Below are 57,091 nucleotides of genomic sequence, written 5' to 3'. Positions count from 1 at the left end.
GCGGTTCGTCTGCATGTTCCCATTGTCGCAGCAGGGTCGGACACCGGAGTAGTACAAGACTTCTACATGGGACAACCCGTTCACTCCCCATCCTGAGGAGGAGGTCATGCCGCGAGCATCGCGCTCGCTAGCCGACAACCTGCATCACGCCGCGCGGAAACGCGACGCGACGCCCGGAGTCTTATCGCGTCTGCATCACGTGCCGCACCGCAACCCTGGAACCGAACGCCCGGGATGACGCAGCGGAAACGAGAGCCCCGGAGTCGCTGCGCCTACGGAGCCGAACCTCGCGCCGACGCCGGGACATCAGCCACATGACGTCACCCCCCCCGCGCCCCGAACCGCCCCGTGCCGCGAACCGCCCCGTGCCCCGAACCGCCCTGCCCGCCCGAACCCGGGCGCCCCGCTCAGCGGACGAATCGGACCTCGGTCAGCGTCTCGCCCAGGAACGGCTCGGTGTGCGATGCCCCATCGAGCGCGAAGCCGTTGCGCTGGTAGAAGCGGTGGGCGCGGGGGTTGTCTTCGGCGACCCACAGGTAGAGCTGCTCGTCCTTCTCGACGGCGGCGTCGAAGAGGCGCTGGCCGATGCCGGTGCCGTGCCACGCGTCGAGCAGGTAGATGAAGTACAGCTCGCGCAGGCGCGGCGCATCGCGGTCGCGAGCGGGGCCGGAGCCCACGAAGCCGACGATCTCGCCGCGGACGAGGGCGGCGTGCATCCGGAAGTCCTCGCCCTGCGAAGCCCAGTGGGTCCACAGCTCCGCCAGTCGTCGAGGCGACACGCTCTGCAGCGCTGCGGAGCTGATCAGGTGATCGTAGGTCTCGTGCCAGCAGGTGGCGTGCACGCGCCCGAGGGCTTCGGCGTCGACATCCCGCACCGGACGGACGACGATGTCGGTCTGCAGTTCGGCTTCCATGGCCAGACTCTACGCGCGGCCGAGGGCGTCCGGAAATCCGGTCGTGAGCGCGAGCGACGACTGCTATGGTCGCTCTTCGTCGCCGGGTGCCCCGGGCGGGCGTCGGCATCCGTCGCGGAATCCGACGCGGTGCGTCGAAGGCGACGGGATGCCGTGGCCGCGGGGCCATCGGATGCCGCGTGCTCGGTCGCGCCGCGCTCCGGCCTAGTCTGAGCACATGCCGAAGGACAGAGCCGGCCGCGCCACGATGAAGGATGTCGCCGCGCTCGCGGGTGTGTCGGCCAAGACGGTCTCGAACGTCCTCACCGGCACCGCCGCGGTTCGGCCCGAGACGCAGGGACGTGTCGAAGCGGCGATGCGCGAGCTCGACTTCGTGCCCAATCTCAGCGCGCGCGGTCTGCGCAACGGCCGCTCCGGCGTCATCGCGATCGCGCTGCCCGACCTCGCGACCGCGTTCTCGGCGGAGATGCTGCACCATCTCGTCGACGCGGCGCACCAGCGCGGGTTCGCCGTGCAGATCGAGGAGACGGCGACAGCTCCCGAGCGCGAGCGCGATCTGGTGTCGCGGGCACGCCAGCATCTCGTCGACGGCGTCGTGCTGAACCCGATCCGCATCGAGGACAGCGTGATCGACCGCGACGACCGGCTTCCGCCGGTCGTGCTGATCGGCGAGGTCGAGCAGCACGTCACCGATCGGGTGCTCGTCGACAGTCGCGCCGGCGCCCGCGATGCCGTCGCCCATCTCATCGAGCGGGGGGCGCGGCGCATCGCCGCGATCGGCGGCGACGGACAGCGCGATCGCGCGACGGCGACGAGCCGGCTGCGCCTGGCCGGCATGCACGATGCTCTCGCGGCGGCGGGCCTCGAGGTCGACCCGCGCCGCGAGATCAACGTGCTCCCCTGGAACATGGAGGCCGGCGCCATCGGCGTGCGCACGCTGATCGAGCGGGGTGTGGGCTTCGACGCGGTGCTCTGCTTCACCGACTCGATCGCGGTGGGGGCGCTGCATGCGCTGGCCGCCGCCGGTGTGCGCGTGCCCGACGACGTGCTCGTCTGCGGGTTCGACGACATCGAGCAGTCGCGGTACACCACACCCGAGCTCACGACCGTGTCGTTCGACCGTGACGAGTTCGCACGCGCGACGATCGCGCTGCTGGAGGAGCGCATCACGGCGCGCGGGGCGCCGGTGCGAGCGGTGGCGATCCCGCACCGCGTCGTCGTGCGCGGCAGCACCGGTACCACCCCCGCCTCGTCGCCCTCGGGTGTCGCGGCCGGCTGAGCGCCGGTACGCGGTGCCGCGCGATCGCCTCTTGCGCTCCGATTACATCGATGTAAAAGTAGGGGCGTCCCTGGTTCGTCACAAAGGAGTGACCGATGGCCCCACCGATCGAACTCACCCGGCGCCGGTTCCTGTCCGGTGCCGCCGCCCTCGCCGGCACGGCGTTCCTGGCCTCGTGCGCCGGTCTCCCCGGCGGCGCGAACGCCCGCACGCTGCAGTTCTGGCACCTGCTCTCGGGCGCCGACGGCGTCACGATGTCGGGCCTCATCGACGGCGTCAACGCCGCGCAGACCGACTACCGCGTGCGACCCACGGTGCTCGCCTGGGGCGAGCCGTACTACACCAAGCTCGCGATGGCCGCGGCCGGGGGGCGTGCGCCGGACGTGTCGGTCATGCACGCCTCTCGTGTGGTCGGCTACGCACCCGGCGGCCTGCTCGACACGTGGGACACCGCGCGCCTCGCCGACCTCGGGGTCGATGCGAGCACCTTCACCGACGCCATCTGGCAGAAGGGCTTCATCGGCGACGACCTCTACAGCGTCGCTCTCGACGCGCACCCCTTCATCCTGATGTACAACACCGAGATCTGCGCCGAGGCGGGGGTGCTCGACGGCGACGGCAGGCTCCGGCCGGTCACCTCGCCCGAGGAGTTCCTCGAGCTCGGGCGCGCCGTCGCGGCCGTCTCGGAGTCGCATGGGCTGTCGTTCGGCTACCTCGGCGACGGCGCGCAGATGTGGCGGCTGTTCTACACGCTCTACACGCAGCACGGTCTCGAGATCGAGCTGCCGCCGGGCGGCCCCGCCGTGATCGACGAGGACGCCGCCGTCGCGTCGCTCGGCTTCATGCAGCAGCTCCTCGACGACGAGATCGCCTCGCGCAGCGCCGACTACCAGAGCGCGATCGCGGAGTTCGCGACCGGCCGCAGCGGCCTCTTCCTCACCGGCGTCTGGGAGCTGCGGTCGATGCAGGAGCAGAACCTGCCCATCGACGCGACCATCATCCCCGCGCTCTTCGGCACCCCGTCGGTCTACGCCGACTCGCACTCGTTCACACTGCCGCACCAGAGCTCCCCGGATGAGGCCACCCGCGATCTCGTCTACCGCTTCGTCGCCGACATCCTGAAGGGCTCCTTCGACTGGGCCGAGGCCGGACACATCCCGGCATACCTGCCGGTGACGCAGTCGGCCGCTTATGCCGACCTCCTGCCGCAGGCCCACTACGCCGAAGCGGCCGAGCTCGTGAAGTACGACCCGCCGGCGTGGTTCACCGGCTCGGGCTCGCGGTTCCAGGCCGACTTCGGCGCCGCGGTGCAGAACGTGCTGCTGCGCGGCGCCGATCCGGCCGAGGCGATCGCCCGGTTCCGCACACGCATCGACCAGCAGCTGAGGACGCCGAACCCGGCCGACCCGGAAGGGGCGGGAGCATGACCCTCGACACCGCGTCCGGCCGCGCCGGCCTCGCCGACTCGGCGGCCACGCGCACGATCGTCACGGGCCGGCGCGCCGGGCACCGTCGGCGTCACGCGGGCGACCGCGGCGAACAGCGCATCGCATGGGGGTTCCTCGCCCCCTTCCTCGTCGCGTTCGCGCTCTTCCTCGTCTGGCCGCTCCTGCACGGCCTCTACCTCAGCTTCACCGACCAGTCGCTGACCGGTGCGGGCGGCTCGTTCGTCGGTGCGACGAACTACATCGAGGCGCTCGGCGACCCCGTCATGTGGCGCTCCCTCGGCAACACGGCATGGTTCACGGTGCTCTCCACCGTCCCCCTCGTGCTGCTGGCGCTCGTGATGGCCCTGCTCGTGCAACGCGGGCTCCCCGGCCAGTGGCTGTGGCGGCTGTCGTTCTTCATGCCGTACCTGCTCGCCTCGACGGTGATCTCGCAGATCTGGGTGTGGATCTTCAACCCGCAGATCGGTGCCGCCAACGGCATCCTCGAGGCGCTCGGTCTCGAGCCGATCGCCTGGTTGCAGAATCCCGACACCAACATGCTCGCGATCGTGATCGCCACGGTGTGGTGGACGGTCGGCTTCAACTTCCTGCTCTACCTCGCAGCCCTGCAGAACATCCCCGAGACGCAGTACGAGGCGGCGTCCATCGACGGGGCGGGGGAGTGGCGCAAACTCTTCTCGATCACCGTCCCGCAGCTCGGACAGATCACGGTCCTCATCGTCATCCTGCAGGTGCTGGCGTCGCTGAAGCTCTTCGACCAGGCGTACCAGATGCTCGGCGGCATCGCGAGCGAGACCACCCGCTCGATCGTGCAGTACATCTACGAGTCCGGGTTCGTCGGGTACCGCTTCGGCTACTCCGCCGCGATCTCGTACGTCTTCTTCGCCGTGATCGTCGTGATCGGCGTCATCCAAGCACTCGTCACCCGACGCCGCAGGGAGCACTCATGAGCGCCGCCGCCACCTCGACCGCCACCCGGGCGGTCGTCGCCCCCGGGGTCGCCCCCGACGCCCGCGGACGCAAGCCCGGTCAGCGCCGGTTCGCGCCGCTCACCGTCGTCGCCTTCGTCGCCCTCGCGCTCATGGCGATCGGCTGGCTGCTGCCGTTCCTCTGGGCGCTGGCGACCGCGTTCAAGACCGAGACGGATGCCGCCTCGGGCGCCGGCGGCTGGGTCGGCGAGAGCGGACCGACCACCGAGGCCTTCACCTCGATCCTCTCGCAGGGCAACGTCTGGCTCTGGGCCGGCAACAGCCTGTGGACCTCGGCGGCGATCACCCTCATCACCCTCGCGATCTCCGCCGTCGCCGCCTACGCCTTCTCGCGCCTGGAGTTCCGCGGCAAGAGCGTCCTGTACGGCGCGGTCATCGCCTCGATCGTCATCCCGCCGCAGGTGCTGATCATCCCGCTGTTCTACGAGATGCTCGCCTTCAATCTCGTCGACACCCCCTGGGGCCTCATCCTGCCGCAGGTCGTCGCGCCGGCGATGGTCTTCATCCTGAAGAAGTTCTTCGACCAGGTGCCGATCGAGCTCGAGGATGCCGCACGCGTCGACGGCGCCGGACGGTTCCGGGTGTTCTGGTCGATCGTGCTGCCGCTGTCGCGCCCGATCCTCGGCGCCGTCGCGATCTTCGTCTTCATCACGGCGTGGAACAACTTCCTCTGGCCGTTCCTCATCATCAACGACACGACGCTGATGACCCTCCCCGTGGGCCTGCAGACCGTCATCAGCGCCTACGGCGTGCAGTACGCGCAGGTCATGGCCCAGGCCGTGCTCGCGTCGCTGCCGCTGATCATCGTGTTCCTGATCTTCCAGAAGCAGATCGTACGCGGCGTCGCGACGACCGGCTTCGGCGGTCAGTGAGCCTCCCACCCCGAAAAGAACAGGAGCATCATGCCCCGCGCCCGCATCGTCATCGATCGCGACTTCACCGTGGCCGACGTGCCGCGCCGCCTCTTCGGCTCGTTCGTCGAGCACATGGGCCGCTGCGTCTACACCGGCATCTTCGAACCCGGCCACCCGCAGGCCGACGAGCGCGGCTTCCGCCGCGACGTGCTCGCGCTCGTGAAGGAGCTCGGCGCCACCGTCGTGCGCTACCCCGGCGGCAACTTCGTCTCGGGCTACAACTGGGAGGACGGGGTCGGCCCGGTCGCCGACCGTCCCCACCGGCTGGACGGCGCCTGGCACACCGTCGAGACCAACGCGTTCGGGCTGCACGAGTTCGTCGACTGGGCCCGCGAGGCCCGCGTCGAGGTCATGGAGGCGGTCAACCTCGGCACGCGCGGAGTCGACGAGGCCCGGGCCCTCGTGGAGTACGCCAACCACCCCGGCGGCACCGCCTGGTCCGACCTGCGACGCCGCAACGGCGCCGCCGACCCGTTCGACATCCGCCTGTGGTGCCTCGGCAACGAGCTCGACGGGCCCTGGCAGATCGGTCACAAGACCGCGCACGAGTACGGCCGGCTCGCCCAGGAGACGGCGAAGGCCATGCGCCTGGTCGATCCCGACATCGAGCTCGTCGCCGTCGGGTCCTCGAACCGGCAGATGCCGACCTTCGGCTCGTGGGAGCACACCGTGCTCACCCACGCCTACGACGAGGTCGACTACATCTCGATGCACGCCTACTACCAGGAGGACGAGGGAGATGCGGCATCCTTCCTGGCCGAGGCGGTCGACATGGACGCATTCATCGACGGGGTCGTCTCGACGATCGACGCGGTCAAGGCCGCCGGCAAGCACCGGGGGCAGGTCGACATCTCGTTCGACGAGTGGAACGTCTGGTACCAGCGCGGACTCGACACCGAGGACCAGCCGCACATCGTCTCGGCCTCGAAGCAATGGCGCGCCCACCCCCGCCTCATCGAGGACACCTACAACGTGACGGATGCCGTCGTCGTGGGCACCTTCCTCCACAGCCTGCTGCGGCACGGCGACCGCGTGCGCATCGCCAACCAGGCCCAGCTCGTCAACGTCATCGCCCCGATCCGCTCCGAGGAGGGCGGCCCCGCCTGGCGCCAGTCGATCTTCTGGCCGTTCGCCCGGATGTCGCAGCTCGCGCAGGGTCGGGTGCTGCGGCTCGCGGTCGACGCCGACCAGACCCCGACCGCGAAGTTCGGCGATGTCGACGTCGTCGACGCCGCCGCCACGTGGGACGAGGCCACGGGCCGGGTCGCGCTGTTCGTGGCGAACCGCTCGCTCGAGTCCGAGACCGAGGTCGAGCTCGAGCTGCGGGGACTCGGCGCGTCGGGCATCGTGTCGGCCGAGGTGCTGACCGTGCCCGAGGGCGGCGACCGGCGCTCGGCGAACACGGAGCGGGAGCAGGATGCCGTCGGCCTCGTGCCTCTGCGCGGCGTCGGCCTCGACGAGGGCGTGCTGCGCGCGACGCTGCCCGCGCTGGCGTGGGCGGTGGTCGTCCTCGAGGTCGCGCGCAGCTGAGAAGCGGCGACGCGCAGCCACCGCGCGCAGAGGAGTCCGCGCGCGGCGCGTTGTGGGGGGTGAACAACGGATGCGGTCGTAGGGATGCGGCATCCGCTAGTGTCGCCCCTCGTGAACGTGTGGTGGCGGACCCTCTTGACCATGTGGCGAGCGCGCGTGCTGCTGCGACGACAGGGGCCGCGGCCGCCGATGACCGTGGGCAGGCTGCGGCTGCGGACGCTGCCGACCGACATCGATCTGCTCGGTCACATGAACAACGGGCGCTACCCCTCGCTGTTCGACCTCGGACGTTTCGACCTCCTCATCCGCACCGGCATCTGGGGCGTCTTCGAGGAGCGGGGCTGGTACGGCGTCGTCGCCAGCAGCACGATCACCTTCCGCAAGTCGCTCGGTCTCTGGCAGCGCTTCACGGTCGAGACGCGGCTGCACGGTCACGACGACAGGTCGGTCTACATGGTGCAGCGCGCGGTGGTGGACGGCGAGGTCTACGCCGAGATGCTCGTTCGGTCGCGTTTCCTGCGCCGCGCGGGCGGCATCGTCCCGCTCGACGAGCTGTTCGCCGCGCTCGGGCGGCCCGACGATCTGCCCGAGCTCGAGCCCTGGATGCGCGAGTGGGCGGACGCGACCGCGTTGCCCTCGACCCGTGCCGAGGCGCCGAGCGTCTGGGAGTGACCGCACCGCGTCGCGCGCGGCGCGGGCCGCTATGGTGAACCCGTGATCGCCGTGGCCCATCGTGCCGTCCGGGTGTTCGCGGCGCACTGGCCCGCGTTGCTCGCCTGGTATCTCGCGGGCGCCCTCGCCAACTACATCGTCATCGAGCTCGCCGGGTTCGTGGGGGCGTACACCGCGATCGGCGGGCTCCTGATCATGCCGCTCGCGATCCTCGCGCCGCTCACGGCGTACGTGGCCATGTTCCTGGTGCTCCGCGACGCCATGCCGCAGCTCGAGGAGCTGGCGCCGCGCGCGCTCGACCGCAGAGAGCGGCGGCGGCAGTTCGCCCGCGCCGTGCTGGGCGGCATCCTGCCGTTCTTCGCCTTCTACGCCGCCTGGGGCTTCCTGCGCGGCGATATGGTCGACTACACCGAGCGCGCCCTCGAGGTACGGCGGACGGCATCGCAGGTGTCGGGCATCGTCTTCGAGAGCGCGGGCACGGTCGACCGCCTCCAGTTCGACGCCGTGACCATCCCGACGATCGTCCTCGCCTTCGCCGGACGTTGGGCGTACAAGCGCTGGAACTCCCGGATGCCGCGCTGGGCCGCGCCCGCGGCGGTGTACCTGGAGGCGGTGTGGGTGTTCCTCACGGTCTACCTCATCTCGGACGGTCTCGGGCAGATCTCCGCCTGGGTGCAGACCCGGCAGGCGATGGTCTGGCTCGGCGACTTCCGGGCGGGCCTGACGGGCCCCTTCGCGCCGGTCGGGTTCGTCTGGGACGGGGTGGAGTGGCTCGTGGGCGAGGCCGGCGGCATCCTGCTGCTGCCGATCGCCTGGCTCACCATCGCGGGGGTCATCTACGGTCAGGCGGTCGCCGCGGCGGCGCCGCGCCTGGCCGGGCGGATCCCCGAGCGGGTGCGCACGCGCTACGGCAGCATCCCGGCTCGAGCTCGCCGGCGGCTCACCGACGTGGGGGGAAGCCTCGTCGCCCGATTCCGGCCCATCGGCGCCGCATTCGTGCTGATGTGGCGGGCGGGACCGGTGCTGATCGGCGGTTATGTGCTGCTGTTCACGGGTGTGCTCGCGCTGGAGCCGCTGGTGGCCGTCGGCCTCACCCGGCTGGTCGGGCCGCGCGACCTGGTGTCGGAGTGGATGGTGTTCGGTGAACTGCTCGTGCTCGCCGTCGGGCTCGTCGTCGAACCGGTGCGCGTGGCGCTGGTCGCGGGAGCCTACGACCGCACGTTGGCCCGCCTGACGGTGGCCTCAGTCCAGCTCGAAACGCAGCAGCCTGCTCTCGGGGCCGACCAGCAGATCGAGGACGAACGGGCCGGTTCCGGTGGGGACGACGAAGACGACCGACACCGCGACGTCGCTCCCGTCCGGCTCTGAGGGGCAGGTCGCCCAGCTGTCGGGCGGCGGCGACCAGCCCGTCACCGATGCGCCGGTGTTCCAGCGCCGCTGCTCCCCGCCCGATTCGCGCAGCGCACCGACCCCGCACACGATCGGACCGGATTCGAGTGCGACCGGGATGGATGCGACGAGCGCGCGTGCGCCCGGTGGGAGCTCGGTGCCCGCGGCGTCCGTGAGCGTGACGGGACCGAGCCGGGCGCCGTCGACGCGGACGGTCCCGCCCGCCGGGACGGTGTCGGCGGGCACGGTGACCTCGGTGTTGTTCGAGCGCCACTCCTGCACTCCGATCACGCCGACGCTCGCCGGAAGCAGCAGCGCGAGGGCGAGCAGGGCGGTGCCGTTGCGTCGCCACCAGCCTCGTCGGCCCGGTGCGGGCGTGCCCGGGACCTCGGTACCGTTCACGGGGTCTCCGACCATCGGGCGCCGACGAGCTCGCGCTCGCTCACCACGGGGAGGTCGTCGAGGTCGATGCGGTACGCGATGACGGAATCGGCGCGGGTGTCGGGGTTCAATGCGAGCTGCAGCACGGCGGCGCCCCGCGCGTCCGCGGGCAGCTCGAACCCGAGCGAACCCTCGCGGGGAAGACCGATCGACAGCCGGTCGCCCAGCATCGTCTCGGCGCGTTCGGTCGCGCGGTACGTCCGTCCGTCGACGAGGAGCTGCGCGCTGGAGAGCGCGGAGCCCCGCTCGGACACGACCGCCTCGGCGGCGATGTCGACGACCACCCAGGTGCCCTCGGCCCGCCACCCGCCTGAGGAGACGCTCTCGGCGCGCACCGCGTCGTGCACCGTCACCACGAGGTTGCGCCCGGCCGCGGGCTCGCCGGCGCGCGCCTCGACGATGAACGGCTCCCACGCGGCGGTGTCGGCGGGGGTGGCGAGGGCGACGAACCATGCGGCCACCACGCAGGCGAGGCCGACCGCCCACGGCGCGGTACGTCGGAGCAGCCGCCGGTGCCGTGCCGCGGTCACGATCCGTCTCCGCGGTCCTCGATCGCGACGGTGACCACGGCGGCCGGCCTCGGGTCGCTCCAGTAGTCGCCGTCGACCACGAACGAGCCGGTCGAGAGCGTCTGATCCGATAGGACGACCTCGATCTCCTCGCCGTCGGCGAACAGCTCGCCGGGCACCACCCAGGTGAAGACGAGACTCACGGGAACGAGCGGCTGCAGCCACGGGTTCCGGCTCGCGTCGTCGTAGCGTGCGACGCTCGTCGGCGCGGCGGACTCCAGCGCCTCGACGCCCACCGTCGAGGCGACCCCGCCGTCGGCGAGGACCATCTCGGCACGGTCCCACCGGTTCTCGGCGTCGATCAGCAGTGCCAGCACCCGCTCGCCCTGCTCCGGGTCGGCGGTGGCGCCGGCCTCGGGGAAGGTGTCGAGCAGGACCGCGCGCTGCACGGTCAGGGCCACACGCTCGTTGACGTGCTGCTCGCCGGCCGACAGGCGCGGCACCTCGCTCACGGCGACGGCCTGCAAACCGCCGAAGGCGGCGGTCGCCGCGAGGAACACCGCGGTGCCGATCCCCGCGAACCACCGCGTGGGCACGCGGTCGGTGGCCGCCCGCAGGCGGGCGAACCGCGTCGTGCGAGCCGGCTGCGCGGAAGGCGGGTCGAGGTCCGGCGCGGTCACGACCACAGCATAGGGGTGTCGCGGCGACCCGGCCGGTGCGGCGCGGCCGGGCCCCGTGGACGGCGACATAGGCTGACGACATGTCCGACACCGCTGCGTCCGGCACCACCCCGCCGGGCTTTCCGAACGACGACCCCCTCGCTCAGACGGCCGTGGACCTGGCGCGGCGATGGGTGCACTCGTCGGCGGACGTCCCGGCCGACGCGGCCGCCCAGCGGTTGGCGGGAGTGCTGCGGGACCCGAACGGACTCCCGTTCACGATCGGGTTCGTCGACGGTGTCATGCGGCCCGAGAGCGTCACCGCGGCGGCGAACCGGTTGCACCACGTCGCGCCCCTCGTGCCGGAGTTCCTGCCCTGGTACCTGCGCGGTGCGGTGCGGATCGGCGGCGCCGTCGCACCGGTGCTGCCGACGCCGGTCGTCCCGATCGCACGGACCGCGCTGCGCGAGATGGTCGGGCACCTCGTCGTCGATGCCCGTCCGCACAAGCTCGGGCCCGCGATCGCCCGCATCCGCGAGTCGGGCGCGCGGCTGAACCTGAACCTCCTCGGCGAGGCCGTGCTCGGCGAGGGTGAGGCGAAGCGGCGACTCGAGGGCATCCACGAGCTGATCCGACGGCCCGATGTCGACTACGTCTCGGTGAAGGTCTCGGCCGTCATCAGCCGGATCTCGATGTGGGCCTTCGACGAGGTCGTGACCGACGTGGTCGAGCGCCTGCTCCCGCTGTATCTGAGCGCCGCCGAGGACGGCACCTTCATCAACCTCGACATGGAGGAGTACCGCGACCTCGACCTCACCATCGCGGTCTTCACCCGTCTGCTCGAGGACGACCGGCTGCACGGGCTCGAAGCGGGCATCGTGCTCCAGGCCTACCTCCCCGACGCGCTCGACGCCCTCGACCAGCTCACGGCCTGGGCGCAGACGCGCGTCGCCGCGGGCGGCAGCCGCATCAAGATCCGCCTGGTGAAAGGGGCGAACCTGGCGATGGAACGCGTGGATGCCGCGATGCACGGCTGGCCGCTCGCGACTCACGCGAGCAAGCTCGACGCCGACGCGATGTACCTGCGCTGCCTCGACCACGCCCTCCGGCCCGATCGGACGGCGGCCGTGCGCCTGGGCGTGGCCGGACACAACCTCTTCGACACCGCCTACGCGTGGCTGCTCGCCGGCGAACGGGGGGTGCGTCGGGACATCGAGATCGAGATGCTGCTCGGGATGGCCCAGGGCCAGGTGGCGGCGGTCACGCGCGAGGTCGGTCACGTGCTCCTGTACGTTCCGGTGGTGCGCCCCGACGAGTTCGACGTCGCCATCAGCTATCTCGTGCGGCGGCTCGAGGAGAACGCCTCGAGCGAGAACTTCCTCTCCGCCGCGTTCGACCTCGCGACCGATGAGGGGCTGTTCGAGCGCGAGCGCGACCGGTTCGTCGCCTCGCTCGCGCGCGCGGCCGACCCCGCGCTGCCGAGCGATCCCAACCGTCGGCAGGATCGCAATCTCGCCCTGCGCGCCATCGCGCCGCAGCGCATCACGCGCGAGCCCGCGGAGGGCGACGACGGTCTGACGCAGGCGGTGCTCGGCATCGCGGATGCCGCGAGGGCCGCCGGCGACGACACGACGGCGATCGGCGACCACGACGACGTCCTCTTCGGCGGCGAGCGGTTCGTCGAGACCGCCGTGTACGCACCGCGCGAGTCGCGCCGCGCCCCCGCGCTGGGCGCGCCGGGTTTCGCCAACACCCCCGACTCCGATCCGGCGCTCGCCGTCAACCGGCAGTGGGCTCGCGACATCCTCGCCCGCATCGACCGCAGCACGGCGGGCGATGACACGATCGCGGCGGCGCGCATCTCGGACGCCGGCGTGCTCGATGCCGTCGTGACCGGTGTCGGCGCCGCGGCATCCGCGTGGGGCGCGCTCCCCGCGGCCGACCGCAGCGCCGTGCTGCTGGCTGCCTCGCGCGCCCTCGAGTCGCGCCGCGCCGAGCTGATCGAGGTCGCCGCGTCCGAGACCGGCAAGGTGCTCGCCGAGGCGGACGTCGAGGTGAGCGAGGCCGTCGACTTCGCGGCGTACTACGCCGCCACCGCCCGCGAGCTCGACCGCGTCAGCGGCGCCGTCTTCGAGCCGGCGGCGGTCACCGTCGTCGCGCCGCCGTGGAACTTCCCGATCGCCATCCCCGCCGGCGGTGTGCTCGCGGCTCTCGCGGCGGGATCGGGCGTCGTGTTCAAGCCCGCCCCGCAGGCGCGTCGCTGCGCCGCCGTGGTCGCCGAGGCGCTGTGGGATGCCGGTGTGCCGCGCGACCTGCTCGCCCTCGTCGACGTCGACGAGGGCGGTCTGGGGCGCGAGCTGATCACCCACCCGAGCGTGGAGCGGGTGATCCTCACCGGATCGTGGGAGACCGCCGCGCTGTTCCGCTCGTGGCGCCCCGAGCTCCCGCTGCTGGCCGAGACGAGCGGCAAGAACGCGATCGTCGTCATGCCGTCGGCCGACCTCGATCTCGCGGCGTCCGACCTGATCCGCAGCGCCTTCGGACACGCCGGACAGAAGTGCTCGGCGGCGTCGCTCGCGATCCTCGTGGGTCCCGTCGGGCGCTCGAAGCGATTCGCCCGTCAGCTCGTCGACGCGACCCGGTCGCTGCGCGTAGGGCCGCCCACCGACGCGCGCGCCGAGGTCGGGCCGGTCATCGAGCCCCCGCAGGGCAAGCTCGCCTGGGCGCTGACGACCCTCGACGAGGGAGAGCGCTGGCTCGTCGAGCCTCGCGAGCTCGACATCGACCCCGACAGCGGCGGACGCTACTGGTCGCCGGGCGTGCGGGTGGGGGTCGCCGCCGGATCGCGCATGCACCTCGAGGAGTTCTTCGGGCCGGTCCTCGGCGTCATGCACGCCCGGACGCTCGACGAGGCCATCGAGATGCAGAACGCCGTCGCGTACGGGCTGACCGCCGGGCTGCACACGCAGGACCCGGCCGATCTCGCCACCTGGCTCGAGCGCGTTCAGGCCGGGAACCTCTACGTCAACCGCGGCATCACCGGAGCCATCGTGCAGCGCCAGCCCTTCGGCGGTTGGAAGCGCTCCTCGGTGGGGGCGGGAACCAAGGCGGGCGGGCCGAACTACCTCGTCGGTCTGGGGTCGTGGCGGGCGTCGAGCGGGGCGGCGTCGAGCACCCTCCACCTGCGCGGGCTCGACTCGCGCATCACGACGATCATCGAGTCGGCCCAGCCCACCCTCGACTACGAAGCGTTCGAGTGGCTCCGCCGCGGTGCGCTGTCGGACGCCGTGGTCTGGGACCGCGAGTTCGGCCAGGTGCGCGACGTGTCGGGCCTCGGGGTCGAGCGGAACCTGTTCCGGTACCGGCCCGTCGACGTCGCGGTGCGAGCAGCCTCGGATGCCGCGTGGCAGGCGGTGCTGCGCGTCATCGTCGCCGGGGTGCGCGCGGGCTCGCAGGTGAATCTGAGCACCCCCGTGGGGCTGCCGGCGGAGGTGCGTCGCGCACTGGGCGAGGTCGGCATCGGCGTGTCGGTCGAGACCGACGGCGAGTGGCTGCAGCGCATCGCGGCTCCGGAGCGGCGGCCGAGCCGCATCCGTCTCGTCGGGTCGCCGGCCTCGGTGGCCGAGATCCGTACGACGGTCGCAGCCGCCACGGACGGCGACCCCGACGTCGCCGTCTACGCCGACGAGGTGACCACGGCGGGCCGCATCGAGCTGCTTGCCTTCGTGCACGAGCAGTCGATCTCGATCACGGCCCACCGTTTCGGCAATCCCGACGACTGGTCCGAAGCGGTCATCTGAGTCCCCTGCGGCCGGAGCCTGCGCCGCGGCCTCCGCACCGCTAGCGTGAGCGCATGACCGACGCCGACGCCGCCCGCTCGCTCATCCTGACCCGCCTCGTCATCGAACGCGAAGCCCTCGGGGGCGCGCTGTTCATCGCGCTGGGGGCGCTCGCCATCGCCGCCGCGGCGGTGACGCTGGCGTTCTCGGCTGCGCCGAGCCTGCCGACGCTCCTCGTCGCGGGGATCGGAGCGGTGCTCCTCGTTCACGGCGTCCGCCGCCGTGCGAGCGCCGCGCGCGCGGCGGCGGCTCTCGACGAGGGACGCTGACCCCGCACGGATCCGTTCGCCCCGCGGCATACCCTAGGGGGGTATAGTATCCAGCGTGCACGGATACGACGCGAACAAGGACGACCTGCAGAAGCGCCTCCGGCGCGTCGAGGGGCAGGTGCGCGGCATCGCCCGCATGGTCGACGAGGACAAGTACTGCATCGACATCCTGACCCAGGTCTCGGCGGCGACGAAGGCGCTCGAGACCGTGGCGCTGTCGCTGCTGGGCGACCACCTCAGCCACTGCGTCGCCGAGGCCAGCGCCGAGGGCGGGTCCGTCGCCGCCGAGAAGATCCGCGAGGCCAACGCCGCGATCGCGCGCCTGGTCCGCTCATGACCGCATCCGCCTCCGAGCCCACCACCCCCGAGGAGCCGACCATGACCGAACGCATCGACCTGGGACTGACCGCGACCGGCGGCGGATGCGTGTGCGGCGATCACGCCGCGCACGACGCCGCCGCCCCCTCCTCCGCCGTGCGCGAGGAGGTGCTGGTGTCGGGCATGACCTGTTCGCACTGCGTCGCCAGCGTGACCGAGGAGCTGAGCGAGATCGCGGGGGTGGAGGCCGTGACCGTCGACCTCAACGCCGGCGGGGTCTCACGCGTGACGATCCACAGCGGTGGGCCCATCGACGCCGCCACGATCACCGCGGCCATCGAAGAGGCGGGCTACGCGCGGGAGGACGCGCTCTCGTGAGCGCCGTCGACGTCGAGCTCGACATCTCGGGCATGACCTGCGCCTCGTGTGCGACGCGCATCGAGCGCAAGCTCAACAAGGTGCCCGGCGTCGAGGCGTCGGTGAACTACGCCACCGAGAAGGCGCGGGTTCGCGGCGACGGCCTCGACCCCGCCGACCTCATCGCCGTCGTCGAGGCCGCGGGCTATCACGCCGCCGTGCCCGCGCCGGTCGAGGAGCTCCGTGAGTCCGCTCCGCCGGTGGACGACGTCGCGGTGCTGCGGCGACGCCTGCTGATCAGCGCGGCGCTGGCCCTCCCCGTCGCGGTGCTGTCGATGATCCCGGCGCTGCAGTTCGAGTACTGGCAGTGGCTGGCCCTCACCCTCACCGCACCCATCGCCGTCTGGGGGGCCTGGCCCTTCCACCGCGCCGCCGCGATCAACGCCCGCCACGGTGCGGCGACGATGGACACCCTCATCAGTCTCGGTGTCGTCGCCGCCTTCGGCTGGTCGCTCTACGCCCTGTTCTTCGGCGGCGCGGGCATGCCGGGCATGACCATGAGCTTCACGCTGGTGGGCGCGCCGCGCGCCGGCGGTCACGAGATCTACCTCGAGGTCGCCGCACTCGTCACGGTGTTCATCCTGGCGGGGCGCTACGCCGAGGCGCGGGCGCGCGTGTCGTCGTCCGACGCGCTGCGCGCGCTGCTCGAGGCCGGCGCGAAGGACGCCGTGCGTCTGACCGGCGATCGGGAGGAAGCCGTCCCCGTCGCCCGCCTCGCCGTCGGCGACGTGGTGATCGTGCGCCCCGGCGAGAAGATCCCCTCGGACGGGCTCGTCCTCGAAGGGGCATCGGCCGTCGACGTCGGCATGCTGACCGGCGAATCGGCGCCGATCGACGTCTCGCCCGGGTCGCGTGTGGTCGGCGCGACCGTCAACGTCGGCGGTCGTCTGGTCGTCGAGATCACGCGTGTCGGCGCCGAGACCGAGCTGGCCCGGATGCAACGGCTGCTCGCCGAGGCGCAGACGGGCAAAGCTCAGGTGCAACGGCTGGCCGACCGGGTGTCGGCGGTGTTCGTCCCGGTCGTCATCGGCCTCGCGGTCATCGCCTTCCTCGGCTGGAGCCTCACCGGCGGCTCGATCGAGCTCGCCTTCACGGCAGCCGTCGCGACCCTGATCATCGCGTGCCCGTGCGCCCTGGGATTGGCGACCCCGACCGCGCTGCTCGTGGGCACGGGTCGCGGCTCGCAGCTGGGCATCCTGATCCGAGGACCGCAGGTGCTCGAGCAGACCCGCAGCGTCGACACGATCGTGCTCGACAAGACCGGTACCGTGACGACGGGCGCCATGGTCGTGACCGGCGTGCATCCCGCGCCCGGGGTGGCCAGCGACGAGCTGCTCGCGGTGGCCGCCGCCGTCGAGGCCGGCTCGGAGCATCCCGTCGCTCGCGCGCTCGTCGCGGCATCCGCCCGTGCGGCATCCGTGCCCGCGGCCACCTCCTTCGCCTCGCACGCCGGATTCGGAGTGCAGGCCGTCGTCGGCGGTGCAGCGGTCGTCTGCGGTCGCGCTTCGTGGCTGCGGAGCGAATGGGGCATCGCGATGTCCGCCGACGAGGCGGAGCGTCTCGCCGAGCTCGAGGCCGACGGCACGGTCGTCGCCGTCGCCCGTGACGGAGCGTTCGTCGGGGCGATCGTCGTCGGCGACACCCTCAAGCCCACGAGCGCGCTCGCCGTCTCTCGGTTCCGCGCCCTCGGCCTCGAGCCGGTGCTGCTCACGGGCGACAATGCCGCGACGGCGCAGCGGGTGGCCGCGGCCGTCGGCATCGACGTCGTGCACGCGGGCGTGACCCCCGCCGACAAGCTGGACGTCATCCGCGCGTTGCAGGCCGAGGGTCGCGTCGTCGCGATGGTCGGCGACGGTGTCAACGATGCGGCGGCGCTCGCGGCGGCCGACCTCGGCCTCGCGATGGGCGGGGGAACGGATGCCGCGATCGCGGCGAGCGACATCACGATCGTCTCGGGCGACCTCGCGGTCGTCGCCGACGCCATCCGGCTCGCACGCCGCACGCTCGGCATCATCAAGGGCAACCTCTTCTGGGCGTTCGCGTACAACGTCGCGGCGATCCCCGTCGCGATGGCGGGGCTGCTGAACCCGCTGGTCGCAGCCGCCGCGATGGCGCTGTCGTCGCTGTTCGTCGTGACGAACAGCCTGCGGCTTCGCGGCTTCCGCGCCGAACCGGTCGCGGGCGGCCGGGACTGACGTCGGACACGAGGCGCGAGCGCGACACGGAAGCACGACGCGGAGGGATGCAGCGATGAACACGCACGAGCAGCACGCCGAGCCCGAGCAGCACGCCGAGCACGAGCACGACGGGCACGCCGCGCACACGGGGGCGGGGCACGGCGACCACGCGGGGCACGGCGACCACGTGGCGCGTTTCCGACGGCTGTTCTGGATCATGCTCGTGCTGGCGGTGCCCGTGGCGGGGATGTCGGCCATGTTCGCGATGCTCATCGGCTATCCGCTGCCGGATGCCGCGTGGGTCGGCTGGATCTCGCCCCTGCTCGGCACGGTGATGTACGCGTGGGGCGGGGCGCCCTTCCTGTCCGGTGCGGTGGCGGAGCTGCGCTCGCGCCGGCCGGGGATGATGCTGCTGATCGCCCTCGCCATCACGGTCGCCTTCATCGCATCGTGGGGAGCGAGCCTCGGCGTGCTCGACCACGAGCTCGACTTCTGGTGGGAGCTCGCGCTGCTGATCGTCATCATGCTGCTCGGCCACTGGATCGAGATGCGCTCGCTCGCGCAGACCACATCGGCCCTCGACTCGCTCGCGGCGCTGCTCCCCGACGAGGCCGACAAGGTCGTGGGAGCCGACACGGTGACCGTCGCCCCCGCCGATCTGGTCCCGGGTGACATCGTCGTGATCCGCCCCGGCGGCCGCGTCCCCGCCGACGGCCGCATCGAGCAGGGCGAGGCGAGCATGGACGAGACGATGATCACGGGGGAGTCCCGCCCGGTGCGCCGTGGCGAGGGCGCCACCGTCGTCGCCGGCACCGTGGCCACGGACTCGGGACTGCGCGTGCGCATCACCGCCGTCGGCGACGACACCGCCCTCGCCGGCATCCGGCGCCTGGTCTCCGATGCGCAGAGCTCGTCGTCGCGCGCTCAGCGCATCGCCGACCGTGCCGCGGCCTGGCTGTTCTGGTTCGCCCTCGGCGCCGCCGTCGTCACCGCGGTCGTCTGGACGCTCGTCGGGCTGCCCGACGACGCGGTCGTGCGCACCATCACCGTGCTGGTGATCGCGTGCCCGCACGCGCTCGGCCTCGCGATCCCCCTCGTCGTGTCGATCGCGACCGAGCGGGCGGCGCGCGGGGGCGTGCTGGTGAAGGATCGGCTCGCGCTCGAGAGCATGCGCACGGTCGACACCGTGCTCTTCGACAAGACCGGCACGCTCACCCGCGGTGCCCCGACCGTGACGGCCGTCGAGCCCGCCGGCGGATGGGATTCCGACGAGGTGCTCGCGCTGGCGGCTGCGGCCGAGAACGACTCGGAGCACCCGCTCGCCCGTGCCATCACCGACGCGGCCCGGCGGCGGGGACTCGACGTGCCGCAGGCGTCCGGCTTCTCGTCGTCGCCGGCCGTCGGCGTGCGCGCGGAGGTCGCCGGACGAACGGTACAAGTCGGCGGACCCGCACTGCTCGCGCGCGAAGAGGGCGACGAGCTCGCCGCCGCGGCGGCCTGGCGGGACGAGGGGGCCATCATCCTGCACGTGATCGTCGGCGGTGCCGTCGCCGGGGCGCTGCGACTGGCCGACGAGATCCGGCCGGAGTCGCGGGCCGCGGTGGCCGCGCTCGCCGAGCGGGGCGTGCGGGTCGTCATGATCACGGGCGACGCCGACGCGGTCGCGGCGTCCGTCGCCGGAGAGCTGGGCATCGACCGCTACTTCGCGGGGGTGCGCCCCGAGGACAAGTCCGCCGCCGTCGCGGAGCTGCAGGCCGAGGGGCGCCGCGTCGCGATGGTGGGCGACGGCGTCAACGACGCGCCCGCGCTCGCGCAGGCCGACGTCGGCATCGCGATCGGCGCCGGCACCGACGTCGCGATCGCGTCGGCGGGCGTCATCCTCGCCAGCGACGACCCGCGTTCGGTGCTGTCGGTCATCGACCTGTCACGCGCGGCGTACCGCAAGATGCGGCAGAACCTCTGGTGGGCCGCCGGCTACAACCTGCTGTCGGTGCCGCTCGCAGCCGGCATCCTCGCCCCGGTCGGCTTCGTGCTCCCGATGTCGATCGGCGCGATCCTCATGTCGCTGTCGACGATCGTGGTGGCCCTCAACGCCCAGCTGCTGCGCCGACTCGACCTCTCGCCCGACGCGGTGTGAGACCGCGCCGCGGCATCCCGTCGGCCCTCCGGCGCGACGGGATGCCGCGCGGTCGGTCAGCCGTCGATGCCCACCGAGTGCGACAGGCGTGCCCGCTCGTCATCCGAGAGCTCGAGGTCGGCGGCCTTCGCGCTGTCGACGATCGACGCGGCGCGGCGTGCGCCGGGAATCGGGATGACGGTGTCGCCGAGGCCGAGCTCCCACGCGAGCACGACCTGCTGCGGGCTCACATCGTGGTCGCGGGCCACCTCGCCGAAGGCGGCGAACCGGTCGCCGACGGCACGGGCCGCCCCGCCCGTGCCGCCCAAGGGGCTCCACGGCAGGAACGCGATGCCGCGGTCGGCGCAGTGGCGGAGCTCGTCGTAGCTTCCCGGATGCCGCGGCGAGAACTCGTTCTGCACGCTCGCGAGGTTCCCCGCGCCCAGGACCTGCTCGGCGATCTCGATCTCCTCGACGCTCGCATTGGAGATGCCGATCGAACGGATCTTGCCCTCCTGCTGCAGGATCTTGAAGCTCTCCATGACCTCGCCGTAGACGAGCCAGCGGTCGGGGCGGTGGTACTGGTACAGGTCGATCACATCGACCCGGAGAGCGCGGAGAGATGCCTCCACCGCCGTGCGCAGGTAGTCGAGCGAGCCGTCGCGGCCCCACTTCTCACCCTCGCTTCGGGTGATCCCGCCCTTGGTGGCGACCACGATCTGCGACCGGTCACCGCCCCACGAGGCCAGGGCCTCGGCCATGATCTCCTCGTTGTGGCCCATCGTGTCCCAGCTGGGGGCGTAGATGTCGGCGGTGTCGAGCAGTGTGACGCCCGCGTCCAGCGCAGCGTGCACCGTCGCGACGGCATCCTTGCGGTCGGGGATCTGCTTGTCGTTGTTCATCGAGACGGGCATCCCGCCCAGGCCGATGGCCGAGACGGTGAACGGTCCGAGGGTGCGCTGCTGCATGGGTCTCCTTCGACGTGCGGTGGTGTGGTCCCAGCCTGGCAGCCGCGGCCGCGACCGGGCAGGACCTTGCGCGATCGACCGTTTCCCCTCCGGCGCCCGAGCCGTTCGCACCGGATCCCGACAGGCGCGATGGGAGAATGGATGCCCGCCGCGCCGGCGACCCGCCGCCGGATGCGCGACCGTCGACCGCCAGGAGCCCGCATGACGATCCCTGAGAACGACCGGCAGACCGCCGCGAGCACCGACGCGTCCGTCCCGGCGCGCGCCGCGGGATCGCCGCCGCTGCTGCCCGTCGCCGTCGCGACGGGGGAGGGCGCCTGGGTCACCGACGTCGAGGGGCGTCGCTACCTCGACCTGACCGCGGAGCCCGCGCTGACCTTCGGGCACCGGCACCCCGCTCTCGTCGCGGTCGCCACGGAGCAGCTCGGCCGGCTGACCGTCGCGAGCGCCGCCGTCGACGACGACCGCTCGGATCCGTTCGCCCGGGGATTGGCAGACCTGGTCGGGGCGAAGGTCGCACTGCCGGTCGCCACGCCTCAGGAGGCCGTGGACGTCGCCGTGACGGCGGCGCGGCGCTCGTTCGCGGAGCGGTCGAGGGGGCGGACCGAGGCGTCGGCGGGCGCGCGATCGGTCGGTCGGGCGCCGTCCGTCATCGTCGCGGCGGGCTCGCACGACCGGCTCGTCGAGGCCGGCGCCGTCACCGTGCCCTTCGGCGACGTCGCCGCCCTCGAAGCCGCCCTCGACAACACCCACGACGAGGGTGTCGCCGCGGTCGTGCTCGAGCCCGTTCAGGTGGCTGCCGGCGTCGTCGCGGCGCCGGAGGGGTACCTCGATGCCGTGCGGCGATCGTGCGCGGAGCGCGGCATCGTCTTCGTGCTCGACGAGTCGCACAGCGGTGCGGGCCGTCTCGGCGAGACGGTCGCGCTCGACACCGACGCGGCCCGCCCCGACCTCCGCGTGCTCGGATCCGCGTTCGGGGGCGGGATCGTCCCCCTCGCCGCCGTGGCCGGTTCGACGGCGTTGCTGACCGGGCTCCCGGTCGCGGCATCCGCGTCACCGCTCGCCACGGCGGTCGGCCATCGCGTGGTCGAGATGCTCGCGACGGGTGAGCTGCAGATCCGTGCGGGGGCACTCGCCGAGCATCTGTCCGCCCGGATCGAGCCGCTCCTCGGCGCGGGGGCGACCGCGGTCCGCGCCGTCGGGGTGTGGGCGGGAGTCGATCTCGATCCTGCGGTGCGCTCGGCGTCCGAGGTCGCCCGGCGACTGGTGGCGCGCGGCGTGCTCGTCGACGTCGTCGGCGAGACGACCCTGCTGCTCGAACCGCCGCTGGTCATCCGCGCGACCGAGCTGGACTGGGCGATCGAACAGTTGCGCGTCGTGCTCGCCGCCTGATCCCGCCGCGCGGCGAGACGCCCGCGAGATCACCGTTGACACCGGCGCCATTCGGCCGCTACCGTGCTGGTCATACGTAGAAGCACACCGTCGTTCTTCTTCGTGTCGGCGCTCATACGTATGACCGTCGAAATCGCACGCCACGTCACAGGAGACCGGAATGCGCACATCCCGAATCGCCGCCACTGCCGCCCTCGCGACCGCAGCGCTCGCCCTCGCGGCCTGCTCGCCCGGCACCGCCACCAGCACCGCGGCCCGCGCCGAGACGCTGATCTACGGCAAGTCCGACGGAGGCACGACCTACGTCCGCAACTACAACGTCCTGGGTCCCGCGACCGAGAAGGCGCCCAACGCCGAGCTGATCTACGAGCCGCTCGCTCGCATCGACTACAGCAACGGCGCCGTCGTCGAGCCCTGGCTGGCCGAATCGATGCAGTTCGACGAGGCCGGCACGGCGCTCACGATCGAGCTGCGCTCCGACGTCACCTTCTCGGACGGCGAGGCGATGGACGCCGACGACGTCGTCTACTCGCTCTCGCTTCCGCTCGAGCGACCCGAGCTCAACCTCGCCGGTGTCACCTACGAGGCGGTCAGCAGGGTCGACGACGACACGGTGCAGGTCGACTTCGCCGAGCCCTCGTTCGCGGCGCTCAACCAGTTCGCCTCGAGTTCACTGCCCGTCGTCCCCGAGCACATCTGGCGCGACCAGGACCTCATGAGTTGGACCAACCCCGACCCGGTGGGCACCGGTCCGTTCACGGTCGACGCGTTCGCGGCGCAGCAGGTGACCCTCAAGGCGCGCGACGACTACTGGGGAGGGCAGGTGCCCATGACCTACCTCAAGGTGCTCGCGACCAACGTCGAGGCGGTCAAGGCGCAGCTGCTCCGCGGTGACGTCGACTGGGCGCCGGCGTCGTGGGCGGGCGCGGAGGAGGAGTTCGTCGCGCAGAACCCCGAGACGAACCTCTACCAGCTCTACGCCACGGGCGGGGCGTACTCGATGATGTACAACACCGCGCAGGCGCCCTTCGACAACGCCGACCTGCGGCGTGCGCTCGCGCTCTCGATCCCGCGCTCGGACATCACCGCCACCCTCAACCGCCCGGGCACCGAGGCCGGCCCGACGGGGCTCGTCGACCAGATCTACGCCGACTGGATCGCTCCGGAGTACCGCGGCGCCGTGCAGGACGTGGATGCCGCCGCCGCGCAGGCCGCGCTCGCGGTATCCGGCTTCACCGTCGTCGACGGCGCCCTCGAGAAGGACGGGCAGCGCTACTCGCCGCGGCTGTCGTTCAACCAGGACTTCGGGTGGAACGCCTACGCCGACATCATGATCAACAGCTGGAAGTCGGTGCTCGGCCTCTCGGTCGCTCCTGCGGGCGCCCCGGGGGCGGCCCTCTACGACCAGCAGAAGACCGGCGACTTCGATCTGACGATCGCCACCACGGGCGGGGCGGGGGTCTACGGCGTCTACGGCTTCCTCGACAGCCGGTACGTCGAGCCGCTCGGCACCGCCGCAGCCACGAACATCGGGCGATGGAACGACCCCGAGACCGACCGCATCCTGTCGGACATGACCCGGGCGGCCGACGAGGACACGCTGCGCTCGCTCGGCCAGGAGATGCAGCGCATCGTGGTCGACGAGGTGCCGTTCAGCCCGCTCTACAACTCCTACTGGTTCGTCGACGTCAACGCGACGTACTGGACGGGCTGGCCGACGCCCGACGACTTCGACGCGGTGCCCTTCCCGAGTCTCGGCCCCGACACCGTCCGCACCCTGCTTTCGCTGAAGCCCGCGTCATGACCGCGCTCGGCGGGGCTCCCACGCCCACGACGACGACGGCCCTGGCCGAGGTCTCGGCGCGCCGGAAGCCCCGCCGACGCAGCGGAGTCTTCCTCCTCAAACGCCTCGGGTTCTATCTCGTCGCAGCCTGGTCGGCGATCACCCTGAACTTCGTCATCCCGCGCCTCATGCCCGGCGATCCGTCGGCGGCGATCATCGATCAGCTCGAGCGGGTGAGCGGTCAGGCGCTGGCTCCGGAGGCGCTCGTGTCGATCCGCGGTCTCTTCGGCAACCCCGATCAGAACCTGCTCGAGCAGTACGGCGGCTATCTCGCCCAGCTGGCCCGGTTCGACCTCGGGGTGTCGATCTCGAACTTCCCGGTCCCGGTCGCCGACCTCGTCGGCGCGGGTCTGCCGTGGACGCTGCTCCTCGTGGGCACGACGACCGTCATCTCGTTCGTGCTCGGGACGATGCTCGGCGTCGCGGTCGGCTGGCGGGCCGGGTCGAGGTTCGACTCGATCATGACGCCGTTCATCACCTTCGTCTCGTCGGTGCCCTACTTCTGGATCGCGCTGCTGGCCCTGTGGCTGTTCGGCTTCGTCTTCGGCTGGTTCCCGCTCTCGGGCGGCTACGACCCCAACCTCCCGATATCGCTCGAGCCCGCGTTCCTGTTGAGCGTCATGCAGTACGGCGCGCTGCCCGCCCTCACGATCGTCTTCTCGGCGTTCGGGGGGTGGATGCTGGGCATGCGCAACATGACCGTCACGACGGTGCGCGAGGACTACGTCCTCCTCGCGCAGGCGAAGGGGCTCTCGCCCGCTCGGGTGCGCTGGCGGTACGCGGCGCGCAACGCGATGCTCCCGCAGTTCACCGGATTCGCGATGGCCCTCGGCGGCGTGGTCGGCGGGGCGCTGCTCACCGAGATCGTCTTCAGCTATCCGGGCATCGGCTACCTGCTCTTCTCCGCTCTGCAGAAGCGCGACTACCCCGTCATGCAGGGCGTGTTCCTGCTCGTGACCCTCACCGTCCTGCTGGCGAACCTCATCGCCGACTCGCTCTACGTGTGGCTCGACCCGCGCGTCCGAGAGGAGAGCTGACATGCGCGCCTCCCTGCTCCGCAACGGAAAGGTGCTCTTCGGGGTGATCGTGCTGGCGTTCTTCGTGCTGCTCGCACTGCTCGGTCCCGTGCTCCTGTCGGTGCTGGGCCTCGACGCCCGCGCCAACGACATCTCGGCGATCGCCGCACCCCCCAGCGCCGCGCATCCGCTGGGCACGACCCAGTTCGGGCAGGACGTGCTCGCCCAGGTCATCGAGGGCGCCCGGGGCTCGATGTTCGTGGGCTTCCTCGGGGCCGCGATCGGCACCGCCATCGCGATCGTCGTGGGCGTGCCGGCGGGCTACTTCGGCGGGACGACGGGCAACCTGCTGAACTTCCTCACCAACATCTTCCTGGTCATGCCGGTGCTGCCGCTGATCTTCGTCGTCGCCGGCTACCTGCAGGGAACGGGCCTGGTCATGATCGCGATCATCATCGGGGTGTTCGGCTGGGCGGGCGGTGCCCGGACGCTCCGCGCGCAGGCGATGAGCGTCCGCAACCGCGACTTCGTCCAGGCCATGCGGATGCTGGGCGAGCCGCACCGCCGCCTCATCTTCGTCGAGGTGCTGCCGCATCTGTACGGCTGGATCGCGTCGATGTTCCTCGGCGGCCTGATCGGCGCGGTCATGGCCGAGGCAGGCCTCGCCTTCCTCGGGGTCTCGGACTCGTCGGCGATCAGCTGGGGCACCATGATCCAGGCCGCGCAGCAGCAGAGCGCCGTGCTGCGCGGGCTGTGGTGGTGGTTCGTGCCGCCGGGCCTGTGCATCGCGCTGGTCGGCACGGCCGCCGCGCTCATCAACTTCGGCGTCGACGAGCTCGCGAACCCCAAGCTCCGGGCGGCGAGCAGGCGGGTCGCCAAGCGCACCGCGTCGGTGCGCCGCGCGGCCGCGGCGCTGGAGACGACCGGCGCAGAGAGGGCATGACATGACGATCATCCAGGAGAGGCGGCCGGATGCGTCCGCGGATGCCGCGGGCTCGGACGTGCTGCTCGAGGTGCGCGGGCTCACGGTCGAGTACGCCGGCGCCACGGGCGCGGTGCGCGCGTGCGCGGACGTCACCTTCGACCTGCAGCGCGGCGAGATCCTCGGCGTCGTCGGCGAGTCGGGCTCGGGCAAGTCGACGCTCATCACGGCCCTCACCCGGCTGCAGCGGCCCCCTGCGGTCACGACGGCGGGAAGCGTCGTCTACCACCCGCGCGAGGGCGGTGCGGGCATCGACCTCGTGACGCTCAGCCCGCGGCCGCTGCGAGGCCTCCGGTGGACCCGCCTGTCGATCGTGCTGCAGAGCGCGATGGACGCCCTGAACCCCGTGACGCGCGTCGGCGAGCAGTTCGTCGACGTCCTGCGCACCCACGACCGCTCGATGAGCCGGGCCGCGGCCTGGGACGAGGCCCGTCGCCTCCTCGGGCTCGTCGGCATCTCCGCCGACCGTGCCCGGAGCTTTCCCCACGAGCTGTCGGGCGGGATGCGCCAGCGCGCGACCATCGCCCTCGCCCTCGCCTGCCGGCCCGAGCTCGTCGTCATGGACGAGCCGACGACGGCGGTCGACGTCGTGATGCAGCGCCAGATCCTCGCGCAGGTGCTGCGGCTGCGGCGCGAGCTCGGCTTCGCGGTGGTCTTCGTCACCCACGACCTGTCTCTGCTCCTCGAGCTCGCCGACCGCATCGCCGTGATGTACGCGGGGCGCATCGTCGAACTCGCCGCATCGCGCGAGATCTACCGCTCGCCGCTGCATCCCTACACGCAGGGACTCCGCGACTCGTTCCCGCCGCTGCATGCCCCGATCGAACGGCTGGAGGGCATTCCCGGCACACCTCCCGACCTGCGGCTGCTTCCCGCCGGATGCCCGTTCGCGCCGCGCTGCGCCCACGCGTTCGACCGCTGCCGCTCCGAGCTGCCGCTGCTCACCGCGCACGGCGAGCGGTCCGTCGCCTGCCATCTGCGCGAACCCGAGGAGGTCCGCCCATGAGCCCGTCCACGATCGGACCCGACCCGGTGCTCGAGGCCGTCGGCGTCACCAAGCACTTCACCGTCACCTCCGGGCTCGGCGCGAAAGCGACCGTGCACGCCGTCGAGGACATCACCCTCCGGCTCGTCCCCGGGCGCGTGACAGCGGTGGTGGGCGAGAGCGGCAGCGGCAAGACGACGCTCGCGCGTCTCCTCGCCCGCTTCTACGAGCCCACCTCGGGCAGCATCCGCCTCGAAGGACGGCCCGTCGGGCGCCCGACCGGCCAGGCCGAGCTGGCCTACCGCAAGGCCGTGCAGCTGATCTTCCAAGACCCCTTCGGGTCGCTCAACCCGCTGCACCGCGTGCGGCACAACATCGACCGGGCGATCCGTCTGCACCACCGCGGGCTCTCCCGCGCCGACCGGCTGGCCCGGGCGCGCGAGCTCCTCGAGCGGGTCGCGCTGACCCCCGCCGACGACTACCTCGAGAAGTTCCCGCACGAGCTCTCGGGCGGACAGCGTCAGCGCGTGGTGATCGCGCGCGCCCTCGCCGTCGAACCGCGCGTCCTCCTCGGCGACGAGCCGATCTCGATGCTCGACGTCTCGATCCGGCTCGAGATGCTGAACCTGCTCGACCGGCTCCGCCGCGAGGACGGTCTCGCGCTGCTGTACATCACCCACGACATCGCGAGCGCGCGCTACCTGTGCGACGACATCGTCGTGATGTACGCCGGTCGCATCGTCGAGACGGGCCCCAAGGAGGCGGTGATCGGCGACCCGCAGCATCCGTACACCAAGCTGCTCATCGAGTCGTCGCCCGACCCCCACCGCATCGACCTGGGCGCTGATGCGCACAGCGACGCCGATCGCGATCGCGACGCGGTCTTCGGGTCCGCCGACGATCTGGGCGAGCCCCCGAGCCTCATCGACCCGCCGAGCGGATGCCGCTTCCACCCGCGGTGCCCGTTCGCGATGGAGCAGTGCCGCACGACGCGTCCACCCCGCATCGAGGTCGGACCGGATCATGGCGCAGACTGCTGGCTGCACGACGTCGGTCGCGGGCACGAGCTCGCCGGTTCATCGATGACGCAGCTCGTCTCCCGCACCCTGACCGAGGAGGTCCCGTGACCACGCCCAGCACCCGCCCGCGCTCCATCCGCCAATCCGACGTGGCCCGCCTCGCGGGAGTCTCGCAGTCGGCGGTGTCGCGCGTGATCAGCGGTGACGCCGCGCGCATCCCGGACGAGACCCGGCAACGCATCCACGAGGCGATCGCCGAGCTCGGCTACGTGCCCAACCCGGTCGCGCGCAACCTCCGGGGCGCGCGCACGCAACTGCTGGGAGTGCACACCTTCGAGCCGCTCTTCCCGCACGCCCGCGAGGGGTTCTACTTCGAGTTCCTGCTCGGCATCGAGCAGCGCGCCGAGGAGACGGGCCACGACCTCGTGCTGTTCAGCTCGACCGGCGACGGCGCCGGGGGACGGCGGATCTACCGCGACGAGACGAACCGGCTGCGCATCGCCGACGGCAGCGTGCTGCTGGGCGTGTCGCCCGATCGCGACGAACTGGCCAAGCTCTGGCGCGAGGGGTATCCGTTCATCCACATCGGCCGCCGCGACGTGCCCGGAGCCGACATCCCGTGCATCATCCCCGACTACCGATCGGCAGCGTCCGAGATCGTCGAGCGGCTGCACGGTCTCGGGCACCGCCGGCTGGCGTACCTGCGCGACTCGATCGACGTCGAGCCGTACGAGGACCGTCGCGCGGGCTATGCCGAGGCGGTCACCCGTCTCGGCATCGCGGATGCGTCGCCCGGTCACCGGGAGGGACGGGCGGGAGTGCCCGACGAGGTCGTCGCTGCGCTCGCCGACGGGCGCTGCACCGCCGCTGTGGCCGAGAGCGAGCGCGTGGCGGGCGAACTCCGCAGTCGACTGGCCGAGCGCGGGGTCGACATCCCGGGCGACGTCTCGGTGGCCGTCCTCGAGGACACCAGCGCCGCCGACGTGCGGTGGGACGACCTCCGCATTCCGCGCCAGGAGATCGGCCGCATCGCCGTCGACCGCCTGATCGAGATGGTGGACGACCCGGATGCCGCCAGAGGGAGCACGTTCGTCGCGTGCGAGGTGGTCGCCGGTGGGACCGTCGCCCGCGCCAGGGAGGAGCGAGGATGACCGAGCCGATCGATCTGCTCATCATCGGAGGCGGTGTGGGCGGCGTGGCCGCGGCCATCACGGCGACGCGCCTGGGCCTGCGGGTCGTGATGACCGAGGAGTCGGGACGGCTCGGCGGACAGTTGACCTCGCAGGCGGTCCCGCCCGACGAGCACGCCTGGATCGAGCAGCCGACGACATCGCCGAGCTACGCGGAGTTCCGCCGGCGCGTTCGGGACTACTACCGCCGCAACTACCCCGTGACGGCCGAGGCCGCCGCCGAGCCGATCCTCAACCCGGGGCGGGGCATCGTCAGCCGGCTCTGCCACGAGCCGCGCGTCGCCGACGCGGTCATCGACGAGATACTCGCGCCGTGGCTCGCGACCGGGCGTCTGCGCGTCCTGCGCGAGCACGAGCCGGTCGCCGTCGAGGTCTCGGGCGACCGGGTCGAGGCGGTGGTCGTCCGCGACCGCGCGGGGACCGAGACCATCCTCATCGCGCCGATCGTCGTCGACGCCACCGAGCTGGGAGACCTGCTCGAGCTCGCGCGGGTCGAGCACGTCATCGGGGCTGAGGGCGTCGATGACACCGGTGAGCTGCACGCTCCCGCGGTGGCCGACCCGATGGATCAGCAGGCGGTCTCGTGGTGCTTCGCGATCGAGCACCGCGAGGGCGAGGACCACGTCGGCGACCGCCCCGTGCGCTACGAGCACTGGCGGACGCACGTCGACTCCTTCTGGCCCGGCCCGCAGCTGTCGTGGACCGACATCGAGCCGATCGGGCTGCACGAGCGGACCCGGCCGCTGTTCCAGGAGGTCGACACGCCCGACGTGCCCTTCGACCTGTGGCGGTACCGGCGCGTGCTCGCCGCCGACAACTTCACCGGCGGGATCGCGGACGTGACGCTGGTGAACTGGCCGCAGATCGACTACTGGGAGGCGCCGCTCCTCGGGGTCGACCCCGCGGCGGCCGATCGGGCGCGCTCGGCGAGCCGTGAACTGTCGGAGTCGTTCCTGTACTGGATGCAGACCGAGGCGCCCCGTCACGACGGCGGCGCCGGGTACCCCGGGCTCCGACTGCGTGGAGACGTCACCGGCACCGCCGACGGCTTCGCCGACCGGGTCTACATCCGCGAGGCGCGGCGCGCCGTCACCGAGTTCCGCGTGCTCGAGCAGCACGTCGGGGTGCAGGCCCGCGGTGCGGGAGCGGGGAGCGCCGTGTTCGACGACAGCGTCGGGCTCGGGCACTACCGCATCGACCTGCATCCCTCGACGGCGGGGCGCACCTACGTCGACATCGAGTCGTACCCGTTCCAGATCCCGCTGGGCGCGCTGCTGCCGGTGCGCGTCGACAACCTGCTGCCGGCCGCCAAGAACATCGGCTCGACCCACATCACCAACGGCTGCTACCGGCTGCATCCGGTGGAGTGGAGCATCGGCGAGGCGGTCGCGGCGCTGGCCGCCGTCGCGCTCGCCGAGCGGGTGCCGCCGCGCGCCGTCCGGGCGCAGCCGCGTCTGCTCGACGACCTGCGCCGGGTGCTGACGGACCGCCTGGGTGTCACGCTGCGCTGGCCGGACGAGGTTCGCACGCACCACTGGAAGCCGCGGGAGCGAGCCCGCGAAGTCGTCCCGTCGCGCTGAAGCGTCGGGATCGTGCGTCGGCGACGAGGCCGGCGCCCGTGTCAGGAAGGACGGATCCATGCCCTCTCTCTCCCACCCGCCGCATCCCGTCGTGCCCCGGCGACGCGGCCAAATCCGGCGCCGGCTGGCCGCCGTCGTCTCGGCGGTCGCGCTCGTCGCCGGTCTCGCGTGGGCGGCGCCGGTCGCCGCCGTCGCGGACGGGTCGCTCCCCGCGCTGTCGACGCAGGGCAACCGCGTCGTCGACGCCACCGGAGCCGACGTCGCCCTGCGTGGGGTGTCGGTGCTCGCCCCCGAGCAGAACGACCTCTGCGACTACTGCGACTCGCGTCCGACGTCCGAGATGATCGACCTCGCCGCGGCGTGGGGATCGAAGGTCGTGCGGCTGCCGGTCACCGAGATCTCCGCGACCACCGATCTCGCCGCCTACGACGCCGAGTACATCGCGCCGTACGTGCAGCAGGCGGTCGATCTCGGCATCTACCTGATCATCGACCTGCACCTCGTCCGCGACTACGGCGACGGGGCGGGAGCGGTGCCGCGCTCGACGGTCGCGCGCTTCTGGGACTACATCGCGCCGCAGTACGGCAGCGTGACCAACGTCGTGTTCGAGGTCTTCAACGAGCCGATCAACCCCGCGAGCTGGGCGACGTGGAAGGCCTACATCCAGCCCGTCGTCGACGGCATCCGGGAGACGGCGCCCGACACCCTGCTGCTGATGGGCTCGCCGCAGTGGAGCACGTTCGTGAACGGCGCGGTGAGCGACCCCATCGCGGGCGGCAACATCGCGTACGTCTTCCACATCTACCCCAACCAGGGGGCGCCCACGGCCGCGCTGCTCGACGGCAAGTTCGGCGACGCGGCCCAGCAGATCCCCGTCGTCGTCACCGAGTTCGGCTGGAACCCGCCGGGGGAGTTCTCCGACGGCATCACCGCGGGCACCACCACCAACTGGGGCGTGCCGTTCCGCGCCTACCTCGACGCCCGCCCGTGGATCGGGTGGCAGGCGTGGATCCTCGACAACTTCTGGAAGCCGCAGATGTTCGACTACGACTGGAACATCCTCGGCGGCGAGCACCAGGGGCAGTTCGTGAAGGACTGGCTCGGCGGTCTGCCCAACGTCTCGCCGTGCGCCTCGCACGACGGCATCGGAGCCACGGTCACCGTGTCGTCGACCTACTCCGCGGCCTATCCGGGCTCACGTCTCGTCGACGGCGACTGCACCGACGCCGGCCGGTGGCTCTCGGCGGCGGGCGACGCGACGCCGACGGCGACGATCGAGCTGGCCGCGCCGCAGCGCGTGGGCGCGCTCGGCGTCTACAGCGGGTTCGGCGGCGGGGGCGGGAGCGGTGTCGTGCTCGTCGACTTCACGGTCGAGGTCCGCACCGCCGCAGGCTGGCAGCAGGCGGCCGCCGTCACCGGCAACACGCAGGCCGCACGCGAGGTCGCGATCGGCATCGACGGCGTCGAGGCCGTCCGGGTCGTGGTCACGAACCCCTCGGCCTCGACCACCGAGGCCAAGATCGCGCGCGTGTACGAGCTGGCCGTCCGCGGCTGACCCCGCTTCGCGATACGCCTCAGGACCGGTGGGGCTGGCGGCGACTCCGGCCGCCGGCAGGACGACACCAGCCCCACCGGTCCGACGGGTGCAGCGCCGGCGCGAGGACGGATGTCAAGACGGCGGGGGAAACACTGACGCAACACGGCCCGGATTAGGCTCGCACCATGGGTGACCTGTTCGACGGATACGGCGCGACGTCGGCGCCGCGCAAGACGGTGTCGGGTGTTCCCGCCTTCGACGAGATGTTCGAGGTCTCGGCCGGCTCCACCACGATGGGGCGCTCGCGCGAGGCCTACCGCGAGCTGTACCAGGCGCTGGCGCAGATGACGCAGGAGGAGCTCCGAGGCCGCACCGAGTCGCTCGCGAGCTCGTACCTCGCCCAGGGCGTCACCTTCGACTTCGCCGGCGAGGAGCGCCCCTTCCCGCTCGACGCGGTGCCGCGCGTCATCGACTACGGCGAGTGGTCGCACGTGGAGTCCGGCGTCACCCAGCGCGTCCGCGCGCTCGAGGCGTTCCTCGACGACGCCTACGGCCACCAGTTCTGCGTCCGCGACGGCGTGCTGCCGGCGGGCCTGATCGCCTCGTCGCAGTACTACTACCGGCAGGCGGCGGGCATCCGCTCGGCGAACGGGGTGCGGATCCAGGTCTCGGGCATCGACCTCATCCGCGACGAGCACGGCGAGATGCGCGTGCTCGAGGACAACGTGCGGGTCCCCTCGGGCGTGAGCTACGTGATCTCCAACCGGCGGGTGATGGCGCAGACGCTCCCGGAGCTGTTCGTCTCGATGCGCGTGCGTCCGGTGGGCGAGTACCCCAACAAGCTCCTCCAGGCGCTCCGCGCCTCGGCCCCGCCCGGCGTGGACGACCCCAACGTCGTCGTGCTCACCCCGGGCGTCTACAACTCGGCGTACTTCGAGCACACGCTCCTCGCGCGCCTCATGGGCGTCGAGCTCGTCGAGGGCCGCGACCTCGTGTGCTCGGGCGGCAAGGTCTTCATGCGGACGACCCGGGGGCCCCAGCGCGTCGACGTCATCTACCGCCGGGTCGACGACGACTACCTCGACCCGCTGCAGTTCCGCGCCGACTCGATGCTCGGGGCCCCCGGACTCATGCTGGCGGCGCGCCTCGGCAACGTCACGATCGCCAACGCGGTCGGCAACGGTGTCGCCGACGACAAGCTGCTCTACACCTACGTTCCCGACCTCATCCGCTACTACCTCGCGGAGGAGCCGATCCTCAAGAACGTCGACACCTGGCGCCTCGAGGACCCCGGGGCGCTGGAGGAGGTTCTCGACCGGCTCGACGAGCTCGTGGTCAAGCCGGTCGACGGCTCCGGCGGCAAGGGCCTGGTGGTCGGTCCCGACGCCTCGCCCGCCGAGCTCGAGAAGCTCCGCACGAAGCTCCTCGCCGACCCCCGCGGCTGGATCGCGCAGCCGGTCGTCATGCTCTCGACCATCCCCACGCTCGTCGAGGACGGCATGCGCCCCCGCCACGCGGATCTCCGTCCGTTCGCGGTCAACAACGGCGACGAGGTGTGGGTGCTGCCGGGCGGCCTCACCCGCGTCGCGCTTCCGGAGGGACAGCTCGTGGTCAACTCCAGCCAGGGCGGCGGGTCGAAGGACACGTGGGTCGTCGGCGGCGACGCGCCCCGCACGGCCGAATACAGCCAGGGGAACCTCGCCGGCCTCGTCGCCGATCAGGCCTCGACGCAGGCGATCCCGATCATCTACGACGACCAGGACGAGCCCGCCCACTCCCCGCAGGACCGACCGCTGTCGGTCAGTGAGCAGCAGGAGCAGCAGCAGCAGACCGGAGGTGCGTCGTGCTGAGCCGGATCGCCGAGAGCCTGTTCTGGATCGGTCGCTACATCGAGCGCAGCGACGGCACCGCCCGCATCCTCGACGTCCACCTGCAGCTGCTGCTCGAGGACCCGTGGATCGACGAAGACACCGCGTGCCGCTCGCTGCTGTCGGTGATGGGCTCGGTGCCGCCCGAGGGTGCGCAGAACGTGACGCGTCAGGACGTGCTCACCCGTCTCGCGGTCGACCGGACGAACTCGTCGAGCATCGCGTACTCGCTGCAGTCGGCGCGCGAGAACGCCCGCCGCGCCCGCGAGATCGTCTCGACCGAGCTGTGGGAGACGCTCAACACGACGTACTCCCGGATGCCGCGGCGGCTGAACGCCGAGAAGGTGCACGAGTTCTTCGGCTGGGTGCGCGAGCGGTCGGCTCTCGCGGTCGGCATCACCGACTCCTCGACGAGCCGCGACGAGGCCTGGCAGTTCTTCACCCTGGGGCGATCGATCGAACGCACCGACATGACCGCGCGGCTGCTCGCGACGCGCTCGCTGACCGAGGAGTCCGGGCCGTCGTGGACGACGATCCTCCGCTCCTGCGGCGCCTACGAGGCGTACCTGCGCACCTACCGCGGGATGCCGAGCGCCCGCAACGCCGCGGAGTTCCTGCTGCTCGACCGGCTGTTCCCCCGCTCGATCATCCACTCCATCCAGCGCGCCGAGGAGTGCATGAGCGCGATCGACCCGGTCGCCGACCGCGTCGGCCATTCGAATGCGGTGCTGCGCGCTCTCGGCCGCATCCGCAACGATCTGGAGTACCGTCCGCTCGGTGAGATCCTCGCCGAGCTGCCCACGCACATGGACAACGTGCAGAAGGTGACCCGCGAGGCGTCGGAGGCCATCCGCGGTCGCTTCTTCCCGACTGCGGCGGAGCCGAACTGGATCGGAGAGACCTCGTGAAGCGCCTGCGCATCGAGCACGCCACCGGATTCACCTATCCCGGAGATGTCGGGGCCTCGTACAACGAGGCGCGGATGCTGCCCAACTCCACGGACAGCCAGTTCGTGCTCAGCTCCCAGCTCGACATCGAGCCCACCACCGCGGTCAACCAGTACGTCGACTACTTCGGCACCCGGGTGGCGGCGTTCGACGTGCTCGCCGCCCACCGCTCGCTCTCGATCACAGCCCGCTCGCTGGTGGAGGTGCGGCCCCGACCCATCGAGCACCGGCAGATCTCGTGGGACGAGCTCGCCGCCGAGGCCGGCCGATCGATCCACACCGTCGAGCAGCTCGGTCAGACGGTCCGCACCGACCCGCATCCCGAGGTCGTCGCCCTGGCGCGCGACATCGCGGCCCGCCACGACGAGCCGGGTCCGGCCGCGCACGCGATCGCGATCGCGATCGGCGAGGCCGTGGAGTACATGCCGGGCGTCACCGGGGTGCACTCCACCGCGTCGGAGTCCTGGCCCGAGCGCAAGGGCGTCTGCCAGGACATCGCCCACATCACGCTCGGTGCCCTGCGCAGCGTCGGCATCCCCGCCCGCTACGTCTCGGGCTACCTGCATCCCGATCCGGACGCGGAGGTCGGCGTCGCGGTGACGGGGGAGTCCCACGCCTGGATCGAGTGGTTCGCGGGCGACTGGCAGGGCTTCGACCCCACGAACAACATCGAGATCAGCGACCGTCACGTGCTCGTCGGGCGGGGCCGCGACTACAACGACGTGCCGCCGCTGCGCGGCGTCTTCGCCGGCCCGTACAAGAGCGCTCTGCACGTGACCGTGACGATCACCCGCGAGGCCTGATCCGGCTCACCACCACCGACCCGACGCGAAGCGTTGTGTCCGGGCTCCGCGAAGGGAGCGTTCGTGTCGGCTCGGTGGCGGCGCGGAGGGGGTCAGGCGGGCGGGTCACCCGGGTCGAGTGTCTTCAGCATCTCCTCTTCGGCGGGGTTGTCGGCCGTGAGCTCCTGCTCGGTGGTCTCATCGCCGCCGCGGGGCGCGTCGTCGGTGATCGACTGCTCGGCATTCGGGTCGTCGAGGTGCCGGTCGCCGGTGGGCTCTTCGGACGGGATCGCGCTGTCGTGGCTGCTCATGGTCGCGACGTTACGCTCGCCGCCTCGCCCCGCGGCACCCCTTGACACCGGATCCGGCCGCGGTGCCGATACAGTCGTCGAACTGCCGTGGCTCGTGTGGTGTCGACAGTCGTTCGAGGCTGCTTCAGCACCGCCAGCCCGACGAATGTATCGCCAGCCGGCGGCGGGACTGACGTCCTGGGACTGGCGTCCTGGCGCGGGCTAGGTGTACTGACCTCGACCGTTGTTGATGCGGTCGATGGGGGTGTGGCCTCCGATGCCGAGGTGGGCTCTGTTTAGGTTGTAGTGGTCGAGCCATGTTGGCAAGGCGGCCGCGCGGTCGGTGTTTGAGATCCATGCTCGGGCGTAGGCCCACTCAGCTGCGAGGGTGCGGTTCAGGCGCTCGACCTTCCCGTTGGTCCAGGGGCAGTGGGGCGGATGAACTTCTGAGTGATGCCGTGCGCGTTGATCACGGCGCGGAACGCCGCAGAGTGCCGGTAGGCGAACGCGTTGTCGCTGATCACGCGTTCGACCCTCACCGGTCGACGCTGGCGGCATACCGCTTGCTCGTCCCCACGGTCACCTCCTCGCGAGACCAAAAGGATAACCGCAATCGAATCTATGTTCTAACTGATTAGCCGAGGGTGCGAGCGAGCCAGCTGACGATCGCGCTGATGGCGTACATGCGGTGCCGAGCGTCTTCCTCGTCGCTGAGGCCGGGATGCGAACCGCCCACGTGACTCAGCTTCCACAGTCCGCGGACATACTCGTTCGGCCCAAATGGCAGATCCCCGTTCTTGGCCAGGGCGTCGATCGCCGCGCCACCGCCCTTGGCGGTAGTCTCGGTGCGGCGGGCTGCGAGATCGAGCAGCACAGACTCGAAGGTGGTCCGTAGTTGGCTGTTCGACGCGGCCCAGTCCTGAGAGTGGAACGCGTTGAGCGCTTGTTGGTAGTGACCGGCGGCGGTCGTAAACCCCTTGGCGGTGAGTTGGTCGGCGAGGTCCGACGCGAGCGAGGCGACAGGCAGTCCGGTGAAGCCCAGCGCAGTGATCGACCACCGAACCTCCGTCGTGGAACTGGGCGCCCACGCCGTCCCGGTGGGGGTCGTGGTCGTGGTCGGGGTGCAAGCGAATCCATCAGCGCGGAGGGACGCCAGCAGATCGCGTACCCACTCCGGTGCGGAAGGGCCATCCTCCTGATCCCGCAGAGCGGTGGTCGCAAGGTCAATTAGCTCGTCCTCCTTGCGCGCCTTGAACGCTGCGCTGAGAGCTAGGTCTGCCCTCTTCGCTTTGCTCATGTCGGAGAACTTGCGGGTGGGTGGCCCGGGATCGGCACCGCCGAGCCCGTGGCGCTTCAGCAGAGCGCCCAGATTTGCTTGCGACGTGTTGGCCTCGACGTACTCCATCAGCAGCCCGACCGTCTTCTCTGAGATGCGCATAGAGGCAGGTTACCGATGCAGGTGTGCGCCCTTTTCGGAGGTCCACTGCGCACGCCGAAAACGATTGTTATCGGCGCCCGGGTAACTGGGGGCCGTTTGGGGCTCGGTCGTGCAGCTGCTCCACCGGTAGCGACGATGCGTGCGGTGTCCGCCGGCCTGAGGCCAGCCGGCGGACACCCGTCATGCAGCTGCTTGCTTCAGGTTGATGGGCGATCAATCGTCCAGGGACGATGACGCTCGTTTCTCCCGACCCCTAGGTCAGTCGGCGTGAAGCGTCGACGAGGAACCTCCTTGACCTTACTTTCCAGAGATCTCGCGAGCTTGGCGTTCAGTGCGTGTGCAGCGTGGTCGTCCGGAAGCGTCGCGCCCGCGATGTTATGAGCCGGCTCGCTCTCTGCTGTGGCACGCATGAGTGCGAGGCCGGCCCCTCGTTTTCGTGCTGGGGTGACCACTGCGACGCGTTGGATGAACACGTAGTCGGGTGCGTATCGTCCGATCGCCGCCACGCACAGACCCGTCACGCATTCATCGATCTCCGCGAGAAAGACCCGCTGCTTCTCGATCTTCGAGAGGTTGTCGCTCATCGTTTGGATGTAGAGGTCCGCCTCGGCCTGCACCCATGTCATCCATCGGGCGTCTGTCGGGGTTGGCTCCGCAGGCCGTATACGCACCGTCGACGGGGGCAGCGTCAGTAGCTCTTGCCGCCAGGCCTTAAACCCGTCGTCGCTGTAGGGCGGCAAATCGTCGAACATTCCCGAACCCGGCGGGAGGTCACTTCGCGGCGTCATATGCGTCCAGGACGACCCGGGGGACGCGGCCGCGGTTGTTGACCGTGTACCCGTTCTCCTGCGCCCATGCGCGGACGGCCGCGAGGTTTTTCGCCCTGCCGCCGGCGCGCGACGAGGTGGTGTTCACGCGCGCACCGCTTGCGGACTTGCGTGCTGCCGAGATGTAGGGCTCGAGCACTTTTTCCAACTTCTCTCGGTTCGCCGCTGACAAGTCGATCTCGAAGAGGCGGCCCTGGTAGGAGAACGTCACCGTTTCCGCATCCTCGGTCCCGTCGAAATCGTCGGTGATGAACGTGACACTTCGCTTAGCCATGCGGTGAGGATAACGCACACATATTCGTGGTGTCCGGAATTGCTCGCAGGCTACCAAAGATGACCGGCGCCTACTGGTGGACGAGCCGCTTTCCGCGCCCCGCAGGGCTCGCACCCCTGCGGGAGCTCGTCTTTTTCCTGGAAGCCGCCCCCACCCACACCGCCGGATCAAGCGCGGTCAGATCGTCGTCGTCGGCATGAGCGAAAACCAGTCCCTCGCGATTGCCGCCCGCGCACTAAACAGCCACCCACCGCGGCTGACGGCCCTTCACGGGGCCGTCAGCCGCGGTGGGTGGCGTGCCCTGGCACCGTGTTTCGTGCGAGAGCGACGGCAATCACGGCAGCCCCGGTAGCGACAGCGACGAAGCTGCGTCCGCCGACGAGGATCACATAGTGCCAGTCGAAGACGAGATCACCATATGTCCCGGGGGGCGGCAGGAGGTTTGCGAGCACCCCCAGAATCAGCAATGTTGCGCCGAGTCCGAGCGCAAAGGGGCGTCCTATCTTCACCGAGAGAGTTATGGCGAGGCCCGCGACGCCCGCCGCCGCAATGAAACCCATCAAGCTTTGTACCGAGGTACGCGTCACGCTGTCGGGGTAGGTGAACCAAAGTGTCAGGCTCAGCAGTAGGTAGAAAGCGAGGGCGGTGATGATTCCGGTCAACGCTCGCACGAAGGCCTCCTAGGGGTCACAGATCTAGCGCTTGCAGCTGCGTGTTGTGAGCGCCGTGCTTTGGAGGACTGTTCCGCCGCTAGAGCGCATGTCAGTCTTCCACTTGTATCCGGTGTCGTGAGTCTTGCAGATCTGGCTCATGAACAGCGTCGACGTCTCACCGGGTCCTGTCGTCACGTTCTGCTGGTTCGCGAACTGCCCGCCGAGGAACCCGGTGTCGTAACCCAAGAAGCTGGCCTTCCATCCGTAGCTGCCCGTGCAGGAACTGCTACGCGAGAAGGAGAACTTCCCTGGGATGAACCAAGTTCCGGAGCTGTTCACCAGTGATATTGGCCAGCGGGTTCGTCATGGTCTGAGTCTGGGTACAGGCCGCAGCGACTTGCTGGTAGGTGGTTGTCTCGGCGCCCGTTGCGACCTGCATCCGCCCGCCCACGGGAAGCGCCTTAGGGGCGAGGATCTCGGCGTCCGGGGTTTTCTCAGTGACGAGATAAACCTCCTGGCCTGGTTCGGCCGAGATCACCTCGACCGTTGCTCCCGGGGGAACGTCGACCCAGTCAGGTATCTCCTGATCGGATGCAGCTGATGCAGGGCTCGGGAGTAGTGCCCCGAAAAGGAGCACGGCGCAGGCGAAGATCGCGGGGGCACGTAGTTTCATTTCTCTCCTTGACAGCATTGGCAATTGGGAAAGGAGATAAGTCACTCGCAGATATGGCACAGCTTCCTCCCTCCTGCTGGGGGAGTCAAGGATCGAACTAATCGCCTTTCACGCCGGCGGGATCGACACCCTAGACGCCGGGGCGTTGTAGTTTTCCACAGATCGCCTGCGCGGGACTCCACCGGCCCGGGGAGTGGTCACGATGACCTTATGACACAGGCCCACTCCGTCGCGATCGTCACCGGCCGCGACCACCACAACGCACCCACCCACACCGCGGTCGTTGAGGTCGACGTGGTCGACGTGGACACGATCACTGAGACCGGCGGCCTCGTCATCGACAACCGCCACCTCGCGCTGATCGAACCGTGCGAACCGGTCTGTCATGCAACCCTCACTCTCACCCTCGACGACGACACCGTGCTCGAGGTCGCCGCCGGCACACACCCAGACCCCGACCAGGCCGCTGCGGAGATCAACCGCCTATCCGCATGGATCACCGGTGACGTGATGACATACACCGCAGGAAGCATCACCTCATGAGCGACGACGAGCTCGACGGTGCTGTCTGCCCCTGGTGCCACCACGTGCTGTACGACCCCGAAGGACGCCTGCACTGCGACTTGCAGCTGGCCGGGACCTTGCAGTGACCACGATGCATCGCGCCCTGCGCAGGGTCCGCCGGCCGACTCTTCGGCCAGGTCAGGTTACGCGGAGCCGATGACCTTCCCGAGCTCCGCGCGGCCGGCTGCGAGCGGGTCTTCGTCGACCACGGCGAATCGAGCCGCGTCACCGATCGCCCGCAATGGGTTGCGTGCCTCGACTACCTGCGGCCGGGGGACACGTTGAAAGTGCGCCGGCTCGATCGTCTCGCCGGCAGTGAGCGCATCCTGATCGAGACGCTGCAGGACCTCGACGCGCGCCAGGTGAACATCGTGAGCCTCACAGAGCCGATGATCGACACGACGTCGCCGATGGGCCGAGCGTTGTTCGGCATCGTGGCCGTGTTCGCGCAGCTGCGCGTCGACACGATCCGCGACAACACTCAGCGCGGCCTCGATTACGCGCGCGCAGGGGAGGGTTGGGGGCCGGCCAAGCGTAATGACACCGGAACGCATCGCGACGGCTCGCCAGCTACGCGCTGAACGTCACAGCTGGGAGAGCATCGGCCGTGTGCTCGGCGTTGGTGCGTCGAGCGTGCGCAGAGCGCTGCACTAGGTGTACTGACCTCGACCGTTGTTGATGCGGTCGGTGGGGGTGTGGCCTCCGATGCCGAGGTGGGCCCTGTTTAGGTTGTAGTGGTCGAGCCATGTTGGCAAGGCGGCCGCGCGGTCGGTGTTTGAGATCCATGCTCGGGCGTAGGCCCACTCAGCTGCGAGGGTGCGGTTCAGGCGCTCGACCTTCCCGTTGGTCCAGGGGCAGTGGGGCGGATGAACTTCTGAGTGATGCCGTGCGCGTTGATCACGGCGCGGAACGCCGCAGAGTGCCGGTAGGCGAACGCGTTGTCGCTGATCACGCGTTCGACCCTCACCCCGAGGGTCGCGTAGAACGCGATCGCGCGTTCGAGGACGCCGGCTGCGGTGGTGCCTTTCTCGTCGTCGTGGATCTCCGCGTAGGCCAGTCGAGAGTGATCGTCAATGACGGTGTGGACGTAGTCGTAGCCCGTTCTTCGGTGCGAGGTGCGATGAACCGCGGCGGTCTGTGTCGGGTCGGCTCGCCATCCGCCTCCGTCGGGGATCCGGCCGAGTTTCTTCACGTCGACGTGGATAAGGGAACCGGGGTGGTCGTGCTCGTAGCGGTTCGTGGTGCGGCGGGTCGCGCGGATCACCGTCCCGGTGACGGGGTCGATCGGGACTGCTGCACGGATAGGTGACAGTTTCTAGTCACGCCGCGAGAGCGGCTGGCGTGTTCATGATGGCTTCGAACTCGACTGGGGTCAAACGGCCCAGGCGGGGTTGTCGGCGGCGTCGGTGGTAGGTCCGCTCGATCCAGGTCACGACTGCGATCCGCAGCTCTTCGCGGGTGCCCCAGGTGCGGCGGTTGAGGACGTTCTTCTGCAGCAGCGCGAAGAACGATTCCATCGCGGCGTTGTCGCCGGCGGCACCGACGCGGCCCATGGATCCCACCATCCGGTGGTGGCTGATCTCGCGGAGGAACTTCCGGCTGCGAAACTGCGATCCTCTGTCGCTGTGGATGACGCAGCCGGCGACGTTCCCGCGCATCGCGACCGCGTTGCGGAGTGCGTTGACCGCGAGGTGTGACTTCATCCTCGAGTCGATGGAGTAGCCGACGATCTTTCCGGAAAATACGTCCTTGATCGCGCAGAGATAGAGCTTGCCCTCACCGGTCGGGTGCTCGGTGATGTCGGTCAGCCACAGTTGGTTCGGACCGGTGGCAGTGAAATCCCGCTCGACGAGGTCGTCGTGCACGGGTGGGCCGACCTTGCCGCCCTTGCCGCGGCGACGTTTCCCGAAGGTGCTCCACCAGCCGTTGCTCGAGGCGATCCGCCACGCGGTGCGATCCGCCATCGCTTCACCCACCTCGCGGGCCTCATCGGCGAGCAGCCGGTGCCCGAACTCGGGGTCGTCACGGTGCGCGTCGAACAACGCGTTGGCGCGATACGCCTCGATCACCTCGGCGTCGGTGATGGGGCCCGCGAGCCACCGGTAGTAGGGCTGGCGGGCGAGCTTGAGAACCCGGCACGTCACCGCGACGGGGATCCCGTCGGCGGCGAGCTCGGTCACGAGCGGGTAGAGCCTTTTCCCGGTAGGTTCGCCTGCGACAGATACGCCGCCGCCCGCCGCAGCACCTCGTTCTCCTGCTCCAGCAACCGGATCCGCTTACGCGCCTCCCGCAGCTCCGTGGACTCGGTGCGGGTCTGACCGGGCTTGGCACCCTCGTCGATGTTCGCGCGACGCATCCACTTCTGCAGCGTCATCGGGTGAACACCGAAGTCCTTCGCGATCTGCTCGATCGTCATTCCGGGCTCGCGGTTGCGCGCGACGCGGACGACCACGTCGTTACGGAACTCGCTCGGGTACGGCTTGGGCACGGCAACATCCTTCCAGGCCGACCCTCCGGGCAAGCCAGATCAGATGTCACCTACTCGTGCAGCAGTCCCCATCTCTCGCAGCAGAGCGACCCGATGACGGCGCAGCACCCGACCGACTGTCGAGGCTTGCATCCCGAGTCGGTGCGCGATGAACACCGGACCGCGCCGGGTCAGGGCCCGCAGGATCCGCACCCTCGTCTCCACGCAGGGCCCGGTTCGGGCAGGATGCGAATGAGCGACGCTGGAGCGGTCGATGAGGCCCGCCTGCCCCTGCTCACGAAACCGTCGCCACCACCTCCACGCGGTCGTGCGCGAGATCCCCATCTCGGACGCGACATGCGCGACCGCACGCCCCGAGCTGATGCGTTGAACCATGACCAACCTGCCGGCCGGAGTCAGCCGGGCATTACCGTGGGACACGAGAGACCTCCGTGTGTTCGAGCTGCAGAACTAGACAGCTCCAACTCGACACCGGAGGTCTCTCCTACGTCAACAACGATCCGGGTCAGTACAGCTAGGGTGTGTCTGATAAAGCGCGTGTCCATGCGATGACGGTGTTGAGGACGACGGCGGCGCGGTAGTTGACGGCGTGCTTGTCGAACCGTGTGGCGAGGCCTCTCCATTGCTTTAAGCGGGCGTAGTTCCGCTCGATCACGTTGCGGTTCTTGTAGTCGACGGCGTCGAGTCCGACGGGTCGGCCGCCGCGGGATCCGCGGCGTTTGCGGTGACCCTTCTGGTCGTCCGGCTCCGGGATGACGGCCTTGATCCCGCGCGAGCGGAGGTGGCCGCGGATTGCGCGGGACGAGTACGCCTTGTCGCCGCGCACCGCGTCCGGCCGCGTTCGCGGCCGACCGGCCTCGCGCCCGACGCGGAGCTGCCTCATCAGTGGCAAGAACATCGGCGAGTCACCCGCCTGGCCCGGCGTGATCAGCGTCACCAGTGGCAGCCCGTTGCCGTCAACGAGCTGATGGATCTTCGTCGACAACCCGCCTCGAGAGCGACCGATACCGTGATCAGGCGGCTCGATCCGCGGATTCGTGTAATTCGACCCAGCCCCCTGTGGTGCGGGTCGTGTTCGTCGCGTGCTGATGCGCACGCGCGATGGTCGAGTCCACCGACAGCGACCAATCGATCAATCCCGCCGCGTCCGCGGCGGCGGTCAACCTATCGAGCACCACATCCCAGGTGCCCTCCGCGGCCATCCGGTGATGCCACGTCCACGCCGTCTGCCACGGCCCAAACGCCTCGGGCAAATCACGCCACGCGATCCCGCACCGATACCGATAGATGATTGCTTCGACCATCCGCCGAGCATCGGAGAACTTCCGACCAGGTCGACCAGTCGGACGCGGCAGCATCCCCTCGATCAACGACCACTGAGCATCCGAAAGCAACTGAAACCGCGACACACACCCAGGCTCTCAGCCAGACATCGAACTATTTGTCAGACACGCCCTAGGCGCGGGGCTCGTAGCGCCGCGGAGCGTGGGTGCGTGCCACGAGGTCTCGCAGCGACTCGAGCGAGCCCGAGACGAAACCGGCGGCCCGCGCCTGCACGAGCACGTTCCCGAGGGCGGTGGCCTCGACCGGCCCGGCGAGCACGGGCATCCCGGCGCGGTCGGCCGTGCGCTGACACAGCAGCTCGTTGAGCGCGCCCCCGCCGACGATGTGGATCGTGCGGACGTCCACCCCGCCGATGCGCCCGGCCGCGGCGACGGTGTCGGCGAAGGCCTGCGCGAGGGACTCCACGATCGAGCGGGTGTACTCCGCTCGGGTGCGCGGGCTCGCGACATCGTGCTCGTCGCACCACGCGTCGATGCGCGAGGTCATGTCACCGGGCGCGAGGAACCGCGGGTCGTTGATGTCGAACACGACCCCCTCCGCCTCCCGGGCGGCATCGAGCAGTGTGGGCAGGTCGATCCGGTGCCCCTCGCGCCGTTCCCACTGACGCACGGCCTCGCTGAGCACCCAGAGCCCCATGACGTTGTGCAGCAGGCGCACGCGCCCGTCCACCCCGCCCTCGTTGGTGAAGTTCGCCTCCAGCGCCGCGCGGCTGAGCACCAGGTGCTCGACCTCGACCCCGACCAGGCCCCACGTGCCGCACGAGATGTAGGCCGCGGCATCCGCCTGCATCGGCACCGCGACCACCGCCGAGGCGGTGTCGTGCGAGCCGACGGCGGTCACCGGGGTCGCCTCGGGCGCGCCGATCGAGGCGGCGACGTCGGCCCGCAGCGCACCGAGCCGGTCACCGGGAGCGATGAGCGGGGGGAGGATGCCGCGCGGCAGCCCGAGCGCCGAGATGAGACCGTCGTCCCACGCCGCGTGCAGCACCCGCATCAGGCCGGTCGTCGACGCGTTCGTCTGCTCGGCGCGGGCGATGCCTGTCAGCCAGTAGCCGACGAGGTCGGGCACCAGCAGCGCGGTGTCGGCGAAAGCGAGCAGGTCGGCGTCCTCGGCGGCGAACTGGTACAGCGTGTTGAACGGGAGGAACTGCAGCCCGTTCCGCTCGAAGAGCTCGGCGTGCGGAAAGCGCGCGTGCACGGCCGCGACGCCGCGCCCGGTGCGCTCGTCGCGGTAGTGAAAGGGTTCGCCGAGCAGCCGGCCCCGGCGCAGCAGGCCGTAGTCGACGGCCCATGAGTCGACCCCGATCGAGGCGATCTCGGGCGTCGCGCGGAAGGCCCCGCGCAGCCCGGACAGCACCGAGCCGTACATGCCCACGAGGTTCCAGTGCAGGCCGTCCCCGGCCGGGACCGGATCGTTGGCGAACCGCGCGACCGTCTCGGTCGTGAGGGTGTCGGGCCCCACGTGTCCCACGATCACCCGCCCGCTCGTGGCCCCCAGGTCGACCGCCGCGACCGCTCCCGAGCCGGTCATGCGCGGCATCCTGCTACCGATTGCACGGCCGCTCGCCGCGTGCACGGGATGTCGACGCGTGGATGGGGTGCACTCGGCGCGAAGCCGTGCGCTCGGCGCCGCGTCATCGCAGGAAGGCCGCGGCCACGCCGGAGTCGACGGGGATGTGCAGGCCCGTCGTGCGCGAGAGCTCGGGGCCGGTGAGGACGTACACCGCGTCGGCGACGTTCTCGGGCACGACCTCGCGCTTGAGGATCGTGCGGTTGGCGTAGAACTGGCCGAGGTCCTTCTCGTCGACGCCGTAGGTCGCGGCGCGGTTGGCGCCCCAGCCGGCGGCGAAGATGCCCGAGCCGCGCACGACGCCGTCGGGGTTGATGCCGTTGACCCGCACGCCGTGCTCGCCGAGCTCGACCGCGAGCAGTCGCACCTGGTGGGCCTGATCGGCCTTCGTCGCCGAGTACGCGATGTTGTTCGGGCCCGCGAAGACGGAGTTCTTCGACGAGATGTAGATCACGTCGCCGCCGAGCTTCTGCTCGATGAGCGCTTTCGCCGCGGCCTTCGACACGAGGAACGAGCCCTTGGCCATCACGTCGTGCTGCAGGTCCCAGTCCTTCTCGGTGGTCTCGAGCAGCGGCTTGGAGAGCGAAAGCCCGGCGTTGTTGACGACGAGGTCGATGCCGCCGAAGGCGAGGAGGGTCGCGTCGATCGCGGCCTGGACGCCCGCGGCGTCGGCGACGTTGGCCGCGACGCCGATGGCGACGTCGGTGCCGCCGAGCTCGGCCGCCGCGGCCTGCGCCTTCTCGAGGTCGAGGTCGGCGACGACGACGCACGCGCCCTCGGCCGCGAGACGGGTGGCGATGGCCTTGCCGATGCCGGATGCCGCCCCCGTGACGAAGGCGATGCGTCCCTGGTGGGACTTCGGCTTCGGCATCCGCTGCAGCTTCGCCTCCTCGAGCGCCCAGTACTCGATGCGGAACTTCTCGGCGTCCGAGATCGGCGCGTAGGTCGACAGCGCCTCGGCGCCGCGCATGACGTTGATGGCGTTGACGTAGAACTCGCCCGCGACGCGCGCGGTCTGCTTGTTCGCACCGTACGAGAACATCCCCACGCCCGGAACGAGGACGATCAGCGGATCGGCGCCGCGGATGGCGGGGGAGCCGGCGTCGGCGTGGGCGTCATAGTACGCCTGGTAGTCCGCGCGGTAGGCGGCGTGCAGCTCGTGGAGCCGGGCGATCTGCTCGTCGACCGAGGCCGTGGCCGGCAGATCGAGGATGAGGGGCTTGACCTTGGTCCGCAGGAAGTGGTCGGGGCAGCTCGTGCCGAGCTCTGCGAGGGCGGCCGCCTTCTCGGACGCGAGGAAGTCGAGCACCACGTCCGAGTCGGTGTAGTGGCCGACCATCGGCCTGTCGGTCGAGGCGATGCCGCGGACCGTCGCGGCGAGGGCGGCGGCGCGGGCGCGGCGCTCGTCGCCGGGCAGAGCCGTGAAACCGGCGCGGATGCCGCCGAACGGGTCGGCCGCGCCGTGCTCGTCGATGTAGCGCTGCGCCGTCTCGATGATCCACAGGCTGTTCGCCTCGGCCTCGTCGGAGGTGTCGCCCCACGCCGTGATGCCGTGCCCGCCGAGGATGCATCCGATCGCCTGCGGATTCTGCGCCTTGATCTCGGCGATGTCGAGGCCGAGCTGGAAGCCGGGACGGCGCCACGGCACCCACACGACCTTCTCGCCGAAGATCGCCGGGGTCAGCTGTTCGCCGTCGGCGGCGGTCGCGATGGCGATGCCGGCGTCCGGGTGCAGGTGGTCGACGTGGGCGGCGTCGACGAGGCCGTGCATCGCGGTGTCGATCGAGGGTGCTGCGCCGCCCTTGCCGTGCAGGCAGTAGTCGAACGCGGCGACCATCTCGTCCTCGCGCTCCAGGCCCGGGTAGACGTCGACGAGCGCGCGCATCCGATCGAGACGGAGCACCGCCAGGCCTTCCGGCTTGAGCGTTCCGAGGTCGCCGCCCGAGCCCTTCACCCACAGCAGCTCGACCGGCTCGCCGGTGACGGGGTCGATGTCGGTGCCCTTGGCGGAGGTGTTGCCTCCGGCGTAGTTGGTGTTCTTCGGGTCGGAGCCCAGGCGGTTGCTGCGCGCGATGAGGTCGGCGGCTGCGGCGGAGGTCATGGCTTTCCTTCGGGACGGGTGCGGGAGGTCAGGATGCGGTCGGGGCGGAGGCGGTCAGAGCGTCGAGCCGGTCGGCGATGCGGCCGATCGACGCGTCTGCGCCGGGAAGCTCGGGCCGGTTGAGGTGGCCGTGGTCGGTGCCGGGCTCGACGACGAGGTCGATGGGGCGTCCGGCCGAGCGCAGCGTGGCGGCGAAGACCTCGCCCGAGACGCTGAGCTCGTCGATCTCGCTGTTGATCATGAGGACCGGAGGGAACTGCGCGAGCTCGGCGGCGGACGCGAGTGCGGGCACGGCGGCGATCGGGGCTCCGATGACCGAGGTGCCCAGGTAGTTCTCGTACATCGTGCGCACGACGTCGGTCCCGAAGCGATCGTGCTCCGGGTGGGCGTCGAGGGCGGCGCGGAGCGCGAGGCCCGGAGCCGGCTGCACCGCGAGCAGCGTCGGGTACGCCAGGACGACGAGCTCGGGCAGCGCGCGCTCGGCGGCGATCAGGCGCAGCGTCGCACCGGCGGCCAGGTTCGCGCCGGCGCTCGCGCCGCCGATCGCGAGTCGGTCGACGCCCCACCGTTCGGCGTTGTCGCGGGTCCATTCCCAGGCGCGGAGCACATCGTCGGATGCCGCGGGGTAGCGGTTGTCGCTGCCGCCGACGGCCGCCAGGCGGTAGTCCACCGAGACGACGGTCGTGCCGCGCGCGGCGAGGCCGCGTGCGACGGCATCCGATTCGGGCATGTCGAGGTCGCCGTGGGCGAAGCCGCCGCCGTGCATCCAGACGAGGCCGCCACCGGTCGGCTGGGCCGCCGGGTACACGCGCACGAGACCGTCGGCTGCCGCGACCGGCTCCGGCGCCGCGCTCATCGCCCGCCCCGAGCGGCCGGAGCGGGCTCGCGTCGGCCGTAGCGCTCGACCTCGATGTCCTCGAGCGACTTGCCCTCGGTGTCGGGCGCCCAGATCGTTCCGATGAGCAGCGCCGCCACGAGCAGGCCCAGGATGATGACTCCGAGCCCGGCGAGGCCGAGCCCCGACAGGAGCACGGGGAAGACGAGGCTGAGCAGGCCCACCATGACACGGGCGAGCATGAAGAGCACGCCCTGGGCGCTCGCGCGGTAGCGGGTGGCGAACAGCTCGGCGGTCCACAGGCCGTAGAAGGCCTGGGCGCCGATACCGGCCGATACGCCCCACGCGACCGCGAAGAACAGCAGCGAGAACAGTCCCGGCGGGGCGTAGATCAGCACGGCCCACGCCACGACGCCGAGCGTCGCTCCGGCGAGGTACAGCCACTTGCGGCGCACCCGGTCGCCGTAGCGCATGAAGCCGAAGTAGGTCGCGGCCGCCGTCAGGCTCCACACCAGCACCTGCAGGAGGTTCTGCTGCATCGGGTCGTGGAGGCCGGCGGCGTCGTAGACGCGGGGCTGGAAGATGCCGGCCTGGCCGGCGACGGTGTTCCACAGGCCGTAGACGCCGATGAGGAAGGCCAGCGCGCCCCAGTTCTTCGGCTGGGTGAGCAGGCCGACGATCCCCGAGAAGAACGACGGGCGGGTGCCGGCGGCCACCGAGGCCTCGCGCTCGGTCTTCCAGCGGCGCGACTCGGGCAGGCCGCGACGCACCCACCAGGTGACGGCGGCGATCACGAAGAGATGGAAGAAGATCAGCCGGGAACCGAGCAGGCCGAGCGGGCCGACGACGACGGCGAGCAGGAAGCCCACCGCGGGGCCGATCGACCACGCCAGCTGCGCCGTCCCGACGTGGGCCGCGCGGTGCTCGTTCGGCGCCTCCTCGGCGATGTAGGTCCACGAGGCGGGCACTCCGGCGCCCACCGCGACACCCATGAGGATCACCCCGATCAGCAGCACGGCGAGGTTCGGCGCGAACGTCACGGCCAGCGCGCCGATCATGAAGACGATGAGGTCGTAGGTGTAGATGAACTTCCGGCCGAGGCGGTCGCACAGCGGCCCGCCGATGGCCGCGCCCAACGCAGCTCCGAACGCGTTGGCGGACAGCGCCGCCACGATGCCGACGACGCCGTCGTCGAAGCCGAACGCCTCCTGCCAGAGCGTGAGGCTCGTGGCGAGGGCGATGATGGCCCCCGCCTCGATGTAGTTCGACATCGCGACCGCGATGGTCGCCTTCCACGCGCTGAGCGGTCGGCGCGCGGGACGTGCGGAGGCGGCGCTGCTCATGCGCCCCAGCCGGCCTGGGTGCCGCCGACGCGCTCGGCCTCGATCTTCTGCTGGTAGCCGGATGCCGCGTACGCGGCCATCGGGTCGGCGGGCAGGCCGCGCGACTCTCGCCACTCGGCGAGGGCCGGGCGGACGTCGGTGTAGAAGGCGTCCATGAACACGGCCTGCGCTCCCAGCACGTCGTTCGCGGTGCGAGCGGCGGCGAGGGCGTCGCCGTCGATGAGCAGCGCGCGCGCCGTCATCTCCTGCACGTTCAGGACCGAACGGATCTGCCCCGGGATCTTCGCCTCGATGTTGTGGCACTGGTCGAGCATGAACACCACGTCGGGGTTGTCGAAGCCGCCCCCGCGCAGCACCTCGACGAGGATGCGGAACAGCTGGAACGGGTCGGCTGCGCCGACGATGAGGTCGTCGTCGGCGTAGAAGCGCGAGTTGAAGTCGAACGAGCCGAGCTTGCCGAGGCGCAGCAGCTGCATGACGATGAACTCGATGTTCGTGCCGGGGGCGTGGTGGCCGGTGTCGAGGCACACCATCGCGCGCTCGCCGAGGGCGGCGACCTGCACGTAGCTCGTGCCCCAGTCGGGAACGTCGGTGTGGTAGAACGACGGCTCGAAGAACTTGTACTCGAGCACCAGGCGCTGCTCGCCCGTGAGGCGCGCGTAGATCTGCTGGAGCGAGTCGGCGAGGCGGTCCTGGCGGGCGCGCATGTCGTTCTGGCCGGGGTAGTTCGACCCCTCGGCCAGCCAGATCTTCAGGTCGCGCGAGCCGGTGGCGTCCATGACGTCGACGCACTCGAGGTGGTGGTCGATCGCCTTGCGGCGGATCGCGTCGTCTTCGTGGGTGAGGGCGCCGAACTTGTAGTCCTCGTCCTGGAAGGTGTTCGAGTTGATGGTGCCCAGGGCCACGCCGAGGTCTTCGGCGTGGGCGCGGAGCGCGCTGTAGTCCTGGACCTTGTCCCACGGGATGTGCAGCGCGACCGACGGGGCGAGTCCGGTGACGCGGTTCACCTCGGCCGCGTCGGCGATCTTCTCGAACGGGTCGCGGGGAGTCCCCGCGGTCGGGAAGACCCGGAAGCGGGTGCCGGAGTTTCCGAACGCCCAGCTGGGGAGTTCGATGCCCTGGCGCTCGAGCCGGGCGAAGTCGTCGGGGGAGAGTGCGCTCACGATGCGTCGTCGCTTTCGTCGGTGGTGGGGGTGGATGCGGCCGATGCGGCCAGCTGGTCGTGCAGGTTGAAGACCTCGGTCAGCGCGGTGGCGGCCTGATCGGGCCGGCCCGCGAGGCCCACGAAGAAGCGCGCCATCTCGGCCTCCCATCGGGCGGCGACCGGGGAGGCGGCGAGGTAGGCCTGCGCCGCCGCGTCGTCGTCGACCTCGTAGTAGCCGATGAGGCGACCGCCCTCGGCGAGGAAGAGGGAGTAGCTGCGGCGTCCGGACGCGGCGATCTCGGCGAGCATCTCGGGCCACACGGGCGTGTGACGCCGGATGTACTCGTCGAGCAGTTCGGGGCGGACCTGCAGCGAGAAGCAGACCCGCTGGGTAGACGCGCTCGTCATCGAGGCTCCTCGTCGGTTGCCGACGACGCGGTCGGCAGGTGAACAGTGAATCGTTTCATGAGCGTAGCGGGTTCTCACGCGACGCACAACCGGCAAGCGCTTACCGATTTCTCGGCGCGCGAAGCCGCCGCGCGCTACGGTGGACCGCATGGCAGTGAGCGTGCGGGATGTCGCGGTCGCGGCATCCGTGTCGGTGGGGACGGTCTCGAACGTCCTCAACAACCCGACGCGCGTCTCGCCCGAGATGGTCGTGCGCGTGCAGCAGGCGATCGCCGACCTCGGTTTCGTGCGCAACGACGCGGCGCGTCAGCTGCGCGCGGGGCGCAGCAGGTCGATCGGCCTCGTCGTGCTCGACATCGGCAACCCGTTCTTCGCCGAGGTCGCCCGCGGCGCCGAGACGCGCGCCGCCGAGAGCGGGATGGCCGTGCTGCTGAGCGCGAGCGACGAGAATCCCGCCCGCGAGTCCGCCCACCTCGACCTCTTCCGCGAGCAGCGTGTCAACGGCGTGCTCGTCACCCCCGCCGGCGACGACCTCGACAAGCTCCGCGCCCTGCAGACGGGCGGCGTGCCGGTCGTGCTCGTGGACCGCGAGGTCGCCGACGGCACCTTCGCGTCGGTCGCCGTCGACGACGTCGAGGGCGGGTACCTGGCGGTCGCGCACCTGCTCGCCCGCGGTCGCCGCCGGATCGCCTTCGTCCGCGGACCGGTGTCGATCCGTCAGGTGGCCGATCGCCTCGAGGGTGCCCGTCGAGCCGTCGCCGAGGTCGCGGACGCCTCGCTCGAAGAGGTCGCCGTGCCGGCGCTGTCGGTGCTGCACGGTCGCGCGGCCGGTGAGGCGCTGCGCGAGCGCGACGAGCGCGCACGCGTGGATGCCGTGTTCGCGGCGAACGACCTCCTCGCCGTCGGCGTGCTGCAGGCGTTCTCGGTGCTGGGCCGGGTACGGGTGCCGGGCGACGTCGCCCTCATCGGCTACGACGACATCGACTTCGCCTCGGCCACGGTCGTGCCGCTGAGCTCCATCCGCCAGCCCGCCCACGAGATCGGCTACCGCGCGGTCGATCTGCTCCTCAAGGGACTCGACGCCCCCGACGGCGACCACGAGCGCCAGGTGCGGTTCCGCCCGCAGCTCATCGTCCGCGACTCCACCGGCGGCTGATCCGGCGCCCGGCGTCGTCACGGACGCGTGGCCTCCTCGAGCAGCTCGAGCACGTGGCGGTACGGAGCTCCCGTCGCGCGGGTCATGCCCAGCTCGCACGTGCGGTTGCACGACGCGTGGGCTTCGGCGCCCAGGGCGACCACCTCGGCCGCCTCGGCTGCGGTGGCCGAGGCGGTCAGCTCGGGATGCAGCATCCCGCGGTCGCCCGCGTAGGCGCAGCAGCCCCAGGCGTCGGGCACCACGACCTCCCGCGCCACGCTCGCGGCGAGCGAGCGCAGGGCGGGGTCGAGTCCGAGCTGCGCCGACGAGCACGTGGGATGCAGCGCGAGGGTGGCGATCCGCGGCGCCGGCAGCGCGAGGCGGGGGAGCAGCTCGCGCTGCGCGAACGCGACGGCGTCCTCGACGCGCACGCTCACGCCCGCGTCGGAGAGGAGATGGACGAAGCCCTCGGTGCAGCTCGAGGCGTCCGTCACGACCGTCAGCACGCCGTCTCGACTCGCCGATCGCACGGCCGCGACGACGCGTGACGACATGACCTCGCGCCCGGGGGCGTGGCCCTTCGATGTCCACGGCGTGCTGCAGCACAGCCCGTCGACGCCGTTCGGCACCACGAGCGCCACGCCGGCACGCTCGGCCAGCCGGCGGAAGGCCTCGGTCGCCCCGATGCCCGGGCCCGCGCCGGTGGCGGTTCCGGTGTCGGCCGGGCCGAACATCGTGTTCACGCACGCCGGGAGGAACACCGCGGCGGGCTCGGCGCCCGATGGGCCGACGTGCGACCCGAGACGGCCCCGGGCGCGTCCGCCTCGGGGGAGGTCGGCGTCGTACCGGGGCAGCGTGTCGGCTCCCACGACGGCGCGACCGACATCGGTGACCGCGGTGACGGCGGCCGCGGGAACCCGATCCGCCACGCTCAGGGCGGTCGACGCCGCCCGTGTCACGGCGCCCCAGCCGCGCGCGGCGCCCGCCCAGGCCGCGTCGGCGCCGGGGCTCGCCCCTTCGCGCCGCAGTCGCTTGACGAGGGAGCCGGTGTTGATCAGCACCGGACACGCCGTCTGGCACATGCCGTCGACGGCACAGGTGTCGATGCCCGCGTAGTCGTAATCCCGCTCGAGCTCGGCCACGAGCGGTCCGTCGCCGGCGGCTTCCGCCCGCGCGATCGCGCGCCGCGCCACGATCCGCTGGCGCGGCGTGAGGGTGAGGTCCTTGCTCGGACAGACGGGTTCGCAGTAGCCGCACTCGACGCAGCGATCGACCTCGGCCTCGACCGTCTCGGCGAGCTTGATGTTCTTCAGGTGGGCTGCGGGGTCGTCGTCGATGATCACGCCCGGATTCAGGATGCCGGCGGGGTCGCACAGCCGCTTGAGCTGCATCATCACGTCGTAGAGCTCGTCGCCGTACTGGCGCCGCACGTAGGGCGCCATCACGCGCCCGGTGCCGTGCTCGGCCTTGAGGTTGCCGCCCGCGGCGAGCACCAGGTCGACCATGGCCTCGGTGAAGCCCGCGTAGCGCGCCAGCTGGTCGTCGGTCTCGAACCGGTCGGTCAGCATGAAGTGGATGTTGCCGTCCTTGGCGTGGCCGAAGATCACGCTGTCGCGGTAGTCGTAGCGCGCGAACAGCTCCTGCAGCGCCCCGCAGGTCGTCGCGAGGGCGGGGACGGGGACGACGATGTCCTCGAGCAGGGCCGTCGTACCGCTCGGTCGTGCTCCGGCCACCGAGGCGTAGAGGCCCTTGCGGAGCTTCCACGCGGCCGCGCGAGCGGCGACGTCGCTCGACAGCGCGGCCGGGGCGAGGAGGGGCTGCGCGGCGAGGAGCCGAGCCCCGCCCGCGATGAGCGCATCGAGCTCGTCGTCGGAGCCGGCGTGGTACTCGATGAGCAGTGCCGCGTGGTCCTCGACGGTGAACCCTCGGATGGCGTCGGGTGCATCGCGCAGGCCTTGACCGACGCGGAGGCTGGTGGCGTCCATGAGCTCGAGCGTGGCCGCGCCGCCGTCGACGAGGTCGGGCAGGGCGCGGGTGGCCGCCTCGAGGTCGCGGAAGACCGCGAGGGTGGTCGCGATGCGCGGGCGGATCGCAACGGTGCGGTAGGTGGCCTCGGCGACGAAGGCGAGCGTGCCCTCGCTGCCGACGAGGAGGTGGGCGAGCAGCTCGGCGGGGGAGTCGTGGTCGAGGAAGGCGTTGACGCCGTAGCCCATCGTGTTCTTCATCGAGAAGGAGCGTTCGATGATCGCGACGCTCGCCGGGTTCGAGATCACCCGGCGTCGGAGTCGTTCGAGGCCGGCGACGAGGTCGGGCTCGGCCGCGCGGAGCCGGGCGTCGGCGTCGGGCGCGGCGGTGTCGACGACGGTGCCGGAGGGGAGCACGAAGACGAGGGACTCGAGGGTGCGATAGGTGTTCTCGACGGTGCCGCACGCCATACCGCTGGAGTTGTTGCTGACGACCCCGCCGATCGTGCAGGCCGCTTCGCTGGCCGGGTCGGGGCCCAGGCGGTACCCGTGGCGGGCGAGGCGCGTGTTCACCTGGCGCACCGTGGCACCGGGCTGCGCACGGACGCGTCGGCCGCCGTCGAGCACGTCGACGCGCCGGAACCCGCGGCGCACGTCGACCAGCAGCCCGTCGGTCGCGCTCTGCCCGGACAGGCTCGTGCCGCCGGAGCGGAAGGTCACCGGCATCCGCCGCTCCGAGGCCGCGCGCAGCAGACGTGCGACCGCGTCGGCGTCGTCGGCCGTCGCGATCGCGCTCGGGGTGAGGAGCACGTGCGACGCGTCGGAGGCCTGAGCGACGCGGTCGAGCGCCCGCGTCGACACCGATCCGGCGTCGCCGAGCGCCGCCGTCAGCGCCGAGACGTCCGGATCGGACAGAGGGTGGGCCAGCATGGGAGTCGCCATCGTTGTCCCCGATCAGTAGGATGACATCGCATTCATTATAGAATGGATATTCACCATGCGGCAGAGCAGCCCAGACCAGAACACCCCGCACCCGCGCGTTCTCGGAGACACCGGCATCCCCGTCGGCGACATCACGGTCGGCACCTCCGGACTCGGCAGGGACACCGCGCCCGGCTCCGTCGAGGAGCAGACCGCGGTCGGGCACGCCCGCGCGTTCCTCACCGGTCCCTTCCCCGTCGTCGACACCTCGAACGAGTACGCGGGTGGTCGCTCGGAGGCGGTGCTCGGCATCGCCCGGGCCGAGGTGGCCGACGAGCCCGCCGCCCGCATCGCGACGAAGGTCGACCGCGACCCCGAGACCGGACGCTTCGACCGCGACCGCGTCCTGCGCTCGTACGAAGAGAGCCTGGCCCGGCTGGGCCTCGACCGGGTCGAGGTGCTGCACCTGCACGACCCCTACTCCGTCACCTTCTCCGAGGCCACCGCCCCCGGTGGGGCGCTGGCCGGCCTGCGGGAGTTGAAGGAGGCCGGCGCCGTGGACGCCATCGGCATCGCCGCCGGCCCCATCGCCCTGATGACGGCCTACGTCGAGACCGACCTGTTCGATGTCGTGCTCTCGCACAACCGCTTCACCCTCGTCGACCAGAGCGCCGCACCCCTGTTCGCGGCGGCCCGCAGCCGCGGCATGGGGGTGTTCAATGCCGCGCCCTTCGGTGCCGGCATCCTCGCGCACGGAGCGCGCGAGGGCGCCAGCTACGGCTACCGGCCCGCGCCCCCCGAGCTCATCGACTGGGTCGCCCGCGCCGAGCACGTCTGCGCCGCGCACGCGGTGCCGCTGCGCGCGGTCGCCCTGCACTTCTCGCTGCGCTCGCCGCTCGTGGACTCCACGATCGTCGGCGTGTCGTCCACGGAGCGCCTGCGGCAGCTGGTCGAGCTGCGCGACACAGAGATCCCCGAGGGGATCTGGGCCGAGCTCGAGGCGCTCGGGCCCGCCCCCACCACCATCGACGATCCGGAGGACATCGGGTGAACTACTGGGAGAGCACGGAGCCGAGCGCCGGATGCCGCGCCCCGCGCGCGGACGCGCGCACCGACGCACCCACCCTCGAC

51 protein-coding genes and 2 pseudogenes (2 of these 53 cut by a window edge) are annotated in these 57,091 nt (G+C 71.0%); 30 read left to right on the top strand and 23 right to left on the bottom strand.

Annotated features, from left to right (window positions below; all coding sequences use genetic code 11):
- A protein-coding gene (locus HW566_RS06800) for an HNH endonuclease signature motif containing protein (RefSeq protein ID WP_178011495.1) crosses the window boundary here: on the bottom strand, positions 1–15 show its beginning. The gene continues 1,389 nt to the left of window position 1, outside the view; 15 of the gene's 1,404 nt are visible here — the first part of the coding sequence; it begins with the start codon at positions 13–15; its stop codon lies beyond the left edge, outside the window.
- 392 nt (positions 16–407) lie between these two features.
- Entirely contained in the window at positions 408–914 is a 507-nt protein-coding gene (locus HW566_RS06795) for a GNAT family N-acetyltransferase (RefSeq protein ID WP_178011493.1), read from the bottom strand.
- 217 nt (positions 915–1,131) lie between these two features.
- On the opposite strand from HW566_RS06795, the gene HW566_RS06790 reads away from it, so the two are divergent.
- The 7 genes from HW566_RS06790 (at position 1,132) to HW566_RS06760 (ending at position 9,114) form a co-directional block, all read left to right on the top strand.
- Positions 1,132–2,193 carry a LacI family DNA-binding transcriptional regulator gene (locus HW566_RS06790; protein ID WP_178011491.1) on the top strand — a complete coding sequence of 354 codons (1,062 nt, stop codon included), beginning with the start codon at positions 1,132–1,134 and terminating at the stop codon, positions 2,191–2,193.
- A 95-nt stretch (positions 2,194–2,288) separates the two neighbouring features.
- The gene (locus HW566_RS06785; protein WP_178011489.1) at positions 2,289–3,620 is read left to right on the top strand and encodes an extracellular solute-binding protein; all 1,332 of its coding nucleotides are present in this window, start codon (positions 2,289–2,291) and stop codon (positions 3,618–3,620) included.
- Positions 3,617–4,591 (top strand): carbohydrate ABC transporter permease, encoded by a 975-nt coding sequence (locus tag HW566_RS06780; RefSeq protein ID WP_178011487.1) that lies wholly within the window; start codon positions 3,617–3,619, stop codon positions 4,589–4,591. The genes HW566_RS06785 and HW566_RS06780 overlap by 4 nt, the downstream gene beginning before the upstream one ends.
- On the top strand, positions 4,588–5,502 hold the full coding sequence (locus tag HW566_RS06775) for a carbohydrate ABC transporter permease (protein ID WP_178011485.1): 915 nt from the start codon (positions 4,588–4,590) through the stop codon (positions 5,500–5,502). Before HW566_RS06780 ends, HW566_RS06775 begins: the two co-directional genes overlap by 4 nt.
- A gap of 30 nt (positions 5,503–5,532) precedes the next feature.
- Entirely contained in the window at positions 5,533–7,074 is a 1,542-nt protein-coding gene (arfA, locus tag HW566_RS06770; RefSeq protein WP_178011483.1) for an arabinosylfuranosidase ArfA, read from the top strand.
- Positions 7,075–7,185: 111 nt separating this feature from the next.
- The gene (locus tag HW566_RS06765; RefSeq protein ID WP_178011482.1) at positions 7,186–7,746 is read left to right on the top strand and encodes an acyl-CoA thioesterase; all 561 of its coding nucleotides are present in this window, start codon (positions 7,186–7,188) and stop codon (positions 7,744–7,746) included.
- Positions 7,747–7,788: 42 nt separating this feature from the next.
- Positions 7,789–9,114, top strand: a complete 1,326-nt coding sequence (locus HW566_RS06760; RefSeq protein WP_256728907.1) for a hypothetical protein — start codon at positions 7,789–7,791, stop codon at positions 9,112–9,114.
- Positions 9,115–9,533: 419 nt separating this feature from the next.
- Here HW566_RS06760 and HW566_RS06755 read toward each other — a convergent pair whose 3' ends face one another.
- Entirely contained in the window at positions 9,534–10,106 is a 573-nt protein-coding gene (locus HW566_RS06755) for a hypothetical protein (protein ID WP_178011480.1), read from the bottom strand.
- The gene (locus HW566_RS06750) at positions 10,103–10,765 is read right to left on the bottom strand and encodes a hypothetical protein (protein ID WP_178011478.1); all 663 of its coding nucleotides are present in this window, start codon (positions 10,763–10,765) and stop codon (positions 10,103–10,105) included. The genes HW566_RS06755 and HW566_RS06750 overlap by 4 nt, the downstream gene beginning before the upstream one ends.
- Positions 10,766–10,845: 80 nt before the next feature.
- Here HW566_RS06750 and HW566_RS06745 point away from each other — a divergent pair, with 80 nt between their 5' ends.
- Genes HW566_RS06745 through HW566_RS06720 form a run of 6 tightly spaced genes read left to right on the top strand, consistent with a single transcriptional unit; the run spans position 10,846 to position 19,901 of the window.
- Complete coding sequence (locus tag HW566_RS06745; RefSeq protein WP_178011476.1) at positions 10,846–14,544, top strand: bifunctional proline dehydrogenase/L-glutamate gamma-semialdehyde dehydrogenase; 3,699 nt, start codon at positions 10,846–10,848, stop codon at positions 14,542–14,544.
- A 53-nt stretch (positions 14,545–14,597) separates the two neighbouring features.
- Positions 14,598–14,852: a hypothetical protein gene (locus tag HW566_RS06740; RefSeq protein WP_178011474.1), complete on the top strand. Its 255-nt coding sequence runs from the start codon at positions 14,598–14,600 to the stop codon at positions 14,850–14,852.
- Positions 14,853–14,907: 55 nt separating this feature from the next.
- Positions 14,908–15,189 carry a metal-sensitive transcriptional regulator gene (locus HW566_RS06735; protein ID WP_178011472.1) on the top strand — a complete coding sequence of 94 codons (282 nt, stop codon included), beginning with the start codon at positions 14,908–14,910 and terminating at the stop codon, positions 15,187–15,189.
- A gap of 41 nt (positions 15,190–15,230) precedes the next feature.
- Positions 15,231–15,548 carry a heavy-metal-associated domain-containing protein gene (locus HW566_RS06730; RefSeq protein ID WP_178011470.1) on the top strand — a complete coding sequence of 106 codons (318 nt, stop codon included), beginning with the start codon at positions 15,231–15,233 and terminating at the stop codon, positions 15,546–15,548.
- Positions 15,545–17,782 carry a heavy metal translocating P-type ATPase gene (locus tag HW566_RS06725; RefSeq protein WP_178011468.1) on the top strand — a complete coding sequence of 746 codons (2,238 nt, stop codon included), beginning with the start codon at positions 15,545–15,547 and terminating at the stop codon, positions 17,780–17,782. Before HW566_RS06730 ends, HW566_RS06725 begins: the two co-directional genes overlap by 4 nt.
- 55 nt (positions 17,783–17,837) lie before the next feature.
- Positions 17,838–19,901, top strand: coding sequence for a heavy metal translocating P-type ATPase (locus HW566_RS06720; protein WP_178011466.1), 2,064 nt, complete (start codon positions 17,838–17,840; stop codon positions 19,899–19,901).
- Between the two features lie 56 nt (positions 19,902–19,957).
- Here the strand turns inward: HW566_RS06720 and HW566_RS06715 are convergent, their stop codons facing one another.
- Positions 19,958–20,848, bottom strand: a complete 891-nt coding sequence (locus HW566_RS06715) for an aldo/keto reductase (protein WP_178011464.1) — start codon at positions 20,846–20,848, stop codon at positions 19,958–19,960.
- A 201-nt stretch (positions 20,849–21,049) separates the two neighbouring features.
- Here HW566_RS06715 and HW566_RS06710 point away from each other — a divergent pair, with 201 nt between their 5' ends.
- The 12 genes from HW566_RS06710 to HW566_RS06655 all read left to right on the top strand — a co-directional run bounded on the left by HW566_RS06710 (position 21,050) and on the right by HW566_RS06655 (position 36,010).
- A complete protein-coding gene (locus HW566_RS06710) occupies positions 21,050–22,240 on the top strand; it encodes an aminotransferase class III-fold pyridoxal phosphate-dependent enzyme (RefSeq protein ID WP_178011462.1) in 1,191 nt (396 codons plus the stop codon).
- Between the two features lie 160 nt (positions 22,241–22,400).
- Positions 22,401–24,044 (top strand): ABC transporter substrate-binding protein, encoded by a 1,644-nt coding sequence (locus HW566_RS06705; protein ID WP_178011461.1) that lies wholly within the window; start codon positions 22,401–22,403, stop codon positions 24,042–24,044.
- Positions 24,041–25,120 carry an ABC transporter permease gene (locus tag HW566_RS06700; protein ID WP_178011459.1) on the top strand — a complete coding sequence of 360 codons (1,080 nt, stop codon included), beginning with the start codon at positions 24,041–24,043 and terminating at the stop codon, positions 25,118–25,120. The genes HW566_RS06705 and HW566_RS06700 overlap by 4 nt, the downstream gene beginning before the upstream one ends.
- Before the next feature lies 1 nt (position 25,121).
- Entirely contained in the window at positions 25,122–26,042 is a 921-nt protein-coding gene (locus tag HW566_RS06695; protein WP_178011457.1) for an ABC transporter permease, read from the top strand.
- 1 nt (position 26,043) lies between these two features.
- Positions 26,044–27,087, top strand: a complete 1,044-nt coding sequence (locus tag HW566_RS06690; protein WP_178011455.1) for an ABC transporter ATP-binding protein — start codon at positions 26,044–26,046, stop codon at positions 27,085–27,087.
- A complete protein-coding gene (locus HW566_RS06685; protein WP_178011453.1) occupies positions 27,084–28,193 on the top strand; it encodes an ABC transporter ATP-binding protein in 1,110 nt (369 codons plus the stop codon). The genes HW566_RS06690 and HW566_RS06685 overlap by 4 nt, the downstream gene beginning before the upstream one ends.
- Complete coding sequence (locus tag HW566_RS06680) at positions 28,190–29,236, top strand: LacI family DNA-binding transcriptional regulator (protein WP_218621657.1); 1,047 nt, start codon at positions 28,190–28,192, stop codon at positions 29,234–29,236. The genes HW566_RS06685 and HW566_RS06680 overlap by 4 nt, the downstream gene beginning before the upstream one ends.
- Positions 29,233–30,855, top strand: a complete 1,623-nt coding sequence (locus tag HW566_RS06675) for an FAD-dependent oxidoreductase (RefSeq protein ID WP_178011451.1) — start codon at positions 29,233–29,235, stop codon at positions 30,853–30,855. Before HW566_RS06680 ends, HW566_RS06675 begins: the two co-directional genes overlap by 4 nt.
- Positions 30,856–30,913: 58 nt before the next feature.
- Positions 30,914–32,410, top strand: coding sequence for a cellulase family glycosylhydrolase (locus HW566_RS06670; protein WP_178011449.1), 1,497 nt, complete (start codon positions 30,914–30,916; stop codon positions 32,408–32,410).
- Positions 32,411–32,577: 167 nt separating this feature from the next.
- Positions 32,578–34,242 (top strand): circularly permuted type 2 ATP-grasp protein, encoded by a 1,665-nt coding sequence (locus HW566_RS06665; RefSeq protein ID WP_178011448.1) that lies wholly within the window; start codon positions 32,578–32,580, stop codon positions 34,240–34,242.
- Positions 34,236–35,168 (top strand): alpha-E domain-containing protein, encoded by a 933-nt coding sequence (locus HW566_RS06660; protein ID WP_178011446.1) that lies wholly within the window; start codon positions 34,236–34,238, stop codon positions 35,166–35,168. The genes HW566_RS06665 and HW566_RS06660 overlap by 7 nt, the downstream gene beginning before the upstream one ends.
- Positions 35,165–36,010 (top strand): transglutaminase family protein, encoded by an 846-nt coding sequence (locus tag HW566_RS06655; protein WP_178011444.1) that lies wholly within the window; start codon positions 35,165–35,167, stop codon positions 36,008–36,010. Before HW566_RS06660 ends, HW566_RS06655 begins: the two co-directional genes overlap by 4 nt.
- Before the next feature lie 92 nt (positions 36,011–36,102).
- Here the strand turns inward: HW566_RS06655 and HW566_RS06650 are convergent, their stop codons facing one another.
- The 7 genes and pseudogenes from HW566_RS06650 to HW566_RS06620 all read right to left on the bottom strand — a co-directional run bounded on the left by HW566_RS06650 (position 36,103) and on the right by HW566_RS06620 (position 40,144).
- A complete protein-coding gene (locus tag HW566_RS06650; RefSeq protein ID WP_178009306.1) occupies positions 36,103–36,300 on the bottom strand; it encodes a hypothetical protein in 198 nt (65 codons plus the stop codon).
- A 201-nt stretch (positions 36,301–36,501) separates the two neighbouring features.
- Positions 36,502–36,818: pseudogene (locus HW566_RS16260) on the bottom strand (integrase core domain-containing protein); the annotation flags it as partial.
- 95 nt (positions 36,819–36,913) lie between these two features.
- Entirely contained in the window at positions 36,914–37,717 is an 804-nt protein-coding gene (locus HW566_RS06640) for a hypothetical protein (RefSeq protein WP_178011442.1), read from the bottom strand.
- Between the two features lie 197 nt (positions 37,718–37,914).
- Entirely contained in the window at positions 37,915–38,343 is a 429-nt protein-coding gene (locus tag HW566_RS06635; protein WP_178011440.1) for a GNAT family N-acetyltransferase, read from the bottom strand.
- A 145-nt stretch (positions 38,344–38,488) separates the two neighbouring features.
- Positions 38,489–38,818, bottom strand: a complete 330-nt coding sequence (locus tag HW566_RS06630) for a histone-like nucleoid-structuring protein Lsr2 (protein WP_178011438.1) — start codon at positions 38,816–38,818, stop codon at positions 38,489–38,491.
- Between the two features lie 278 nt (positions 38,819–39,096).
- Positions 39,097–39,489, bottom strand: coding sequence for a hypothetical protein (locus tag HW566_RS06625; protein ID WP_178011436.1), 393 nt, complete (start codon positions 39,487–39,489; stop codon positions 39,097–39,099).
- Between the two features lie 268 nt (positions 39,490–39,757).
- Positions 39,758–40,144, bottom strand: coding sequence for a hypothetical protein (locus HW566_RS06620; RefSeq protein WP_178011435.1), 387 nt, complete (start codon positions 40,142–40,144; stop codon positions 39,758–39,760).
- Positions 40,145–40,354: 210 nt separating this feature from the next.
- Here HW566_RS06620 and HW566_RS06615 point away from each other — a divergent pair, with 210 nt between their 5' ends.
- The gene (locus HW566_RS06615) at positions 40,355–40,687 is read left to right on the top strand and encodes a hypothetical protein (protein ID WP_178011433.1); all 333 of its coding nucleotides are present in this window, start codon (positions 40,355–40,357) and stop codon (positions 40,685–40,687) included.
- A 116-nt stretch (positions 40,688–40,803) separates the two neighbouring features.
- Positions 40,804–41,289, top strand: coding sequence for a recombinase family protein (locus HW566_RS06610; RefSeq protein ID WP_256728944.1), 486 nt, complete (start codon positions 40,804–40,806; stop codon positions 41,287–41,289).
- A gap of 69 nt (positions 41,290–41,358) precedes the next feature.
- On the opposite strand, the pseudogene HW566_RS06605 reads toward HW566_RS06610, so the two are convergent.
- From HW566_RS06605 to HW566_RS06560, 10 genes and pseudogenes are all read right to left on the bottom strand, one after another.
- A pseudogene (locus tag HW566_RS06605) lies at positions 41,359–41,993 on the bottom strand (integrase core domain-containing protein); the annotation flags it as partial.
- Positions 41,994–42,027: 34 nt separating this feature from the next.
- Positions 42,028–43,196 (bottom strand): IS3 family transposase gene (locus tag HW566_RS06600; protein WP_178011431.1). Its coding sequence is split into 2 segments (ribosomal slippage): positions 42,028–42,906 and positions 42,909–43,196, totalling 1,167 coding nucleotides; the frame shifts between segments, so codons are not numbered across the junction.
- A gap of 39 nt (positions 43,197–43,235) precedes the next feature.
- Complete coding sequence (locus HW566_RS06595) at positions 43,236–43,571, bottom strand: helix-turn-helix domain-containing protein (protein ID WP_256728906.1); 336 nt, start codon at positions 43,569–43,571, stop codon at positions 43,236–43,238.
- A 139-nt stretch (positions 43,572–43,710) separates the two neighbouring features.
- Positions 43,711–44,605 (bottom strand): IS5 family transposase gene (locus tag HW566_RS06590; RefSeq protein ID WP_178011429.1). Its coding sequence is split into 2 segments (ribosomal slippage): positions 43,711–44,253 and positions 44,255–44,605, totalling 894 coding nucleotides; the frame shifts between segments, so codons are not numbered across the junction.
- Between the two features lie 46 nt (positions 44,606–44,651).
- Positions 44,652–46,070 carry a rhamnulokinase gene (locus HW566_RS06585; RefSeq protein WP_178011427.1) on the bottom strand — a complete coding sequence of 473 codons (1,419 nt, stop codon included), beginning with the start codon at positions 46,068–46,070 and terminating at the stop codon, positions 44,652–44,654.
- Between the two features lie 103 nt (positions 46,071–46,173).
- Entirely contained in the window at positions 46,174–48,210 is a 2,037-nt protein-coding gene (locus tag HW566_RS06580; protein ID WP_178011425.1) for a bifunctional aldolase/short-chain dehydrogenase, read from the bottom strand.
- A gap of 28 nt (positions 48,211–48,238) precedes the next feature.
- A complete protein-coding gene (locus HW566_RS06575; RefSeq protein WP_178011423.1) occupies positions 48,239–49,066 on the bottom strand; it encodes an alpha/beta hydrolase in 828 nt (275 codons plus the stop codon).
- A complete protein-coding gene (locus HW566_RS06570; RefSeq protein ID WP_218621656.1) occupies positions 49,063–50,388 on the bottom strand; it encodes an MFS transporter in 1,326 nt (441 codons plus the stop codon). The genes HW566_RS06575 and HW566_RS06570 overlap by 4 nt, the downstream gene beginning before the upstream one ends.
- The gene (rhaI, locus tag HW566_RS06565; protein ID WP_178011422.1) at positions 50,385–51,551 is read right to left on the bottom strand and encodes an L-rhamnose isomerase; all 1,167 of its coding nucleotides are present in this window, start codon (positions 51,549–51,551) and stop codon (positions 50,385–50,387) included. Before rhaI ends, HW566_RS06570 begins: the two co-directional genes overlap by 4 nt.
- Positions 51,548–51,940: an L-rhamnose mutarotase gene (locus HW566_RS06560; protein WP_178011420.1), complete on the bottom strand. Its 393-nt coding sequence runs from the start codon at positions 51,938–51,940 to the stop codon at positions 51,548–51,550. The genes rhaI and HW566_RS06560 overlap by 4 nt, the downstream gene beginning before the upstream one ends.
- 148 nt (positions 51,941–52,088) lie before the next feature.
- Here HW566_RS06560 and HW566_RS06555 point away from each other — a divergent pair, with 148 nt between their 5' ends.
- Complete coding sequence (locus HW566_RS06555; protein WP_178011418.1) at positions 52,089–53,096, top strand: LacI family DNA-binding transcriptional regulator; 1,008 nt, start codon at positions 52,089–52,091, stop codon at positions 53,094–53,096.
- Positions 53,097–53,113: 17 nt separating this feature from the next.
- On the opposite strand, the gene HW566_RS06550 is transcribed toward HW566_RS06555, so the two are convergent.
- Entirely contained in the window at positions 53,114–55,969 is a 2,856-nt protein-coding gene (locus HW566_RS06550) for an FAD-binding and (Fe-S)-binding domain-containing protein (protein WP_256728905.1), read from the bottom strand.
- Positions 55,970–56,036: 67 nt separating this feature from the next.
- On the opposite strand from HW566_RS06550, the gene HW566_RS06545 reads away from it, so the two are divergent.
- Together HW566_RS06545 and HW566_RS06540 are read left to right on the top strand one after the other, a co-directional pair.
- Positions 56,037–57,011, top strand: a complete 975-nt coding sequence (locus HW566_RS06545; RefSeq protein ID WP_178011414.1) for an aldo/keto reductase — start codon at positions 56,037–56,039, stop codon at positions 57,009–57,011.
- On the top strand, positions 57,008–57,091 hold the start of the coding sequence (locus HW566_RS06540) for a glycoside hydrolase family 2 TIM barrel-domain containing protein (RefSeq protein WP_178011413.1). The gene runs 2,982 nt beyond the window's last position; 84 of the gene's 3,066 nt are visible here — the first part of the coding sequence; its start codon is at positions 57,008–57,010; the stop codon falls past the right edge of the window. Before HW566_RS06545 ends, HW566_RS06540 begins: the two co-directional genes overlap by 4 nt.

Source organism: Microbacterium oleivorans, assembly GCF_013389665.1.
GTDB lineage: Bacteria > Actinomycetota > Actinomycetes > Actinomycetales > Microbacteriaceae > Microbacterium > Microbacterium oleivorans_C.
The sequence above is the reverse complement of the archived record's forward strand: the minus strand, read 5'-3'. Positions and strand labels throughout refer to the sequence as shown.

Excerpts from the sequence above, each read along its gene's own strand:
- HW566_RS06795 (WP_178011493.1), bottom strand. The coding sequence starts at position 914 with ATGGAAGCCGAACTGCAGACCGACATCGTCGTCCGTCCGGTGCGGGAT.
- HW566_RS06790 (WP_178011491.1), top strand. The coding sequence starts at position 1,132 with ATGCCGAAGGACAGAGCCGGCCGCGCCACGATGAAGGATGTCGCCGCG.
- HW566_RS06785 (WP_178011489.1), top strand. The coding sequence starts at position 2,289 with ATGGCCCCACCGATCGAACTCACCCGGCGCCGGTTCCTGTCCGGTGCC.
- HW566_RS06780 (WP_178011487.1), top strand. The coding sequence starts at position 3,617 with ATGACCCTCGACACCGCGTCCGGCCGCGCCGGCCTCGCCGACTCGGCG.
- HW566_RS06775 (WP_178011485.1), top strand. The coding sequence starts at position 4,588 with ATGAGCGCCGCCGCCACCTCGACCGCCACCCGGGCGGTCGTCGCCCCC.
- arfA (WP_178011483.1), top strand. The coding sequence starts at position 5,533 with ATGCCCCGCGCCCGCATCGTCATCGATCGCGACTTCACCGTGGCCGAC.
- HW566_RS06745 (WP_178011476.1), top strand. The coding sequence starts at position 10,846 with ATGTCCGACACCGCTGCGTCCGGCACCACCCCGCCGGGCTTTCCGAAC.
- HW566_RS06740 (WP_178011474.1), top strand. The coding sequence starts at position 14,598 with ATGACCGACGCCGACGCCGCCCGCTCGCTCATCCTGACCCGCCTCGTC.
- HW566_RS06730 (WP_178011470.1), top strand. The coding sequence starts at position 15,231 with ATGACCGAACGCATCGACCTGGGACTGACCGCGACCGGCGGCGGATGC.
- HW566_RS06720 (WP_178011466.1), top strand. The coding sequence starts at position 17,838 with ATGAACACGCACGAGCAGCACGCCGAGCCCGAGCAGCACGCCGAGCAC.
- HW566_RS06715 (WP_178011464.1), bottom strand. The coding sequence starts at position 20,848 with ATGCAGCAGCGCACCCTCGGACCGTTCACCGTCTCGGCCATCGGCCTG.
- HW566_RS06710 (WP_178011462.1), top strand. The coding sequence starts at position 21,050 with ATGACGATCCCTGAGAACGACCGGCAGACCGCCGCGAGCACCGACGCG.
- HW566_RS06705 (WP_178011461.1), top strand. The coding sequence starts at position 22,401 with ATGCGCACATCCCGAATCGCCGCCACTGCCGCCCTCGCGACCGCAGCG.
- HW566_RS06700 (WP_178011459.1), top strand. The coding sequence starts at position 24,041 with ATGACCGCGCTCGGCGGGGCTCCCACGCCCACGACGACGACGGCCCTG.
- HW566_RS06695 (WP_178011457.1), top strand. The coding sequence starts at position 25,122 with ATGCGCGCCTCCCTGCTCCGCAACGGAAAGGTGCTCTTCGGGGTGATC.
- HW566_RS06690 (WP_178011455.1), top strand. The coding sequence starts at position 26,044 with ATGACGATCATCCAGGAGAGGCGGCCGGATGCGTCCGCGGATGCCGCG.
- HW566_RS06685 (WP_178011453.1), top strand. The coding sequence starts at position 27,084 with ATGAGCCCGTCCACGATCGGACCCGACCCGGTGCTCGAGGCCGTCGGC.
- HW566_RS06675 (WP_178011451.1), top strand. The coding sequence starts at position 29,233 with ATGACCGAGCCGATCGATCTGCTCATCATCGGAGGCGGTGTGGGCGGC.
- HW566_RS06670 (WP_178011449.1), top strand. The coding sequence starts at position 30,914 with ATGCCCTCTCTCTCCCACCCGCCGCATCCCGTCGTGCCCCGGCGACGC.
- HW566_RS06665 (WP_178011448.1), top strand. The coding sequence starts at position 32,578 with ATGGGTGACCTGTTCGACGGATACGGCGCGACGTCGGCGCCGCGCAAG.
- HW566_RS06650 (WP_178009306.1), bottom strand. The coding sequence starts at position 36,300 with ATGAGCAGCCACGACAGCGCGATCCCGTCCGAAGAGCCCACCGGCGAC.
- HW566_RS06640 (WP_178011442.1), bottom strand. The coding sequence starts at position 37,717 with ATGCGCATCTCAGAGAAGACGGTCGGGCTGCTGATGGAGTACGTCGAG.
- HW566_RS06635 (WP_178011440.1), bottom strand. The coding sequence starts at position 38,343 with ATGACATGGGTGCAGGCCGAGGCGGACCTCTACATCCAAACGATGAGC.
- HW566_RS06630 (WP_178011438.1), bottom strand. The coding sequence starts at position 38,818 with ATGGCTAAGCGAAGTGTCACGTTCATCACCGACGATTTCGACGGGACC.
- HW566_RS06620 (WP_178011435.1), bottom strand. The coding sequence starts at position 40,144 with ATGAAACTACGTGCCCCCGCGATCTTCGCCTGCGCCGTGCTCCTTTTC.
- HW566_RS06615 (WP_178011433.1), top strand. The coding sequence starts at position 40,355 with ATGACACAGGCCCACTCCGTCGCGATCGTCACCGGCCGCGACCACCAC.
- HW566_RS06595 (WP_256728906.1), bottom strand. The coding sequence starts at position 43,571 with ATGGTTCAACGCATCAGCTCGGGGCGTGCGGTCGCGCATGTCGCGTCC.
- HW566_RS06585 (WP_178011427.1), bottom strand. The coding sequence starts at position 46,070 with ATGACCGGCTCGGGAGCGGTCGCGGCGGTCGACCTGGGGGCCACGAGC.
- HW566_RS06580 (WP_178011425.1), bottom strand. The coding sequence starts at position 48,210 with ATGACCTCCGCCGCAGCCGCCGACCTCATCGCGCGCAGCAACCGCCTG.
- HW566_RS06575 (WP_178011423.1), bottom strand. The coding sequence starts at position 49,066 with ATGAGCGCGGCGCCGGAGCCGGTCGCGGCAGCCGACGGTCTCGTGCGC.
- HW566_RS06570 (WP_218621656.1), bottom strand. The coding sequence starts at position 50,388 with ATGAGCAGCGCCGCCTCCGCACGTCCCGCGCGCCGACCGCTCAGCGCG.
- HW566_RS06560 (WP_178011420.1), bottom strand. The coding sequence starts at position 51,940 with ATGACGAGCGCGTCTACCCAGCGGGTCTGCTTCTCGCTGCAGGTCCGC.
- HW566_RS06555 (WP_178011418.1), top strand. The coding sequence starts at position 52,089 with ATGGCAGTGAGCGTGCGGGATGTCGCGGTCGCGGCATCCGTGTCGGTG.
- HW566_RS06550 (WP_256728905.1), bottom strand. The coding sequence starts at position 55,969 with ATGCTGGCCCACCCTCTGTCCGATCCGGACGTCTCGGCGCTGACGGCG.
- HW566_RS06545 (WP_178011414.1), top strand. The coding sequence starts at position 56,037 with ATGCGGCAGAGCAGCCCAGACCAGAACACCCCGCACCCGCGCGTTCTC.